Origin of the sequence: Pseudomonas sp. (genome assembly GCF_050739655.1) — a bacterium.
Classification (GTDB): domain Bacteria; phylum Pseudomonadota; class Gammaproteobacteria; order Pseudomonadales; family Pseudomonadaceae; genus Aquipseudomonas.
Genome location: NZ_JBOIBY010000071.1, coordinates 1 through 57,671 on the forward strand (window position 1 = coordinate 1; position 57,671 = coordinate 57,671).

Consider the following 57,671-nt stretch of genomic DNA (forward strand, 5'->3'; position numbering starts at 1 on the left):
GCTCGCGATTACGGTGGCACATTTGACAAGGATGTGACCGACACACCGCCATCGCGAGCAGGCTCGCTCCCACAGGGGGAAATTGCGGCACATTGACCTGCATCAAGTATCAACTTGCTGTATAGCGGCACAATAATGGCACCTTGCCAATGCTGTTTCCGCTATCAGAGAAGACCTCCATGGGTGCCTGGCTTAGCAATATCTCGCTGAAATACAAATTCTGGGCGGTGAACGCCGTCGCCTTCGTCACCACCTTGCTGCTGGTGCTATACGCCGTGCAGCTCGAACAACAAGCCCGCTGCCATGCCGCTCAGCTATCAGCTCAGGCCCAAGCGCGATTGCTCGGTGCCAGGCCTGTCGGGCAACCGCTGCCCAAGGCCGACAACCTGCTGACGTTCAATCGCGCACACGCACCGTTGCTCAATGGCCAACCCGTGCTGGAGCTGGCCGATGCAAAAGGTTGGGTCGAGATCAACGCCATGCCGTTGTTCGGTGACGACCTGTTGATCGGCGCCGAGGTATTCGCGCGCGCGGACGGCCAGCAGGTTGCGGTGCTTGCCCATGGTCCAAGCTTGAGCCAGGTGTTTGGCGAGCGTTTTGCCCATTACGCGGTGGCGGTGTTCGTACTGATGCTGGCCATGCTTGGCGCCTCTCAGCTGTTGATCCGCTTCCTGCTCAGCCAGCTCAACACCTTGAAGGACGTGATGCTGCACGTGGAAAAAACCGGCGACCTCTCTGCCCGCGCTCCCCTTGTCGGCAGCGACGAAGTCGGGCAAATGGCGAACGCCTTCAACGCCATGCAGGCCGGTTATCAGCGAGTGGTCAATACCGTCGCCAGTACGGCACGGCAACTGGACGAGGGTGCCGCACGACTGGCTTCAAACATGAATGAAGTCCGTCACGGCATGCTCGGCCAACAGAGTGAAACCGATCAGGCCGCCACCGCCATCAACCAGATGACCGCCACCGTCTACCACATCGCCCAGCACGCCGGCGCTACCCGCGACCTATCGCAATCGGCCGACACCCTGGCGGGCAGCGGACAGGCAGTGGTCCTGCGTGTGCAGGGTTCGATTGCCGGCTTGTCCACTGGAGTGCAGCAAACCGCCGAGATGATTCAACGTCTGGCCGAGGACAGTCAGAAGATCAACGGCGTGGTCAACGTGATTCACAGTATTGCCGAGCAAACCAACCTGCTGGCGCTGAACGCCGCGATCGAGGCAGCCCGGGCGGGCGAAATGGGACGCGGGTTTGCGGTGGTTGCCGATGAAGTGCGCAACCTGGCCAAACGCGTGCAGTCCTCGACCGATGAAATTACCGTGATGGTCTCGGCATTGCAGGCCGGAACCCGGGATGCCGTGGACTTCATGCAGGAAAGCTCGTTCAAGGCTGACGACTGCGTGCAACAGGCCCAGGAGGCCGGCGTAGCGTTGGCAAAAATCACTGGCGCAGTGGCGCAGATGCGTGAGAGCAACACGCAGATCGCCGTGGCGGCCGAGCAACAGAGTCAGGTGGCAGAGGAAATGAACCGGGCCGTGGTCAGCATCCGCGATGTGACCGATAACACGGTGCAGCAGACCGTCAATTCAGCGACCACCAGCCATGAATTGGCGGCGCTGGCCGGGGAGTTGAGCAAGGCGATAGGCCAGCTCAAGCTTTAAATCAAAAGATCGCAGCCTGCGGCAGCTCCTACAAGTGCATGTGACCCATGTAGGAGCTGCCGAAGGCTGCGATCTTTTTTACCCATTACCTCTATTGCGCCAATAGCCAACCTCGATTCGCCGCCCGCATTTGGCGGGCCTATTCTTCATTCATGTGTTCAACATGGATCGAGGATCAGCATCATGGGCAAACGTCACCCCAACCTTCCCGCCTGGCAATGGCGTGCCTACCCCAACAATCATCAGCACCCGACCAATCTGGTGTTGCACCTGATTGCCGTGCCATTGTTCATCGTGGCGTTTCTGTTGATTGTTAGCGGGGTGTTCGGCCTGAATCTGGCGAACTTAGCCATTGGCATCATCGGTGTGATCGCAGCGCTCGGCCTGCAACGTCACGGTCACAGCCTGGAGGTGCAAGCCTCCGAGCCGTTCAGCGATCGCAAGGACGCCGTTTCGCGCCTGCTGGTCGAGCAATTTTTGACCTTTCCGCGATTTTTCCTCAGTGGCGGCTGGTGGCGCGCCTGGCGTGAGCGCCACCGTCGTCATTGATCAGGCGAACACCGTCATCGTTTGCCGGCTCATGGCAATCAATCGGCCTTGCGCGTCCCACATTTTCGCTGCGGCGTGCCCGTAGCCGTCGGCGGCATATTCGGTTTCGACGAGGTACTTGCACCAGTCCAGTGTGCTCAGCTCAAGCAATGGCTGCACGAACTCGATGGTCCAGGTCAGCGTGCTGCCCATTGCCGGCTTCTTCAGAAACGGCATGACGGCCGGAGGCCAGGCATCCACCAGCGCCAGAATGTGCGACTCACTGATGGCCTCTTCCTTCACATCGCCACGCAACCGCACCCAGCCACCCATCTGGCGGGATGTGCTGCCGGTGAACGGCAACCCGCCGACACTCCAGCGCATCGCCAGATGGCGCATGAACTCCGGGATGACACCTTCAATGAAAGGCAGCTCCTGGCAGTCGTCCCAATGTTTCATCTCTGGCGCGGGATGCGCGGTCACTGCCACTTCAGAGGGACGCGAGGCACCGAAGCTGCCCTGAACCAAGGTCACCACCTGGCCCTTTTGCATTGCGCGACCCAGCACCTGACTGACGGCTTTGCCTTCACGCAGCACGTCGACTTCAAAACTGACCGGTACTTCAGGCTCGACGGGGCCAACGAAGGTGATCGCCAACGAACGTACAGGTCGATCTGCCGGAACCTTTGCGCGCATTGCTTCGTACTGCAAGGCTGCCACCAGACCGCCGAAACTCGCGCGGCCCTGAGCCCAACCGGCCGGAATAGTGATCTGCGAAGGTTGACGGCGGACAGCATCGAGCAGGTCGGAAAAGCGCATGAAAACCTCAAGGAAGGAATTGAATGAAGGGATCTTAACCAGCCGGCGAAGGCTGTACAGCGCGCATTCCGGCCAAATTGACCGACAGATGGGCCGTTGCGGCGTCTCGGGTTGCATTCCCACGCAGGAGCGTGGGAATGATCGAAAACACTGAGGTGAATCAGGATTTGAAGCAGTCCGCGCTGAGCTTGTCCAGGACGCGGTCGGCGCGCTCTTCAGCCTTGGCCATGTCGGCGTGCCAATCAGCGACGCAGGGTTGCAGATCGGCTTCCTGCTCGGCCATGGCCAGCCATTGCAGGCAGTCATGCCAGTCGCCCAAGGCGCCTTGAGCCGATCTCAATCGCGGCATGCTCTTTTTCGGCAAGCGATCCAGTTCAGGGTAGGCATCGATGCCATAGCGCACGCGCTTGATCAGCAAGCGCAGACGATGGCGATCATGGGCGGGGTCGTGCAGGGCTTCGTCCAGTTTCTTCCATTGTTTGCCCAGGCGTTTCTCAATGCGTTTGCCCAACCCCTTGAGCAAACCCTGGCGTTGAGATGCGCGCAAAAACCGCGGAAAGGCATCAAGAATCACCAGCAACTGCGCAAGCTGGCTACTCGCCGCGACCGCGGGATAAGCCTGCGCCATCTGTGCCAGACGGCGTTGCGCGGCTTCGGGTTGATCGTGCTGGAGCAAGTACGCCGCCAGCACCTCGCGATCACGCCAGGGCGTGGTCAGGTCGCCGACATCGGATGCCGCCGTTTCCATCTGTTCGACACCGGGCAATCCGCGCAATGGTCGCAACAGGCTGCGTAAACGGCGCACCGTGGTGCGCAGATCGTGCAAGGCTTCAGGGTCTGTTTGGGCGCTCAAGCGCGCTTGGCAGGCCAGTAGACGAACTTCCAGACCCAATACATGGGCTACCAACCGATCAACCAATGCCGACATCGCTTGCTCCCTGACTCGAATGCCCCTGTAGCCTTACATCATGCCTCAACGGCCGGCGCGTGACTCACGAATATAGAATCGCGCTTTCTGGGCCTTACTGGCGCAGCCTTCGAATCCTTCGAATTGCTGCTGGGTCTTGGCCGCGGTCAACAGCGACAGGGCCTTGGAATAGCTGACAGTTCCGGCGAAACCCTCTGCCTTGGCCAGGTCCAGCTCATGCCAGGCGGCATCGAGATTGCTGCCACAACTGTCGCGATAAGCGGTTTTACCGGCACAACCGGCGAGTGCCAAGGCAATCAGTGGCACACAAATCCAGGCTTTCATCACACACACCTCAAAAATAGGAGAACAGTCATGCAGGTAGGACGGTCTGGCGCATGAAAAGTGCCGTCCATCGCCAGAGCAAACTATAGCGCTGGCAAGAATAACCATCTGCCGCCATGGAGTGTCGAAATAACGACGCAGTCGCTACAGCGAACGACCTTGCCGATTGAAGCGCGCCCCTCGATGGGTGCATTGTGGAATCATTCGAACGAGGGCGATTGATGAAAAAGCGAGTCGCACTGGTGTTGGGCTCGGGTGGAGCCCGGGGCTATGCCCATATTGGCGTCATTCAAGAGATCGAAAGGCGTGGCTACGATATCGCCTGCATTGCCGGATGTTCCATGGGGGCGGTGGTCGGGGGGATCTACGCCGCCGGCAAACTCGATGATTATCGCGACTGGATCGAGAGCCTGGACTACCTCGACGTGTTGCGTCTGGTGGATGTCAGTTTTCGTCTGGGCGCCATCCGTGGCGAAAAGGTCTTCGGGCAGATCCGCAAGATCGTCGGCGAGATCAATATCGAAGACCTGCGCATTCCCTACACGGCGGTGGCCACCGACCTGACCAACCAGCAGGAGATCTGGTTTCAGGAAGGCTGCTTGCACCAGGCCATGCGCGCGTCGGCGGCGATTCCCAGTCTGTTTACCCCGGTGATGCAAGGTAATCGCATGCTGGTGGACGGTGGCATTCTCAACCCGCTGCCCATCGTGCCGGTGGTGTCGAGTCATTGCGACTTGATCATCGCGGTCAACCTCAACTCAACCAACCAGCGTCACTACAAGCTGCCGGTGATCCAGCGCCCCGCTGCGTTCAAGAGCCGGTTCGACAGCCTGATCAACTCGCTTGGCTCGAAGATGCCATTCCGGCGCAAACAGGCCGAGCAACTGCTGTTGCTGGAGAAGGAAGCGTTGTTGGCTGAAGCGGTCAATATCAATCCCTGGATCGAATCCGCCGAGCCGGAAGCCCAGCAACCCGCCGCCGCCCCCGAGCGTGACGGTGCACCGAAATCCGCCACCGGCTCGTTCATCATCGACAACGTCGGCCCGGCGTCTTTGCTGGATTTGATCAACCAGAGTTTCGAAGTGATGCAGACGTCGTTGGCGCAGTACAAGATCGCCGGATATCCACCGGACATCCTGATCAACGTGCCCAAGCGGGTGTGCCGGTTTTTCGAGTTCTACAAGGCACCGGAGCTGATTGCGCTGGGGCGGGAGATTGCGCGGGATACGCTGGATCGTTATGAAAGTGAGCGGGATTCCTGAGGTTCTCGGTTGAATAATCCGGCCTCATCGCGAGCAGGCTCGCTCCCACAGGGATTTGCGTGGTACACAAATAATGTGAACACCACGGAACCTGTGGGAGCGGGCTTGCCCGCGAAGGGGCCAGGTCAGACAACAAAAATCTAAATGCTGACCTCACTCAGCAACCGATACCCCACCCCCGCTTCGGTCACGATAAACCTCGGCCGGGTCGGGTCATCCGCCAGTTTCTGCCGCAGGTGTCCGACCACAATCCGCAAGTAATGGCTGTCGTCGGTGTGGGTCGGCCCCCAGATGTCCTTGAGCAATTGCTGTTGGGTGATGACCCGTCCGGGATGACGGGCCAGCTGCGCCAGCACTGCGTACTCCTTGCGAGTCAGCGCGACTTCGGCGCCATCGAGTAAAACCCTGCGATAGGCCAGATCCACCGTCAACGGCCCGAATATCAGTGCCGCTTGCTGGGCTTCCCCCGCTGGCGCCTGGCGCAACAACGCGCGAATCCGCGCCAGAAACTCCTGAATGCCAAAGGGTTTGGTCACGTAGTCATTGGCGCCGCCATCCAGCGCTTCGACTTTCTGCCCTTCGCCGGCACGTACCGAGAGCACCAGCACCGGCACCGCGGACCACTCACGGAACTCACGCAGTACCTGCTGCCCGTCCATGTCCGGCAAACCCAGATCGAGCACCAGCAAGTCCGGTTTGTTCAGCGCAGCCTGGGCCAGCCCTTCGGTGCCGGTGCCGGCCTCCAGCACTTTGTACCCTTGGGAAGCGAGGCTGATGCGCAGGAATTTGCGGATCTGCGGCTCGTCGTCGATGACCAAAATGGTCGTGGTCTGGCTCATGGTTTGCGGTCGCTACGTGGAGAGATCCAAAGGGTATCAGGCTTCACTTTCAGGGCTCACTTTCAAATGCAGGCTGTTCCTGCAATGGCAGATGCAGTGTGATGCAAGTGCCGCGCCCTTCGATGCCGTCGGCAACGCTGATACGCCCGCCATGGGCACCCACCATACCCTGGCAGATCGCCAACCCCAGGCCGGTGCCTTGCCCGCCTCGATCACCCCGTGCGGCGGTATAGAACATGTCGAAAATCTTCGCCCGCTCCGTCTCCGGAATCCCCGGCCCTTCGTCACTGACCGAGAAAACCAGTTCGTTGTCATCCACCCCTGCGCGCAATTGCAAACGTCCGTGGGACGGTGAGAAGCGCGCGGCATTTTCCAGCACGTTGATCAACGCCTGCTCGATCAGTGCCGCGTGGACGAACAGCAGCGGCAAGTCCGGCGCGACTTCGGTGCTGACCTGCAACGGCGCCAGCACCGCACGCAAGCGGTTGAGCGAACTGCCGACGATGTCCGCCGGTGATACCCAGTCCCGCGCCAGCTTCAGGGCGCCGTGACCGAGGCGGGTCATGTCCAGCAGGTTTTGAATGTAGCGGTCCAGGCGCTCGGCTTCATCGCGGGTGCCTTCTAGCAACTCACGGCGATCCTCCAGCGGGATCGCTTCGCCAAGTGCCAATAAGCTGTCGATGCTGCCGCGCATGGAGGTCAGCGGCGTACGCAAATCGTGGGACACCGAGGCGAGCAAGGCACTGCGCAGTTGCTCGGTTTCGCCGTGCAGACGCGCCGCCTCCAGGTCGTCAGCCAACTGCGCGCGGGCCAGCGCCTGTGCCAGCGGCTGACTCAACGCAGTCAACAAACGTCGACGTTGACCGCTCAAGGTCTGGCCTTCTTTTGCGCACACCCCGAGCAACGCCAACGGCCCCTCCTCCACCGACAACGGCCACCACCACCAGCGCCCGAACGGCAAAGTGCCGGTGCCCGCGCCAGCCGGCTGATCGTGTTGCCAGGCCCAATCGGCGGCGGCGCGCTCGGCCTCGGTGAATTCCAGCGGGCCACCGGTTTCAATTTTCCAGCCGTTTTGACCGTCGCGGTTGAGCAGGCACAGCTGCAGATCACTCCAGCCGTTGAGGTGCTGAGCAGCAGCGCTGACCACGGCCTGGCGGTCGGTGGCAGCAGTGAGCTTGCGCGACAGATCGAGCAATTCGCTGGTTTCTTCCTGGGTGTCGCGCAGTGCCTGCATTTGCCGGCGTTGCCGGGCCGCGAGGTTGCCGGTGAGCGCCGCCATCAGCAGGAAGAACAACAACGTCAGCACGTCTTCTTCGCGCTGGATGCTGAAGGAAAAATTCGGCGGAATGAACAGAAAGTCGTACGTCAAAAACGACAACGCAGCACAGGCCAGCGCCGGACCGAGGCTGCTGCGCACCGCCACCAGCAACACGGCGGCCAGAAACACCAACGAGATATTCGGCAACGGCAAAACACTCGCCACTGCCCACGCCAGGGCACTGGCTGACACCGTTGCCACAACAGCCAGGGCATAGTCGAACCACACCAAAGACTGCATCGAATGCTGCCGAGGCTGATGCTGTTGATGATCACTGTCGAGGACGTTGATTTCCAATCCACGTGCATAGCGCAGCAGGCGTGCCGCCAACCCGCCACCAAACAATCGTCGGCGTAATCGTGATCGGGACTGGCCGACCAAGACCAGGCTGGCGCGGCGTTCGGCGGCATGCTGGATGAGGGTTTTCGCCACCTCGCCAGCGCGCAGCAGCACCACCTCGCCCCCCAGGCGTTCGGCCAGTTGCTGGGCACTTTGCAGGCGCAGGCGCGATTGCTCGTCACGCACGCTGCCGTTATCCACGTGCACCAGGCTCCACGGCAAATGCCGACGTTGGGCCACGCGACTGGCATGACGAACCAGGCGTTCGGCCTGAGCATCGCCATCGACGCCAACCAACAAACGACCACGCACCGTCGGCGCCGCCTGGCCCATCTGGCGATAACCCTGGGTCAGATCGTTGTCGACTTGCGCAGCAGCGGTTTGCATCGCCAGTTCACGCAGCGCCGTGAGATTGGTCTGGGTGAAAAACGCGTCGATCGCCGCCCGCGCCTGCTCCGGCACGTAGACCTTGCCGTCACGCAGACGCTCCAACAGCTCCCGTGGCGGCAAATCGATCAGCAGCAGTTCGAAGGCTTCTTGCAGCACCCAATCCGGCAGGGTTTCGCGGACCTGCACACCGGTGATGCCGCGCACCTGATCGTTGAGGCTTTCCAGATGCTGGACGTTGACCGTGGTAAACACGTCGATACCGGCGGCGAGCAGTTCCTGAATGTCTTGCCAGCGTTTTTCGTGACGGCTGCCGGGCGCATTGGTGTGGGCCAGTTCGTCCACCAGCACCAGTTTCGGCTTGGCGGCCAACAGGCCATCGAGGTCCATTTCTTCGAGCATCACGCCACGGTATTCCGAGCGCACCAAGGGTTGTTGCGGTAACCCCCCGAGCAACGCTTCGGTCTCGGACCGGCCATGGGTTTCGACGACGCCGGCAATGACTTTCACGCCCTGGCGCAGCTGGGCATGGGCCGCTTGCAGCATGGCGTAGGTCTTGCCGACACCGGGTGCGGCGCCGAGAAAAACCTTGAGCCGGCCACGGCCATCGCGGGGCAGGTCTGCTAACAGCGCGTCAGCGCGGCCGGAGTTGCTCATGTTTGAAATACTCGTATGTTGATCGTTCCCACGCTCCGCGTGGGAATGCAGCCCGGGACGCTCTGCGTTCCCAAAAGCGGACGCGGAGCGTCCATTGATGCATTCCCACGCAGAGCGTGGGAACGATCATCTACTACAGGTTTTCCAGTGCCCTGTTCAACTCAAGCACATTCACCACCGGCGGCCCCACCAGCGGTTGCTCGATGTGCGCGTCCAACAAATTTTGCAAGGTCGACACCGGCAGGTTGCGCGCCGCTGCCACACGCGCCAGTTGATAGGCAATCGCGGCCGGTGGCAAGTGGGGATCTAGGCCGCTACCGGAGGTGGTGACCATTGCCAATGGCACTGGCCCTTGCCCCGGTACCAGCAGTTTGTTGGCGTCGTCGATCACACGAGTGGCCAGAGCCGGGTTGCTCGGCGAAAGGTTGCTGGCACCGCTGGACACGGTGGCGAAAGCACCGGCCGATGACCGTGGGTGGAACCAGGCGTCGCCGACGAAATCCTGGGCGATCAGCGACGAACCGCGGACCTTGCCGTCGGCATCGTGCACCAGGCTGCCATTGGCCTGATCCGGGAAGGCGACCTGGGCAACGCCGGTCACCACCAGGGGATAGGCGACGCCTGTGATCAGGGTCATCAGGACCAGCAGGCTCAAGGCCGGGCGTATCATTGTGGACATTGCAGAATCCTCTTATGGGCTATCAGCCTCGCTCCACAGGGAACGGGGTAAGCGTCAAACCAGATGCAACGCCGTCAACAGCATGTCGATCGCCTTGATGCCCACAAACGGCACCAGAATCCCGCCCAGTCCATAAATCAGCAGATTGCGTCGCAACAACGCCGCCGCACTCGCCGCCTGCACCCGCACACCGCGCAGCGCCAATGGAATCAACACCACGATGATCAGCGCGTTGAACACGATCGCCGAGAGAATCGCGCTCTGCGGGCTGCTCAAGTGCATGACGTTCAAAACGCCCAGTTGCGGATAGATCGCGGCAAACAGTGCCGGCAGGATGGCGAAGTACTTGGCCACGTCGTTGGCGATGGAAAAGGTCGTCAGCGCACCGCGAGTCACCAGCAATTCCTTGCCGATCTGCACCACGTCCAAAAGCTTGGTCGGATCGCTGTCGAGATCGACCATGTTGGCGGCTTCACGCGCCGCTTGTGTGCCGTCGTTCATCGCCATACCGACGTCGGCCTGGGCCAAGGCCGGAGCGTCGTTGGCGCCGTCGCCGCACATGGCAACCAGGCGACCGTCGTTCTGCTCATGACGAATGCGTGCCAGTTTTTTCTCCGGAGTGGCTTCGGCCAACACGTCATCCACGCCCGCTTCAGCGGCAATGGCGGCGGCGGTCAACGGGTTGTCGCCGGTCACCATGACCGTGCGAATCCCCAGCTTGCGCAGCTCGGCGAAACGCTCACGAATGCCGGGCTTGACCACGTCCTTGAGGTGAATCGCGCCCAGCAACTTACCGTCGGCGCAAACCAGCAGTGGCGTACCGCCGCTTTGCGCAATCCTGTCGATTTCCCGCGACAGCGCCGGGGCCAGGTCAGAGCGCTTCAGACCGACGAAGGCCAGCAACGAATCCACCGCGCCTTTGCGGTAGACACGCCCCTGATAATCGACACCGGACAAACGCGTCTCGGCACTGAACGGCACTGCGGTCAGCAAATGTGTGGCCGGCTCGGGTTGTGGCTGGGTGCCGCACAGGTATTCGACGATGGATTTGCCTTCAGCGGTGTCATCGGCCAGCGACGCGAACAACGCCCCTTCAGCCAGTTCCTTGCTGCTCACACCGGGCGCTGCGTAGACCGCCGTGCAACGACGGTTACCGAAGGTGATGGTGCCGGTCTTGTCCAGCAACAGCACATGCACATCCCCCGCTGCTTCCACCGCACGGCCGGACTTGGCGATCACGTTCAGGCGCACCAAGCGATCCATCCCGGCGATACCGATGGCCGATAACAAGCCACCGATGGTGGTCGGAATCAGTGTGACCAACAGCGCCACCAGAAACACCAGCGGCAGACTGCCGTTGGCGAAGTGGGCGAACGGCTGCAGGGTGACGACCACCAGCAGGAAGATCAGGGTCAGGCCAATCAGCAGGATGTCGAGCGCCACTTCGTTCGGGGTTTTCTGGCGCTTGGCGCCTTCAACCAGGGCGATCATGCGGTCCAGGGTCGACTCACCAGGGTTGGCGGTGATCTTCACCAGCAGCCAGTCGGAGACCAGGCGGGTGTTGCCGGTCACGGCCGAGCGGTCGCCCCCGGACTCGCGGATCACCGGCGCCGATTCACCGGTAATCGCCGCCTCGTTGACCGCCGCAATGCCTTCGATCACTTCGCCGTCACCGGGAATCATCTCCCCCGCTTCGACGCGCACTACATCGCCCTTGCGCAGGTTGGCGGCGGGCACCACCTGAAAACTGCCGTTGCCGGTTTTGCGGCGCGCACTCAAACCTTCACTGCCGGCCTTGAGACTGTCGGCGCGGGCCTTGCCGCGACCTTCGGCCAAGGCCTCGGCGAAGTTGGCGAACAGTACGGTGAACCACAGCCACACGGCGATCTGCGCGGCGACAAAAGTCGGCACGGCCGTGTCGGGAATAAAGCACAGCACGGTGGTCAGGATCGCGGTCAGTTCGACCACCAGCATCACCGGTGCGCGCTGTAATTGCCGTGGGTCGAGCTTGACGAACGCTTGTACCAGCGCCGGGCGCCACAGGGCCGAGATCGCGGTTTTTGGTTGTTCCGGCGCCGCTGCGGCGACCGGTTTGACTACGGGCATGTTCATCATTGGCTCCTCAGAAGGCCATGCTCAGGTGTTCGGCAATCGGGCCTAACGCCAGGGTCGGCAGGAAGGTCAGGCCACCCACCAGCAAAATGGTCACAGTCAGCAAGGTCACGAACAGCGGGCCGTGGGTCGGGAAGCTGTTCTGGCCGATCGGCGCGGTTTTCTTCATCGCCAGGCTGCCGGCCAACGCCAGTACCGGGAGGATGTAGCCGAAGCGCCCGATCAACATGCCCAGGCCCAGCATCAGGTTGTGGAACGGCGTGTTGGCGCCGAAGCCGCCGAACGCGGAACCGTTGTTGGCACTGGCCGAGGTGTAGGCGTAGAGCAACTGACTGAACCCGTGGGCGCCGGGGTTGCTCACCGAGGCCATCGGCCCCGGCAGGCTGGCGGCGATGGCGCCGAGCACCAGCACGCCAATAGGCATGACCATCAGGGTCACCACCAGCAATTGCACTTCCCTGGCTTGCAGTTTTTTGCCGAGGTATTCCGGGGTCCGGCCAATCATCAGTCCGGCGAGGAACACCGCGATAAGCACGTTGAGCAGCATGCCGTAGAGCCCTGCTCCGACACCGCCGAAGATCACTTCGCCGACCATCATGTTCACCAGCGCGACCATGCCGCTCAGCGGGTTGAGGCTGTCATGCATGCCGTTGACCGAACCGTTCGATGCCGCCGTGGTGGTCACCGACCACAACACGGTGGCGGTGGTGCCGAACCGCGCTTCCTTGCCTTCCAGCGGCGCGGTCTGCTCAACGGCTACGTTGTTCAAGGCCGGGTTCGGTTGGTATTCGGCCCACAGTGAAGTCGCACCGCCGATAAGGAACAGCGCCAGCATGCAGGCGATGATCGCGCGACTCTGGCGCAGGTCCTTCACGTAGTGACCAAAAGTGAACACCAGCGCCACCGGGATCAGAATGATCGAGGCCATTTCAAACAGGTTGCTCCACGCCGTCGGGTTCTCGAACGGGTGCGCCGAGTTGACGCCGAAGAAGCCACCGCCGTTGGTGCCCAGTTGCTTGATCGCAATCTGGCTGGCCGCCGGGCCCAGCGGGATCACCTGGTCGACGCCTTGCATCGTCAGCGCATTCACGTAGTGCGCGAAGGTCTGCGGCACGCCCTGCCAAACCAGGAACAACGCCAGCAGCAGGCACAGCGGCAGCAGCCCGTAGAGTGTGGCGCGGGTCATGTCGACCCAGAAATTGCCCAGGGACGCAGTGGATTTGCGGCCGATACCGCGACAGAGCGCAACCAACACAGCCAAACCGGTGGCGGCGCTGACGAAGTTCTGCACGGTAAGGCCGACCATCTGGCTCAAATAGCTCAGCGAGGCTTCGCCGCTGTAGGCCTGCCAGTTGGTATTGGTCATGAAACTGATGGCGGTGTTGAACGCCAGCGTCCACTCCTGGCCCGGCAGGTTTTGCGGGTTGAGCGGCAAATGGTCCTGGAACAACAGGATCGCGAACAACAGCACAAAACCCGCGAGGTTGAAGGCAAGCAAAGCCAGGGTGTACTTCTGCCAGCTCTGTTCAGAATGCGGGTCCACGCCGGCCAGGCGATAGCAACCACGCTCCACCGGCCCGAGGATCGGTGTCAGCCAGGTGCGCTGGCCTTCCATGACCTTGTAGTAGAAGCGCCCGAGAAACGGCGCGGGGACCAATACCACCGCGAAAAACGCGAGGATCAGCCAATAGTCATAACTGTGCATAGCCGCTCCTAGTTCCGGTCCGCGCGCAACAGCGCAACCAACAGATAAATGAACAGCCCCACTGCCAGCAGCAGTGACACCCCATCCAGAACGCTCATGGAAGATCTCCGTGTTACGGCTTATTGCCGCGTGTGGAGTTATTGTCGGAAAGGAGGCTGTAAAGGAACGAGAGCGAGGGTGCGCGCGGGGCATAAAGAAAGCGTAAAGAGTGGGTTTAGGCGGGTGTTACGGCGGTGTTTTGATGACCGCTGGCAAGAGCGGGCTCGCTCCCACTGCGACTTTGCGCAAGAATGTCGGCTGTCACTGCCCATCGCCGGAAAAACACCATGAATGTATTAACCACCGATTTGCCCGGTGTTCTGATCATCGAGCCAAAGGTGTTTGGTGATGAACGAGGCTTTTTTTACGAGAGCTTCAACGCCAGGGTTTTCATGGAAGCCACGGGGCTGGACGCTGATTTCGTTCAGGACAATCATTCGCGCTCAAGCAAAGGGGTATTGCGCGGTCTGCATTACCAACTGGAGAACACCCAGGGCAAACTGGTTCGTGTAATCAATGGGGAAGTACTCGATGTTGCCGTGGACATTCGCCGCAGCTCAGCGCATTTCGGCAAATGGGTGGCAGTGCGACTGTCCGCCGAGAACCATCGCCAGCTCTGGATTCCTGAAGGTTTCGCCCATGGTTTCGTGGTGCTTAGTGATTTCGCCGAATCGCTCTACAAGACCACCGACTACTACAACCCGGCTGCCGAACGCAGCATCCGCTGGAATGATCCGGAACTCGCCATCGACTGGCAACTGGACGAAGCACCGCAACTGTCGGCGAAGGATCAGGCGGCGGCGTTCTTTAAAGTTGCTGACGTATTCTCCTGAACCGTGCTCATAGGCACCTTACGCACAGGCGCTCAGTAGAAAGTCCTCCGCTTGCTCGACTAAAGCAAAATCGGTCCCACACTCCTATTGCGCAACCCCGGTCATGCCGACAAGCTATACCCATTTGTTATCGACTTACTGAAAAGGCTGGTCATCATGCGTATCCTCATTACCGGCGGTGCCGGTTTCATCGGCTCTGCCCTGGTTCGCGAGCTGATTCGATACTCCAGCCATGAAGTGCTTAACCTGGACAAGCTGACTTACGCCGGCAATCTCGAATCACTGACCACCATTGCCAACGACACTCGCTATGAATTCGTTCAAGCCGACATCGTTGATCTGCCGACTGTCAGTGCTGTGCTGAACCGTTTCCAACCACATGCGATCATGCATTTGGCAGCTGAATCCCACGTCGATCGTTCCATCGACGGACCGTCTGATTTCATCCAGACCAATATCGTTGGAACCTATAGCCTGCTAGAAGCCACTCGCGCCTATTGGCAGACCCTCGCCGAGCCGGAAAAAAGTGCTTTCCGCTTTCACCATATTTCCACCGATGAGGTCTATGGCGACCTGCATGGTGCCGAGGATCTGTTTACGGAAACAACGCCCTATGCCCCCAGCTCGCCGTACTCCGCCAGCAAAGCGGCTTCCGATCATTTAGTCCGCGCTTGGCATCGCACTTATGGCTTGCCGGTCTTGCTGACGAACTGTTCGAACAACTACGGACCCTTCCATTTCCCAGAGAAGTTGATCCCGCTGGTGATACTCAATGCCTTGGCGGGCAAGCCATTACCGGTATATGGAAATGGCCTGCAAGTGCGCGATTGGCTGTTTGTCGAAGATCACGCCCGGGCACTGCTCAAAGTGCTGAGCACAGGAAAAGTCGGAGAGACCTACAACATCGGCGGGCACAACGAGCAAAAGAACATCGATGTCGTGCGGAGCATTTGCGCACTACTGGAGGAACTGGCTCCTCAAAAACCGAAAGGTGTCGCGCATTACGCCGACCTGATCACATTTGTTCAGGATCGCCCAGGTCATGATCTGCGCTACGCAATCGATGCCAGCAAAATCGAACACGAGTTAGGTTGGAAACCCGCAGAAACATTCGAGACCGGTTTGCGTAAAACCATTCAGTGGTATCTGAACAATCTGGAGTGGTGCCAACGTGTACAAGATGGCAGCTACCAAGGTGAACGCCTGGGTGCCATCAATCCCAAGGAGTTACTCGCGTGATGAAAGGAATAGTTTTGGCGGGGGGCTCAGGTACGCGCCTGCACCCGATTACACTCGGTGTGTCCAAGCAGCTGTTGCCGGTTTACGACAAACCGATGATCTACTATCCGATTTCAGTATTGATGCTGGCCGGCATCAAAGAAATTCTGGTGATCTCCACTCCTCAGGATCTGCCTCAATACCGCAACCTGCTCGGTGATGGCAGCCAGTTTGGGGTGAGTTTCAGCTATGCCGAACAGCCATCGCCGGATGGTTTGGCTCAGGCCTTTCTGATTGCCGAACAGTTCATTGGCACCGACTCCGTGTGCCTTATTCTCGGCGACAACATCTTCCATGGTTCGTACTTTGGTGGTCAGTTGCAGAACGCGGCAAAACGATCCTCTGGCGCTACCGTGTTCGGATATTGGGTCAAAGACCCTGAACGCTTCGGCGTTATTGATTTCGACAGCGAAGGTCGTGCGGTATCAATCGAAGAAAAGCCAAAAAAACCTAAATCCAGCTATGCCGTCACGGGTCTGTATTTCTACGACAATGATGTGATTGAAATCGCCAAGAAGGTCAAACCTTCGCCACGAGGGGAGCTGGAAATCACCGACATCAACATCGCGTACCTGGAACGTGGTGACTTGCAAGTCGAGCGCTTCGGCCGTGGCTTTGCCTGGCTCGACACCGGCACCCACGATAGCCTGCTCGAGGCCTCACAATATGTGCAGACCATCGAACATCGCCAAGGTCTGAAAATTGCCTGCCTTGAAGAAATCGCTTATCTCAATAAGTGGATCAATCGCGAACAGCTGCTTGAGCGCGCCCATTATTTCGGCAAGACCGGATATGGGCAGTACCTTGCCAAGTTGGCCGGGGAACAATGAAGCTGAATGAATCCGGCTTCTGAAATGGAAGGAGCCGGACTACCCAGATGAAAACTCTCATTATCGGCCGTCGGGGCCAGGTCTCACGTGAGTTGCAACACCGGTTGGGCTCTCTCGGCGAGCTGATCGTACTGGGTCGCGATCAGCTCGACATGGCGCAACCCGATCAGATTCGTCGTCAGGTCCAATGCATCCATCCCGATCTGATCATCAACGCAGCAGCCTATACCGCGGTCGACCTCGCAGAAAGCGAACCGCAAACAGCCTTCGCCATCAACGCCGAAGCGCCCGGCATCCTTGCCGAAGAGGCTCTGACACTCGACATCCCGCTGATTCATTACTCGACCGATTATGTATTCGACGGGATGAAAACTGCGCCTTACAACGAGGACGACAGGCCAAACCCGCTGGGGGTCTACGGCAGGAGCAAGCTGGCGGGGGAGCAGGCAATCATCGAGGTGCAGGGCAAACACCTTATCTTGCGCGCCAGTTGGGTCTACTCGACCGAGGGCCGCAATTTTTTGTTGACCATGCAGCGGTTACTGCAAGAAAAAACAGAACTGCGGGTGGTTGCCGATCAGATCGGTGCGCCCACGTGGGCCGGCACCGTAGCCCAGAGCACCCTGGCCTTGATTGAGCGCTGGCAGTCACACGCCCCGGCGAACTGGGGTGTTTATCACTTGACTGCTCAGGGCAGCACTTCCTGGTTTGGTTTTGCCCAGGCCATTGGCGAGGCGTTGCGGCAACAGGGAAAAACTTGCGCAACTCTGCTGCCGATTTCCTCCAGCGATTACCCGCTGCCTGCCGCCCGTCCACTCAATTCATGCTTGGATTGCAGTCGACTACAACGCGAATGGGGAGTCAGCCAGCCGGATTGGCAAATTGCGCTGCGCGAATGCCTGGCCCAACAAGCCTGAGTACATGAGACTTGCCCACGAAGATGGCACCCGAGCCAGTCCCGCTCCTGACTGGCGCACAAAAAGCCGGCACTTAGCAGCGAACATCCCCGATACGACAACTTTTCCTCCTTTACGACCGCTGTCATAACACTGGCACGTCCACTGCACTGCCCTCCCCGAGCTTTCCAAACCGTTCAGGGAGCAAACGCATGAACACACAACTCAAACCCACGCTGGGCACTCTGCACTTGTGGGGCATTGCGGTCGGGCTGGTGATTTCCGGGGAGTACTTCGGCTGGAGTTATGGCTGGGGCGTGGCCGGGACGTTGGGCTTTCTAGTGACGTCCTTCATGGTCGCCACCATGTACACCTGTTTCATCTTCAGTTTTACCGAGCTGACCACCGCGATCCCCCACGCTGGCGGGCCGTTTGCCTACAGCCGCCGCGCCTTCGGCGAGAAAGGTGGATTGATCGCCGGGCTGGCGACGCTTATCGAATTCGTCTTCGCCCCGCCCGCCATTGCCTTGGCGATTGGTGCTTACCTCAACGTGCAATTCCCCGCCCTCGATCCAAAGCACGCGGCGGTCGGTGCCTACATCGTGTTCATGGGCCTGAACATCCTCGGCGTGAAGCTGGCGGCGACTTTCGAGTTGGTGGTCTGCGTGCTGGCAGTCGCTGAATTGCTGGTGTTCATGGGCGTGGTCGCGCCCGCATTCAGCTTCAGCAACTTCGCCCTCAATGGTTGGGCCGGGTCTGATGTATTCGGCGCACCGGCGATTGCCGGGATGTTCGCAGCGATTCCGTTCGCGATCTGGTTTTTCCTCGCCATCGAAGGCGCGGCCATGGCCGCCGAAGAAGCCAAGGACCCGAAACGCACGATTCCCAAGGCTTACATCAGCGGTATTCTGACCTTGGTGTTGCTGGCGATGGGTGTGATGTTCTTTGCCGGTGGTGTCGGCGACTGGCGCACCCTGTCGAACATCAACGACCCGCTGCCGCAAGCGATGAAAACCGTGGTCGGCGAAAGCTCGGGCTGGTTGCATATGTTGGTGTGGATCGGTCTGTTCGGGCTGGTGGCGAGTTTCCACGGGATCATCCTCGGCTATTCGCGGCAGTTCTTCGCCCTCGCCCGCGCCGGTTACCTGCCAGCGTCACTGGCCAAACTGTCGCGCTTTCAAACGCCACACCGGGCAATCATCGCCGGCGGCGTGATCGGCATCGCGGCGATCTACAGCGACGGCCTGATCAATCTCGGCGGCATGACGCTGACGGCCGCGATGATCACCATGGCCGTGTTCGGCGCCATCGTGATGTACATCATGAGCATGCTCAGCCTGTTCAAGCTGCGTAAAACCGAACCGAATCTGGAGCGTACCTTCCGCGCGCCCTGCTACCCACTGGTGCCAATGATTGCATTGGTGCTGGCGGTGGTGTGCCTGGTGGCCATGGCGTGGTTCAACACCCTGATCGGGCTGATTTTCCTCGCCTTCATGGCCGTGGGTTTCGTGTACTTCGTGCTGACTGCGCAACTGCGCGCCGATGCCCCGGCGGATGCGATGTTGACCGGGCTTTAATCAATGACGGTGCGGGGTCATATCAGGCATAGAATGGAACCACTGCGAAAACAATTCGCTCAATAGTGGTATGCAGGATTGATTGGCGAAATCCGTCAATCGACCTGCTTTTAAGGAGAGCCCCTATGCCCTGGTATGCCTGGTTGATTCTGATCGTTGCAATAGGCTCGATCGTTGGCGGGTTGATGATGCTGCGCGACACCGCCACCAAGGTTGAGCTGACCGAAGAACAGCGCGCTCGCGTGGCTGAACGCAACGCGCAAGCGGATGCCAAGGATGCGCAGGACCGCTAAAAACTGCTAAACCGCTTTTCGTAGGAGCAAGGCTTGCCCGCGATGGCGATCTCAAGGACGCTATCGCGGGCACGCCTTGCTCCTACAAGTCCAATGTGTGCGGAGATTATTTTTCCCAATCGGCCTTGGCGATGTGCAAGCCATGCAGGCCTTTGTACGCTGCGCGCTCCGGCTGACTCCAGCCCTCCAGCAATGAATCCTCCAGACGATAGATTTCCACGCCCAGCGGACGACATACGCTTAACGGGTCCTGAGCATCCGGCCCCCACATGGCCAGCGAAAGGTCGCCCCCCGGGCAGGTCGAAAGTGCGCACAGCAAATCGATCTCGGCAAAGAACTCCAGGTAATCGCCCTTCTGCGCCGGACAGGCTTTCATGAAGTACATGTCGTCGTGGTTCAGGCCCGTGCACTGGAAAATGTTCAGCACGTCATGCACATCGAATTCGGTCAGGCCGTGAGGCAGTACGGCGCGTGTCAGGTTGGAGTGGCAGTGATGATGGAAATCTTCGCCGGTGAGCATTTTGTTCACATAGGGATCGCAACGCGTACCGAGCAAATCGTGCAAGCGGCCACCGTGTTCATCGATCCCGTAACCGGCCAGGCTGTCATCGGTGATGGTCACCAGCGGTCGCAGAAAAGGCAGGTTCGACCACAACCGGTCATGGGTGCTGACATGCGCGCCCTGCAGTTGCCGGGTGCGTGAAGCCCACAGGCGTTCGCGAGGATCATGGGCATTCCAGACATTGAAGTCGCCCACTTGCGGGCCAACAGGCGTTGTAACCCGGAACACATGCCCGGCCGGAACATTCCAGGCGCGGCCGGTGCGAATCGGCACTTCGAAAGACTCGATCAACGTGCGCCCGTCCTTCGTGTCGCGCACCCGTTCATAGAAGGCCTTGTCCACCTGCAAGGCCGAGCCTTTGCTGACTTGATAGGCCGCCGGATAGTCTTTGTACATGGCAAGAATCCTCGATCAGTGATGGGAAGATGGGGCGAGCATTTGTAAAAGGAGGTGTTCGGAATCGTCGAGATAGAGACTCATCGCATCCTCGGCGGCGCGTTTATCACCCTCGACCAGCAGCTCATGGATCTGTCGGTCGCGAATCAGCCAGGGCGCCTGGAAACTTGATTCATCGGGAGCCGCGCAGAACACCAGGCGCAATTGCGCGACAACATTGGTGAAGAACTCATCGAACAACTGACTGCGCAGCAACCCGACGACGTGTTGATGAAAGGCCAGACTGTGGGTGCCGACGGCGCGCCAGTCTTCGCGCTCCCGGGCGAACTCGTTGGCTTCCAGCGCTTCGAGCATCCGGTCGGATTGGTAGTCGCGCAGCGGGCGGCTGGTGCTGATGGCTTGCAGTTCGAGCGTGCGGCGAACCTTGAACAGGTCCCGCACATCATCAAAACCCAAACGCCGCACCATCACGCCTTTGTTGCGCACATACCGGGTCAGGCCTTCCTGCCCGAGGCGATGCAGTGCCTCGCGGATGGTATTGCGCGAGGCGTTGTAGGCAGACACCAGATCGTTTTCCACCAGCGCCATGCCCGGCAGCAAGCGACCGCCGATGATGTCGGCGCGCAACTCCAATGTGATGTGATCGGCCAGTGACAGTCCGCTGTTCATACTCATTGCCTCAGGATTGTTCAACAATCGTCAGTTAATGAGTAATCACTATTCGTGCCAGTAGCTTGTGCGATTCATACTCGTTCGACGCATCTGCATGCTTTTTAGAAGTAGAAGTACAGTCACCATCCAATTTTCATTGGTTAATATGGGCGCATTGATGTGGAGATATCAGATGCGTTACTCGCAGGACCATAAAGCCCAGACCCACCAACGCATCATCAAGGAAGCCTCGGCACGTTTTCGCCGTGACGGTATCGGCGCGACCGGCCTGCAACCCCTGATGAAGGCGCTGGGCTTGACTCACGGTGGCTTTTACTCGCACTTCAAATCCAAGGACGAGTTGGTAGAAAAGGCATTACAGGCCGCCGGCGATCAGGTCGCCGGTATTTGCGCCGAATTGTTTGCCCAGGATCGCCCGCTTGAAGCGTTCATCGATGCCTATTTGTCTGAATGGCACCAGACTTCACCCCAGGAAGGTTGCCCGCTGCTGACCATGTCATCGGAACTCGGTATGCGCGGGCAGCCGAGCCCGACCTCCGACGAGGTGCTGAACGCCCGGCTTCAACAGATACAAGGCACGCTTGAAGGTGGAAACGTCGTGGACCGAAGCATCGTCATCATGTCGACACTGGTGGGGGCGCTGCTGCTTTCGCGCAGCGTCGAGAATCCCGAGTTTGCCCGGCAGATTCTCGACGTCACGCGGACTCACCTGAACGAGTCCCAGGCCTAGCCGTTCCAGCGCTTGAACAACACGCTGGCATTGACCCCGCCAAAGCCGAAGCCATTGGACAAGGCGTACTCGATGGCCATCGGCCTGGCCTGACCGTGGACAATGTCCACACCCTCGGCAGCAGGGTCCGGGTTATCGAAGTTGAGCGTCGCCGGTACGACCTGATCACGGATCGCCAACAGGGTGAAGATCGCTTCGAGCCCACCTGCCGCGCCGAGCAAATGCCCGGTGGCCGATTTGGTCGATGTCACCGCGATCTTGTTATCCGCACCAAACAGCGACTTGATTGCCGCCAACTCCCCCAGATCGCCAACCGGTGTCGAGGTCGCGTGCGCATTCAGATGCTGAACCTGCTCCGGCGAAACACCTGCCTGAGCCAATGCCTGCGACATCGCGCGACGCGCACCGCTGCCATCTTCAGGGCCAGCGGTCAGGTGATAGGCATCGGCGCTGGTGCCGTAGCCCACCAGTTCCGCCAGGGGTTTAGCGCCACGGGCCAGCGCATGCTCCAGGGACTCGATCACCAACAGACCGGCGCCCTCGCCCATGACAAAGCCATCACGGCCACTGTCGAAGGGGCGTGAAGCACGATCGGGGGTGTCGTTGTACCCACTGGACAGGGCGCGAGCGGCAGCGAATCCGGCGAGGCTGACCCGATCGATCGCCGCCTCCGCGCCGCCACACACCGCGATGTCCGCCTCGCCGGTACGAATCAGCCGCGCCGCGTCGCCAATCGCCTGGACCCCGGCCGCGCACGCCGTCACCGGTGCCCCCAACGGGCCTTTGAAACCATGCTGGATCGACACATGGCCCGCTGCCAAATTGACCAGAAACGACGGGATGGTGAACGGCGACAAGCGCCGAGGACCACGGCTATCCGTGGTGCGCACCGCATCGGCAATCGCCCCGAAACCACCCACGCCGGAACCAATGATGGTCGCTGTACGCTCCTGGGCATCGGCGCCCTGCGCCTGCCAACCCGCCTGCTCCAGTGCCTGACGCGCCGCTTCCATGGCAAACAGAATGAAGCGGTCCATCTTCTTCTGCTCTTTGGGTGGCGTCGCACGGTCCGGGTCAAAACCCGCCTCCGGATCATCCACCAACGTCGGCACTGCGCCACCAACCTTGGCCGGCAAATCCGCCACCACCTCGTCCGGCAAATTACGCAAACCGGAGCGCCCGGCCAACAGACGCTGCCAGACCGCTTCGACTCCGCTACCCAGCGGAGACACCAGGCCCATACCCGTTACAACCACTCGACGATCACTCATAACGCAATACCTCATGCCGATTTATCGCGCTTCATTTGTAACGCGTAGCGGCTTTGCTTTTGGAAAGGTTAGGTGCCAACACGTGACGGGCCGCGATGAAGGCCTCCCAGTCAGCAGCATCCGGCAGCGACGGAATGGTGACCAACTCACCCTGATCCAGACCAAACAGCGCTGCGTCGACCATCTCGCCCGCCTCCATGACCATCTCCGCCGGAATCTGCGAAGCATCGATACCGGAGCGCTCCCAGATTTCAGTACGTGTTACCCCTGGCAACACAGCCTGAACCTTGACCCCGGTACCATCAAGCTCGGCGTTCAACGATTGGGTAAGGCTCAACACATAAGCCTTGCTGGCACTGTAAGTCGCGTTGAAACGCTCGGGAAACAACGCCACCACCGACGCGATGTTGACGATCGTACCCCGGCCCGCCTTGGCAAAACTGGCCGCAGCTGCCGATGCCAGACGCGTGACCGCCGTCACGTTCAACTGAATCATTCTCTCCAGCTGATCGGTGTCGGCATTGGCCAACAACCCATCCGCTGCCACGCCGGCGTTATTCAACAGCAGACTGATACTCGAATCGCTGCGCAGCCGTTGCTCGAGCTTGAGCACATCATCCTTTTGCGTCAGATCCGCCCTGAGCACTTCGACCTGAACGCCATACTCAGCGCGCAACTTGCTGGCCGCCTCGTCGAGCCGTTGCTGATCGCGAGCCACCAGCAACAAATCAAAACCACGCGCCGCCAGACGCTGCGCGTAAACCGCGCCGATACCGGAAGAAGCACCGGTGACGAGGGCCGTACCTTGGGACTGGACAGAATTCATGACTGTGCTCCGCAGAGGATGCTTGTGGAATGGCCTAGCGCCTGGGGTTTAGGGCACCTGGACGGGAAACTAATTTATTATAGACATAATTTAATTGGCATATGATAGACATAATTTTCATAATGCCGACTGATGGCAACGCCTGACAGCGTTCGCCGCAAAGCAAAAAGGCCGGTCAATGACCGGCCCCTTGGCGTTGAATAATCAGCTTAGTTCACTTCCAGCTTCTCGCGATTGCGATCCAGAATCGCCTTGCCGATACCCTTCACTTCCAGCAAGTCGTCCACCGATACAAACGGCCCATTAGTTTCACGATGCGCAACAATCGCTTTGGCCTTGGTCTCGCCGATACCGGACAATTCGCGCTGCAAGGTTGGCGCATCTGCCACGTTGAGATCGACTTTGCCGCTCTGCGCCTTCGTCGAAATTTCTTGCATCAGCGGTGCACTACCCGCCTCCGCCTTCACAACAGGCGCGGAAATGGCTGCCGTCGAGACACTAGTGAGCAGGGAAAAAACCAGAGAGTAGAAAAAACCTGTACGCATAATGAAGCTCCATGACATCGGTTGAGGAAGCAGCTTTTCCGAAGCTGCCTCCCAAATGTAGGTGCTGGGCGATGCCTGTCAAAAAAGCATAAGTTACTGATTATGTGCGATTTACGTCTTGATTTTCGAGAATGAATGAGGGGCAACCATCCTTCTTGACCTCCACAGAGATCGTGACCTGGCTCCGTGGATTCGATTCGCTCAACGAACCGGTCCTGTTTGGTAAAATCAGCAACAACTACATGGATTTTCTTTTGGTGCTCACCGCGCTTTTCGATCAAACCACTACCGTATAAACTTAGCCGCAGCGCAGGCAGGGGCTCCAGTGACTCACGTAATCCAGATTGAAGGAAAAAGCGCGATGAAGAACACACAATGAAAAAAGTAGCAATTCTTCAATCGAACTACATTCCTTGGAAGGGATATTTTGACATGATCGCAGCCGTGGATGAGTTCATCATCTACGACGACATGCAATATACAAAAAATGATTGGCGAAACCGCAACAGAATAAAGACTCCAAAAGGTCTTGAATGGCTAACTGTTCCGGCTGGGCAAGATATCAGTCGCCGTATTAGAGATGTTGAATTATCCGATCATCGCTGGCAGATAAAACATTGGAAATCACTTGCCTCCAATTATAGGAAATCTCCATACTTTCGTGAAATCTCCGAATGGCTTGAGCCTCTATATTTAGCTCAGCAGCATAGTAATCTCAGCCACCTAAACTGCGAGCTCATTGAAGCGATCTGCAATTATCTAGATATCAAAACAAAAATCAGCCGTTCTTGGGATTACATACTGACAGAAGGAAAATCCGAACGGTTAGTTGATCTGTGTGTTCAAGCCAGGGCTAACGAATACATTTCGGGACCAGCAGCAAAAAATTATCTGGAAAAGCCAATTTTTTCAGAGCGAGATATAAGGATCACATGGATTGACTATTCCGACTATCCGGAATACCCCCAATTGTGGGGAGAATTTTCACATGAGGTATCTATTCTCGACCTTCTGTTCAACTGCGGCGAGCACTCTAAAAACTACATGAAGCATATTACATCGTGAAACTTTCTATTATTTCTACCCTCTATAAATCCAGCATGTTCTTGGAAGAATTTTGCCAGCGTACAGTTGCCGCGGCACAAAAATATGCTGGCGAAGACTTCGAGATCATATTAGTCAACGATGGTTCTCCCGACACCTCCCTTCCATTGGCCTTGGAATTGCAGAAACAATACCAGTCCATAAAAATCGTTGATCTATCACGAAACTTTGGCCACCACGCAGCGATAGTGGCCGGTTTAGAGCTTAGCGTTGGCAAGCAAGTCCTTTTGATTGACTGTGATCTAGAAGAACAACCTGAATGGTTAGATATATTTACTGAAAAAATGGACCAAAGCAGGGCCGACGTTGTGTATGGCGTACAGCAACAACGAACGGCGTCCCGCACATCCAATTTTTTTGGAGAGCTTTTCTGGTCCGCTTTAAACTTTATGTCCAGCGTCCGTATTCCTCATAACCCGATGACATGCCGATTAATGACTCGGAAGTACGTTGATGCCCTCCTTACTGTCCAGGATCGCGTGCTCTACCTCGCGGGAACGTTTGCCTGGGCAGGTTTTACGCAAGTCGCCGTGCCTTTGATAAAAACCCCGCGGATTGCGATACAAAAATCCAGCTATAGCTTGTCCCGCAAACTCATGCAGGTCGCTGATTCATTTGCATCATTTAGTGTAGCGCCACTCATGGTGTTGTTTCTAACAGGTTTATTAATCTGGCTGGGATCAGTGATTTTCGCGCTCGGCATACTTATTGAAAAATTACTATTTCCTCAGACAGTATTGTCTGGTTTTACCTCGATTATGATTTCGATTTGGTTTTTGGGCGGTACCATAATCCTTGGCACTGGGATTATTGGGCTCTACATCGCAAAAATCTTCCAGGAAGCCAAACGCCGCCCCTTATATATCGTCCGCAAGACTTATGGATACGAAAATGAACAATAAGCTTGACGACTTTATCGAAGCGTATGGTGAAGGATTCAACTACGCCTACGACAACAATATTATGCTGAACTGGTACCCACAACGTTTAATGGAGCTTTGTTCAAATACGGGCAAACTGCTTGAACTGGGAATTGGCCATGGCTTTTCAACCAATCGATTTTCTCAATACTTTTCGGAACACGTCGTAATTGATGGTTCCGTCTCAGTCATTGAGCAGTTCCGCAAGCAATACCCTGACAGCAGCGCAAAAATAGTTGAAAGTTACTTTGAAAATTTCGAATCCGATTCTAAATTCGATCTGATTGTCATGGGTTTCGTTTTGGAGCACGTTGATGATCCACAAATTGTCTTGCGACGTTTTAAAGACTTTTTGGCCCCTGGTGGACGCTGTTTTGTTTTAGTGCCCAACGGTGAGTCTCTCCATAGACGATTTGGGCATGCGGCCGGATTACTGGACGATATGATGGCGCTGGGAAAGGGAGACCTGGAGCTTGGACATAGACGTTTGTACTCATCTGAAAGCCTCACCAATGAGCTAAATCAGGCGGGCTATCAGGTGGTACGAAAGGAGGGGCTGTTCCTGAAGCCGCTCACAACGCCGCAGCTCAAATCCTTGAACCTGAACGAGGCAATCATCAAAGCAATGTGCACCGTTGGCATTGAATACCCCGAATTAAGCTGCGCACTTTTATTTGAAGCAGAGATAGAGACGCCGTGAAAGTCTTAATCGTTGGGAGTTCGTCATCAATTGGATATTCAATTGGTAAGAATCTCGAGCACCTGGGGCACGTCAAGTTTGCCGGCCGCGAGAATGCCGATCTTTTTTTCGATTTGACATTCTGGGATACCCAGCCAACAGTTATCGAATCATTTGACGTCGTGGTGCATGTAGCGGCCGATTTTGGTGGTACGGCGACAGATGACTTCATTCGCGCCGAATTAGTCAATGCAGTCGGAACACTATCGGTATGTCGCCTGGCAGAAGCCTGTCACGCCAAACACCTCATACTGATCTCGTCAATCTCCGCCACCTACCAGCTCGGCGACCCTTACTACGGCATCTACGCGCTTTCAAAAAAGCATGCCGAAGAGGCGGCCCTGTTGTTTTGCTCAGAGCGCGCATTGGCATTAACGGTTTTGCGCCCCAGCCAGATGTACGATGCACAAGGAAAATGTCGCAAGCATCAGCCCCTTCTCTATAGCATGGCGGACAAGGCCCAGGCAGGAGAGAATATCTACCTTTATGGCACCCATGACCCTCTGCGCAACTACCTTTATCTAGAGGACCTTGCAGAGATTTGCAGTCGGGTAGTGGAAACCAGGATCACGGGTGTTTTTGACTGCGTGCATCCGCTGAATCCGCGCTTAAGCGAGGTCGCAGAGGCAGCATTTTCGGCATTCGCCAAAGGGGGGGAAGTGCAATTTCAGGCCGACAAACCTAACCTTATGGACCTTCCTTTAGTGACAAGCTCCTCACTTTACGAGGAAATAGATTTTTATCCGCTTGTCGACATAAAGCAAGGGTTTGAGCGTATTCGACAATTTCGGGTGAGCGAGTTATGACAGTCGCAATGGTCACTGGTATCGGTGCAATCATGGGCTATGGCCTGCTTAAATCTCTGCGCCGCGCCGAGCCCGGTATCACATTGATAGGCACCGATATTTACAACGATGGCGCAGGAAGGGCATGGTGCGATGCTTTCGAGCAGGCACCGCTAACATCAAGCCCAGAATATTCTGACTGGCTGATAAAAACACTTGACAAACATCAAGTCGACATTCTGATACCTGGTATTGAGCAAGATATCCATTGGCTATCGGATCATCGAGAACAGCTATCGCATCTCAAATGCAAGATTGTCCTCAACAATGCAAATCTGATAAATCTGTCACGCGATAAGTGGGCGATGCATGAGGAACTAAAAGCACTAAACGATACGTGTAGAATCCCTAGCAGTTTGACTGGGACCTTCGAGTTATTGTCAGACTTATTCGGCCTGCCTTTTCTTCTCAAGCCCCGTAGAAGTTATGCCTCCAAAGGTCTGGTATGGGTAAAAAAAGCCGAGGATTTCGAGCCCAATGCAAAGCATCTGGGTGAGCACCTCATAGCTCAACCTATCATTGGTTCGGCAGACCAAGAGTTCACCGTAGCGGTGTTTGGCGACGGCACCGGAAATGTTTGTGCATCCATAACCTTCCAGAGAAGCCTCGCTGCGGATGGGTCAACTGCTAAAGCCTGGGTGCGAAGTGACGAAAGTCTGGACCAAACCGTCGCGCGACTGTGCAAACACTTTATGCCCATCGGCCCTACAAATCTTCAATTTCGCCGTGACGAAAATCATGGATGGAAGTTACTGGAAATAAATCCAAGAATTTCGTCCACTAGTTCCATGCGTACGGCATTTGGTTATAACGAAGCAGCCATGTGTCTTGAGTTCTATCTAAAGAAACGCGTCCCTGTGCAACCATCGATTCGGAAGGGTTTTGCGGTTCGTTATATTGAGGACCATATTGTTTATGATCGGGATCATTTCTGATATTCACGGCAACCACGTCGCCCTTTCGACAGTCCTCAACAAACTGGATGAATTGGGTATAGCAGAGGTTATTTGTTTAGGTGATGTAGGCGGCTACTACTGCCAGATCAACGAGTGCTGCGAAACACTTCGTCAAAGAAACATTAAAACCATCATGGGAAATCATGATTGGTATTTAGCCAAAGGAGAAGCTTGCCCTCGCTCAAACAGCGCCAATGATTGCTTGAATTATCAGCGCAAAGTCATAACTTCAGACAACTTAGCATGGCTGGCTTCACTGCCCGAACGCGCATTGGTCCACGACGTGGATATTGTACACGGCGGTTGGAATGATCCTATTGATGAATACGTTAGGCCCAGCTCAGAGTATTTTGCTGCATTTGCAGGTAAGTATTTTGCTTCAGGCCATACCCACGTACAACACGTGTGGAGCAATGGTGAAAAAACATACTGTAATCCTGGTTCAGTAGGTCAACCCCGTGATGGAGATCCTCGAGCTGCATTCGCGACGTGGGATGGAAACTCATTTCATATTCATCGGGTTGAATACGATATTGGGAAAATTCAGCGAGAAATGGCTCTAGCAGGGTTCAGCCCCTATTATTCTGAGAACCTTTCGAAGGGAGCCAGTATCGGTGGAAAAATCAGTGCACTTTAAGCTCGGCCTCACAAACGGTACCTTAGTCCAGTTAATAAAATACGGGATAATTGGGATATCGACCAATACCGCTGGCTACCTACTTTACTTGGCTGCAACTTATATTGGTATAACTCCAATATGGTCGATGACCCTGTTATACGCTCTCGGTGCCAGTATCGGTTTCGTTAGCAACCGTCGAATTACGTTTGCCTATGAAGGTGGTATTTTTGGCTCTGGCATCCGCTACGTTTTGGTTCATCTGGCAGGGTACGCTTTGAACTTCGGCATATTAATAATTTTCGTCGACCGGCTAGGCTACCCACATCAGATTATTCAAGTTTTTGCAATCTTTACTGTTGCTGCTTTTCTTTTCATCATGTTCAAATTTTTTGTATTTCGGAGCTTCCAGAAATGACCTCTGCACGGACTCCTTTCCCTGAAGAAACCTTTACCGCTCTAGCAGCAGCGGAAACCGGCCATTGGTGGTTTCGTGCATGTAATCGGGTGCTTTTATGGGCTCTGGCTTCACGCGTTGGCCAATTCAATAGCTTTTTGGAAATCGGTTGCGGCACCGGATACGTTTTGGAAGGTGTGAGCAGGGCCTACCCTAAGGCAGAAATTTACGGTTCCGAGTACTTCGAAGAAGGTCTGATGCACGCTCGAAAGCGCATACCGTCAGCCATACTTGTCCAACTGGACGCTACGAAAATGACGGAGAGTGAAAACTACGACGTCATCGGCGCCTTCGATGTAATCGAACATATTGAACAGGATCAACTGGTACTTAACAACCTAAGTAATGCTTTAAAACGAGGGGGCTCGTTGCTGATTTCTGTTCCTCAGCACCGATGGCTCTGGTCAGAGGTTGATGAGTATGCCTGTCATGTTCGTCGGTACACACGTTCAGAGTTAATCGAGAAAATCCGGTCTGCTGGGCTGCGCGTTGAGTATTCCACTTCGTTCGTGAGCTTCCTTGTTCCATTAATGTGGCTATCGCGGCTTAGGGCTCGGAGGGGTGAGTACGATCCGATGGCCGAGTTCAAGATTCCAAATTGGCTAAATTTCTCTCTTGAGCAAATAATGAAACTGGAACTAGGACTGATAAAATTTGGAATTCGTATTCCAATTGGCGGTTCGCTTCTGCTTGTCGCAAAAAAAGACTGACTCGTATTGAAGATTTTATCCGGGCAGACAAAACTTCTAGCGGCTGAGGAAATTCGAATGAGTAACGAAATGATCCTGTTCAACCGTCCCTATATGACCGGGAAAGAACTCGACTACATCACTGAAGCCAAATCAGGCCATATGCTTGCAGGAGATGGCTTATTTACAAAAAAATGTCATCAATGGATTGAAAAGAGCAGTGGCTGCGATAAAGCACTATTAACGCATTCATGCACCGCAGCTCTGGAAATGGCAGCTCTGTTAATCGACATTCATCCCGGTGACGAAGTGATCATGCCATCGTACACCTTTGTCTCAACCGCGAATGCATTTGTACTTCGGGGCGGAGTTCCGGTGTTTATTGACATTCGTGAAGATACGTTGAATATAGATGAAAAGTTGATAGAAGCGGCTATCACGCGCAGAACGAAAGCAATTGTCCCTGTCCACTATGCCGGGGTGCCCTGTGAAATGGACACCATTATGAAAATAGCGCGAAAACATGGGATCAAAGTCGTCGAGGATGCAGCCCAAGGCGTGATGTCTAGCTATAAAGGCAAGGCCCTGGGTAGCATCGGCGACCTCGGTGCATTCAGTTTTCACGAAACCAAAAATGTAATCTCTGGTGAAGGCGGAGCGCTATTGGTTAACGATCCGCAATTTTCATTGCGTGCGGAAATGATTCGAGAAAAGGGAACAGATCGGAGCCGCTTCTTCCGCGGTGAAATCGATAAGTATACCTGGCAGGAAATAGGCTCTTCCTTTCTCCCAGGTGAGTTGATCGCTGCCTTCCTGTGGGCGCAGCTTGAAGAGGCGAAATCAATAACTGATGTCCGTTTGAAAATCTGGGATACATATCATTCATTGCTCGCCCCTCTTGAAGATGAGGGCATGCTTCGACGTCCGATTATTCCAACTGATTGCCAGCACAATGCGCACATGTATTACGTATTGCTCAACCCCAAATTAGATAGGCAGGCGATACTATCAGAATTGAAACGACAAGAAATTTACGCGGTGTTCCATTATGTCCCGCTCCATTCGTCCCCCGCTGGTAGGCGTTTTGCCAAGGTACATGGCTCAATGGCTGTGACTGAAGCCCAATCAGAGCGTCTCCTGCGCCTGCCATTGTGGGTAGGGTTGGAACCAGAGCAGCAACATCGAATTGTTAATGTCCTGACGCGGGCCATCAATGCCATGTCCTGACGATAAAGTTAAAAATATCCTGAGCCAGAAGATGTCTTTCCGAAAGGAGTGAAGTACCAAGTTTAACGGTATGCGATCCATGAACCCCACCTACCACAAGACGGGGCAACGGTTTACCGTGGCATTTCCGGTGAGCAATTCCACGGCAGCAAGGCTTCATAGTCTTCCACCGACGAGGCGTGCGGCAAGCACTCAAGTACGTGGCGCAGCCACGTATAGGGCTCTTGGCCGTTGACTTTGGCGGTCTCGACCAAGCTATAGATCTGCGCACTGGCGGTGGCGCCTTTGGGTGTATCGCTGAACAGCCAGGCCTTGCGCCCGATCACAAACGGCTTTATTGCACGCTCCGCCGCGTTGTTGTCGATAGGTAAAAAACCTGCATCAACGTAACGCTCCAGCCGAAGCCAGTTGCTCGCCAGATAATTAACCGCTTTACCCAGCACGCTTTGCGGTGTCACTTGGGACTGCGTTTTATCCAGCCAGCTTTTCAACTGGGCGAGGATCGGCAAGCTCTTTTCCTGCCGACCGATAAATCGCTGCTCGTCGCTGACGTCTTTCAGCTCACGCTCGATGCCATACAGCTTGTTGATCATCGTCAGCGCGATATCGGCACGCCCGGTCTTGCCCTTGGGCTGCACTTTCTGTGCTTCCACGAACTTGCGACGTACATGAGCCATGCACGCCAGACGTTCCACGCCCGGTTGCAACGCCAGCGCGTTATAGCCTGCGTAATCATCGGACATGACATAGCCCCGATAACTTTCCAGCAGACGCAGCGGTACGTCCTGCGCACGGCTGGAAGTATAGTCGAACAGCACGACTTTGCGATCCGGCGGGCCGCTTGCTTGCACCCACATCCAGGATTGGCTGGTCGGATCTCGATCCGGCTCTTTGAGTACCTGGACGCGCGTTTCATCGCAGTGGGTAACCGGACTTTCCAGCAACCGCTCGCGCATCAGATTCAATAACGGTTGCAGATGTTCGCCGCACTGGATAATCCAGCGAGCCAGAGTTTGGCGCGGGATTTCTATGCCATGTCGGCTTAGCACCGTTTCAAAACGATGTAGCGGCAAGCCATCGACATACTTGGTGGTCAGCAGCATCGCCAACACGCTTGGACTGGCCATGCTCTTTTCGATTAACTGAGCGGGCTTGTCGGCGGTGACCGGCGCTGTTTCACAGCCACGGCAGCCGTAAACCTTGCGGATATGTTTGATCACGCGGATCTGCATCGGCATGATGTCCAGCTGTTCGCTGGTTTCTTCACTGATCACATGCTTGCGGCAACCGCAGGCACAGGTCAGTTCGTGTTCGGGCAGTTCGTGAATGACTTCGATACGCGGCAGATCAGCCGACAAGGGTTGGCGCTTACCACGGCGTAGAGTAGGAGCAACGACTTCTTCATCAGCGTCGCCGACTGAAGGCATCGGCTCGCTTTCGGGCTCGTTGAACAGTGCCAGTTGCGGCGTGTTGGGCTCGACCGTCTACTCGGATTTGCGCCCTAAGATACGGTCACGCAACAGCTTGATCTGTTCTTTCAGATCAACAATGTGGGTGGCGTAAGCGTCTTTGACTTCCTGCTCGCGCGAGCGTGCTTCGTAACTCTCAAGCAGCATCTGTTTGAGCAATACGGGATCGTCAGGAAGGTTTTCGGGCGATGGTCGCATGCCCAGGATTATACCCGTCAGGCAACAAACCTTGGAGTCAAAACCTTGTGCGGACGGTTGCGCCAGAGGTCAAACCCATCCAGTAACCAGTTCAGTTCTTGCACCGTCAGCACGATGGCCTCATCCAGTTCATCGGGTGAAGTTTTGAACCGCTCGGACTCCAGACGCTTGAGCCAGAGGCAGAAGCCGTTGCGCTCCCAATACAACACTTTGACGCGGTTGCGGTGGCGATTCAGAAAAACGAAAAGCACGGGATCAAACACCGCGACTTTGATATCCAGTTCGACCAGCGCAGCCAAGCCGTCGATGGACTTTCGAAAGTCCACCGGTTTGGGGTAGAGGTACACTTTTTCAACACTGGCATTGGGACGCATCATGGTGATGGGCTCCTGATGGAAATCGGGAGCACAGCATCCGTTGTCAGCTATTCGCTTGGAATGTGGGGTTCGTGGAGCGGATACGACCTTCGGATCTTCCCATCCGAAGGCTTCAATTTATGATTACAGAGATCGAATAGAAATCTAGATGAAGCTTTAAAGGTTAGTCCTTTTTTCAGTACACGAACTAATGGATTTGGAAACATCTCTATTGGGTTTCAACAACATCTGCGTAGGCCGCTGATCAAACCCTCCAGCACCATTAGCAGTATCCCACGATGCTACCAATTCATAATCAGAAGGTTGCGCCCCGAAGGTAGCTACTAAATCATAAGAAATGCTTCTCGGGCCGCCAGGCTCAGTCAAAAGCCAAGCGCTCGCTAGATATTCACAAGATACTCTTTTTAATGCCTCAGCTGCTAGACTCAAGCTGCCAGGATACCCGCCGATCATCCACGCCTGACCAACGTTTGTTGCTCCTAGTGCATAGAGAATACCTGGGGATTGCCCACTTAGATCAATAATAGGAGTTGCAGGCTGGAAACCTGCTAGTTTGGAAGCACTTTGTGCTTTTAGAATGTAGGATGCATACCCTTCGGACAATATAAGACTAGACCCGCTACGCCCCACGATTATCTCTTGGGAGTTCATCCTTAATGGTTGTGTTTGCCTATACGGCAACTCCATCGCTGCCTGCACTAAAACAACTACTATCAGATGTGTTATTAGAAGTAAAGGAAAGAGAACATACATTGCGCTCGTTCGAGGAATGAGTGGAACTAAAATAATTAAAGCACTTAGTACCCAGAAAAAACCAGCTGCACCACCTATTTGCCAGTAGTTATTATTTGTACCGAATGCGTAGATATAGGGAAATAATGCGAGTACCAAGGAAGCAGACAAACGAGATAATGAAATATCCGTAAAAATCCTGCGCCTTCCAAAACCTAACGCGAGAATGAATGTAGACGCCGGCACTGCTAGTATAAGCAGTCCATGAAAATTACTAGACTGCATCGGTACAACAAATTTTCCCGCAATCAATAGCAATATAATGCCTAAGGTCATAAATGCAAAGCAGAGACCTAACAACCGAGCGAAGTTATTGTTAATATATAACAGCGAGCTAGCTACCACAGAAAACATTAATATTGCACGAAAAATAACAACCTCTTGTTGAGAAAGAGTAAAATCGTCAATTCTCAAGATAGTCTCGAGCGAATGACCACCTCCTAATAAACCAGCAAAAGCTATTCCTGTTTGTAGTCGCTCAACAAATGCCATTAAAGAACCATCAATCAACATTGCGCTGAGAACCAACAACAACAAACCTGAAGCAACACTAATCGAGAGCAAACGAAAATTAATTTTTCTTGCTATCAACAGGTAAAAAAACAAACAAACTCCAAGTACTGCGGCGCTACTAGGCTTAGCCATAAAGGTTAACCACCCACCGGCGCCGACTAGAATCCACCCTATAACACTGCTAACACTATTATATTTTCGAGCTAACAACAAACCTATGGCGACTACAAGAAGCGCTTGCAAATTCAAGCTATTATAACTTGGAGACGGAGCCCAAAACCCGTAAAAAACCAAAACACTAGCTGCAAAACCGAAGGATATAGAAAGCCGCTTAACCGTCCCCTTCGACTCCCCACGGAATACACCCGTCATTACCAAATCAACGAGATACCATGCGAGAGCAAAAGTAACCAACATATTAAATATACGCAGCAGAGCAATATTGCCACTGAACAGAATATAAAAGGGATGATATAAAAACCCAAACTGAGACAACGACCAATCATATAAACTAGGCGCCGAACTCCACACTAAATAGAAGCTTTCATCTGTGAAATCAAAACCATACTGACAATAGACCATTAGCCAAGCGAGAATAATGAGAGTACTCGCAAAAGAATATGCGATTAGACTATATTCAGTCGCACTTGAAATCAAAGTTACTTTTGGTTGGGCGACAGTCAAATTGATCGCATCGTCTCGAGTCCCCATAGCTCTTCCGCCTTACTTGAAAAAAAATATAACAACCACGTACATTTTGTCTCTACTACAATTGGGGACCCAAACACACCCAACACAGCTGAAATCTCCTGATGAATATGAATTTTATCCAGTACATCACGAGGAAGCCATTGAAACACCCACAATAGGTAATGAAATACTCCACACCAACTAGATCTAATTTAAGACTCTAACCTACGCTGCTGATAAATCCAATCAACAATTTCACCGTCAGGTGTATACCCACTAACTGTATCGCGCAGCAGTTGGCGTACTTTGGAGTAATCGTCTTTTTCGACTGCGCCCAGTAAATCAGTAAGCTTTGTCTTAAGCACGTCCCAAGACAAGTAGTCTTCATTCGCGGTCATAATCATAGGATGCTTGGTCGCAGCTACATTATCGCCAATTAATAACTCTTCATAAAGTTTCTCACCTGGTCGCAACCCCGTAAACTCGATCGAAATATCACCGCTTGGATTTCGCTCGGATCTAACACTCAGGCCAGAAAGATGGATCATTTTTTCTGCGAGTTCTACGATTTTAACCGGTTCTCCCATATCCAGGACAAATACGTCGCCGCCCTGCCCCATCGACCCGGCCTGGATAACCAGTTGCGCCGCCTCGGGTATGGTCATGAAATAGCGCGTAATTTTCGGATGGGTAACAGTGAGAGGCCCACCTGATTTGATTTGGTTGTGGAACAAAGGGATCACTGAGCCGGATGAACCAAGGACGTTGCCAAACCGAACCATGGTGAACCGTGTTTTATTAACTCGAGAAACATTGGATTTGTCGCAAAACAAGACAGGAGCTACTTCACGACTCAGCGCCTGCAGAGTAAGTTCCGCTAATCGTTTGGTACTACCCATTACGTTAGTAGGACGTACTGCTTTGTCGGTCGATATCAATACAAAGTTAGCCACACCCGCCTGCAATGCCGCTTGTGCGGTATTGAGCGTCCCTATCACGTTATTCAGTACGCCTTCAGCTATATTATGTTCGACCATCGGAACATGTTTATAAGCTGCAGCGTGATAGACCGTGTCGATGCGCCATGTTTTCATCACGTCGAGTAATTTGGCTTCGTTGCGCACTGAGCCCAGAATCGGGAGCAACTGAACAGACAAGGATTCTCGTCTAATGCGCTGCTCAAGTTCTTCAAGAATACAATAAAGATTAAACTCACTGTGATCGAATAAAATAAGCGTAGTCGGCAATTGCGACAGTATCTGCCGGCACAGTTCAGATCCGATTGAACCGCCGGCACCGGTCACCAAAACGGCTTTATCCTGGATGCAATGTACTAGCAAATCTTCCTGCGCAGGCACAGCATCCCTACCTAGTAAATCCGCGATATCGACTTCCTGGATGTCATCCACTTTTACTCGGCCACTTGCGAGATCCATGAAGCCCGGCACACTGCGAACATGCAATGGATAGCCTTCAAGGAAACCGAGGATTTCCCGGCGTCGACCGCGTGATGAAGACGGGATCGCAAGCAGTATCTCTTGAGCGCCTGTAGCGTGGATCATGTGTTCGATGTGACGAGGTTTATAAACCTGGAGCCCGGAGATCACGCGATTTGAGATACTGTCATCATCGTCGATGAATGCGACTGGACGCATGATGCGGCCCATTCTTAGCGCAGCTACTAGCTGGTTTCCCGCCGCCCCTGCCCCATAGATAGCTACTCTAGGCAAACCATCGTCTCGATTTGTAAAAGGAACGTGTTGAGCGGCGGAAAACCAATCACCGAGGAAATACTGCCGCATTCCCAAACGCAAACCGCCGATCATCACTAAACTTAACCACCAGTAGTTAAAGATAATCGAGCGCGGCACAACGTTTTGATGATTGCTATACCAATAGACAATAATGCCTAGAACCAAAGAAGACAGGCTTACAGCCTTAATGATTGCGATGAGTGCATCATTGCCGAAGTAGCGCATCACCGCGCGATACATTCCAAAGCGAATGAACAGCGGAATCGCTACCAACGGAGCGCTTACGAAAAGCCAGGTGTGCGCAAGGAACGGGTTGATCATCTCGTCAATTCCGAGGCGAACAACAAACGCCAGCCATAGTGCCATCCAGACCAGGATCACGTCTGTCAGCACCTGTACCAGCCTTTTGTGACGACGTGGCAACCCCAGCAGCATTGCACGTAATCGATCCATAAACGATTCAACCACCTTTACAGCTCCTTAACTGACTTCGCTCGATCATTGTACCTTTTCCCACGCAATCGGCATCCTCTATAATCGGAAACCTGCCTGCCTCACGCTGCTGCGGGGACTTCGAGCTGACCAGCTCGAAATATCAAAGCGAGTACGATCAGTGGGACATACGCGATTAATACACCCGCGGCACCATCAAGTCCGAGCTGCGTAACGGAGTACGCAATCGGGAACAACCAAAATAGGTTAATCGCACCGACTGCCAGCGTTACGGGCAAATGCTTGCCAAAACGACGAGATGCAAACTGGTAGGCATGACTGCGGTGAGCCTCATAGACTCTATCGCCACGTAGCAACCGTCGCATCAAGGTTAAGGTTGCATCAACAATGAAAACCCCCAGAAGAATTAACCAGGCCCAAAACAGGTTTGAGGAATTCCAGGCTGCCTGAAGGGATAGAACGCCCAACGCGATCCCCAAAAATCCGCTACCTGCGTCTCCCATAAAAATCTTGGCTGGCGGGAAGTTCCAGTAGAGAAAACTTGCGACCGCTACAGCTAGCGTCAGCGGCCCCCAAATCAGTGTGGTAGCGTCGCTCAACCAGTACAACAAACAAATGCAAAGGCACGCGCTAACGGCTTCGACACTCGCCAGCCCATCGATTCCATCCATGAAATTGTAAAGATTCAAAAGCCACACTAAGTAGATAACTGCTAGCGCATGGCCAAACCAATGAAGGTTAATGCTTACACCGAACGCCGTAATGCTGGGGAATCCTCCAATCAATATCAGTGCCCATATGCTGGCGCCAAAATGGCCCAAGAGGCGCCACCGAGCAGCGATGTGGCCATGATCGTCCATAAAACCAATGATGGCGACCAGCGCACCAGCCCCGCCGATTCCTGCCAACTGTTGCCATGGGACCAGTTCCAGCACACCAAAAACCGGAAGCGCTACGATAAAGGCAACGACGATAGCCACACCTCCCCCGCGGGGGGTAGGAATGGTATGGGAGCTTCGCGCATTAGGAATATCTATGATGCTGCGAGCCAATGCGTAACGTCGCAGAGCTGCCGTTAAAACACAAGAAAGAACGGCAACTGCCGGTATTAGCCACAAATAGACCATTATTAATGATGTTCCCGAAAATACTTCGCCGTTATCGCCAACGCCTCGTCAACACTAAGTGGAGGCGCCCAACCCAATAGATTGCGCGTTTTTGTAATGTCTACTTGAAGAGATCCGCATAAACGCTGGGACAGCGCTTTTTTACCCAACAAAGCGGCGCCGCCTTCAAGTAACCAGCTAGGTACTGGAATAAGTCTGCGCGGCGCATTGAGTGCTTTGCCCATCCGGCTGAGCAATTGGGTAGTGGATAAGTCTTCACCGTCGCTTACCAAAAACGCCTGGTTCGCCGCAGCAGGATGATCTATACACGTCAGTATCAAGTCCACCAGGTTATCCAGCGCTACCAGGCTTCGCTTGTTGTGGATAGCACCAAAAGGCAAAGGAAAACCTTTATCCAGCCAGCGCATCATATTCAAAAAGTTAGCTTTGACACCTGGGCCATAGACGAGGACTGGCCGGACAATAACCACTTCCATAGTAGTTATTAAAGACAATTGCCGAAGACCTAGCTCAGCTTCCATCTTAGAAACGCCATAAGGGTCCATTGGCGCTGGAACGTCGTCCGCCACATAGGCAGAACCAGGAGCCGTGCCCTCCCCGTTAACCTTTATTGAACTGATAAAAATGAAACGTCGTACACCCGCAGCGGCAGCTTGTCTGGCGAGATTCAACGTGCCTTCAACGTTGACGTTGCGAAACGCAGCAAGCGGGTCGTCTTCCACGTCGTTCATGACATGCACTCGGGCTGCGGCGTGAATCACCACATCCAAACCGTCCAAGCGTTGCTCCCATTGTGTGGAGCCATCGAATTGCTCTATACACACCTTTGGAACATTTTCCAATATCACTTTCGATGAGTCTCTGACAACGGCGACGACAGAACGCTTTTTCTCGAGATGTAATCGCTTGAGTATCGCTCCACCGACGAAACCTGTCGCACCCGTCAATAAAATAGTCCCCTGCATCAATGAACGCCCTTTCTTAGAGTGGCTTTGCGAAAAAGATCTTCAAGTCGAGCGAGAAGAAGTGTCTTCGAATAATGACGCAAGTAGTACTGGCGGCCGGACTGCCCCATTGCACCCAACTCACTTGCGTCAGTATTTGCCAACGCCATGGTGATGCTGGCCAGTCCACTAGCATCGCCGGATTCACAAGTGAAACCGGCGCCTGAATCAACGATGACCCTGGCTGCCTCACCATTGATCATTCCGAGAAGAGGTCTGCCAGACGCAAGATATGCTTGAACTTTGCCAGGTATGGTCTTTTCGAACACATCGTTGGTTTTCAGGGACACTAATAACGCGTCTGCATCTGCAAACAAACCCGGCATCTCCTCTAAAGGATGCCTGCCCAATAGCAGAACGTTATCCAAATTTCTGGATTTAACTTGATCCCTTAACCATTCGCTCATTCGACCGTCGCCCACAATTACCCAGCGGATAGCAACTTTTTCGCGCAACTCTTCCGCAGCGTCCAAGACAGCTGGAAGATCCTGAGCCTCACCTAAATTACCAGCGAATAACACGGTAAATACAGATTCATCCCGTATCAACAACTGAGTGCCTTGCGGTGCCGAAGATGAAAAATCATCTTCCGCCCAACTTGGAAAATACACTAATCGTTCAGGAGCAATGTCTCGCGTACAGTATCTTTTAACATTATCGAAGAAACCGTGTGATTGCAAAAGCAAGTAGTCTGTACGATTGTAGATCCAGGAAACCATTTTCCCGACCATCGAGAGCAAGGCTGGATGCTTGAGAACGCCTACAGCTCGAAGTGTCTCAGGCCATAGGTCCAGCACCCACACAAACACGGGAGCTTTCTTTAACCTTCCTATGACCAGCGCTGGAATAGCAGACATAATCGGGGAAACAGCGTAAACGAACACCGCGTCGAATTGCTTGCCGCGCAGTTTGTACAATCCGATAATCGAGGCGCTGGAGAAAAAGCTAAGATAATTTAATACAAGGCTGATACTGCGTTTACCACGTGCCGCCATAGGCACCCTGAAAATTTCGGCGCTTGAATACTCACTAAAGCACTCAGGTGCAGATAGATATTCCTTATATACCTCGCCTTCGGGATAATTCGGTACACCCGTCAACACAGTGACCGAATGTCCTTTCTCGGTAAAGTCACGAACCAAATCGTTGATACGCATATTTTCAGGCCAAAAATACTGCGTAACTACCAAAATCCTCAATTTACTCTGCGACATGGACACAACTCGAATTAGTAGCGCTTCCAGACCACACGGTTAACGTAATCAGTATAACTGTGTACGATCCTCGCGACTTTCTCAGATACATTCGGCATGCTGTAGTCGGAAACAAGTTGCAACGTACGCTCGACTCCAGAAGCTTGCGTTTCCAAAATCATCAAACCTTGCAGAACCCGCTCAACTTCAAGCCCAACCATCATCACGGCAGCTTCCTCCATGCCTTCCGGACGTTCATGAGCTTCGCGAATATTCAACGCAGGAAAATTAAGGATAGAAGACTCTTCATTTATAGTTCCACTATCAGACAGCACAGCCTTGGACTCAAGTTGCAGCTTATTGTAGTCCTTGAATCCTAAAGGCTTGAGAAGCCTAACATGTTCATGAAATACAACACCCATGGTATCGACCCGTTTCTGGGTGCGCGGGTGAGTCGAAACAATGACCGGATGACCAAATGTGGCTGCAACAGTATTCAGAACATCAACCAACTTGAGAAAATTTTTATCAGAGTCAATATTTTCTTCACGGTGCGCACTTACGACGAAGAACTTCCCGGACTCAAGACCCAGCCGCTGTACTACATCAGAGGCTTCGATGCCCTCGCGATAATGATTCAAAACCTCAAACATAGGGCTACCCGTTTTGATCACCCTATCTGGAGGCAGACCTTCCTTGAGCAAATAATCACGCGCAATTGTGCTGTAAGTAAGATTGATATCAGCCGTGTGATCCACAATCCGACGATTGATCTCCTCAGGGACCCGCATATCAAAACAACGATTACCTGCTTCCATATGGAAAGTCGGGATTTTCCTACGTTTTGCAGGAATAACCGCCATACAGCTATTGGTATCACCTAGCACAAGCAGGGCTTCAGGCTGCACTGAGGCGAGCAGCCGGTCCACCGAGATAATCACATTACCGATCGTTTCTGCGCCACTACTACCCGCCGCATTCAGGAAATGATCTGGCTTGCGAATACCGAGGTCCTGGAAGAATATTTCATTCAGCTCATAGTCATAATTTTGACCTGTATGGACCAGTACGTGGTCGCAATACTTATCCAGCGCGTTAACAACACGTGACAACCGAATGATCTCGGGGCGAGTGCCGACAACAGTTACAATTTTCAGCTTTTTCATTGCAATGCTCATTTCTAATTCAATCAGGCTTGGGTGCCCACAGGCATCGTGTAAGTATCTGGAAGCTCACGATCAAAAATTTCGTTCGCCCATAACATCACGATCATTTCACTCTTGCCAATGTTCATGATGTCGTGGCTCCAGCCAGGTACAGTTTCGACAATTTGCGGCGTCTCACCATTTGTTAAAAGTTCGTAGAACTCTCCTGATACGATGTGACGGAAACGGAAACAGGCACTCCCTTTAATCACCAAAAACTTTTCTGTTTTCGTGTGATGGTAATGGCCACCCCGGGTGATACCCGGATGCGCAGTAAAATAAGAAAACTGACCTGAGTCTTTGGTTTTTAGCATTTCCACAAAGACACCGCGGGCGTCTCCATACTTCGGAACCTCGTAAGTAAAATCCTCAGGAGGTAGGTAGCTGAGATAGGTGGAGTACAGCGCACGAACCAAACCTGTCCCGACACGCTCAGCAATCAGCGATTGCCGACTTTCCTTAAATTCGTGCAGTTGTGCAGCCAATTCGCCGACTGTGATTGAAAACTGTGGCTCGACAACAACAAAGGGATCGCCAGATAATTCGCCATCCATGACAGCGATAAAGCTTTTTATAACATCATCAATGTAGACCAGTGAAATACTCGCATCCGCATCATTTATGCTGATAGGTAGCCCATTAACGATATTATGACAAAATGTCGCAACAGCAGAATTATAATTAGGCCGCGCCCATTTTCCAAAAACATTAGGTAATCTGTACAAATGTACTTGGCTGATATTCTGCGCTGAGAGACTCAACAACGCTTCTTCAGCATCTCGTTTACTGGAACCGTAAGCATTGTTCGATTCTGCTTGTATGGAGGATGTATAGAGCAAAGGGATGTTCCGGCCTGTTCTTACGATAGCAGAACACAAAACCTTCGTCAGATCCGCATTCCCGATTTTAAACTCTTCGACATTTTGAGGACGATTGACCCCGGCCAAATGGAAAATAAAATCCACTTCTGATACTAATGAAGGCAACAGAGAGACATCGTCTTGTCGACAAAACTTCCGTACCTCAACATCATTTCGCTCGTTTAGATGAGTGAGCAGATTTTTACCGACGAATCCGTTGGCACCGGTGATCAATACTTTCATGCCTTATTCCTCGGGTGTCGCAAATTCACCGCGCTGAATCGCACGCATGAAATCTAATTTCAGCAATAAATTTTGCATTCCCTCAACGTCGAGCCGTTCGGTGTTGTGGGAATTGTAATCTTCCATAGTGGAAATTTTCTCTTCACCTTGCTCTACAAATTTACTGTAATTCAAATCTCGCAAATCAGGAGGAACACGGAAGTAGGCGCCCATGTCTTCAGCACAAGCCATCTCTTCGCGACTTAGCAGCGCCTCGTAAAGTTTTTCACCGTGACGAGTTCCGATGATTTGAATGGGATGCTCGGGCTGTCCGAGCATCGCCGTCAATGCCCGGGCAAGTGTCTCTACTGTCGCAGCAGGTGCCTTCTGAACGAATAGGTCACCATTATTACCATTCTCGAAAGCGTACAAAACCAGATCGACAGCATCCGCCAATGTCATCATGAAACGAGTCATGTTGGGGTCAGTAATTGACAGGGATCTACCTGCGCGAATCTGCTCGATGAACAGAGGGATTACAGACCCACGAGATGCCATGACATTCCCGTAGCGAGTGCCACAGATGACGGTCTTGGTTTCGTCCACATTACGGGACTTTGCCACCATCACTTTTTCCATCATGGCTTTGGAGATGCCCATAGCGTTGATAGGATAAACAGCTTTATCGGTACTTAGACAAACAACGCGTTTGACCTCATTCTGGATCGAGGCTTCAAGAACGTTATCGGTCCCAATAACGTTTGTCTTGACCGCTTCCATCGGATGGAATTCACAAGACGGAACCTGCTTAAGCGCTGCTGCGTGAAAAATATAATCAACACCGCGGGTAGCATTCAAAACGCTTTGGTAATCTCGCACATCCCCAATATAGAATTTTAGCTTCGGGTTGCTGTACCGCTTGCGCATGTCATCCTGTTTCTTTTCGTCACGGCTGAAAATGCGAATTTCAGCAATATCAGTGTCCAGGAAACGCTTCAGAACTGCGTTACCAAACGACCCTGTTCCACCAGAGATAAGAAGTTTTTTTCCACTAAACATAATGACCTACCCTTGCCGCGAACCAGGCAATGTTACTTAGTTCGTAATGCTGAATAAATTAATTCGTCTTTTTGTTGTGCACTTGGGTAGCTGATCAGAACGGCACGGTACGTTCCCTTGAAAACGAAGAAACTACCGGCTGCGACCCCCACTACACCACACGCTGCGACCACATTGCGCATGTCGTCAAGCGATCCACCTCCGCCCAGAATCGTAATGGGTATGTGCACCGTTTGACGAAGTTTTTGGGCTAGATCGACATCATAACCCTTCATTCGACCGTCGTTTTCAATGGAGTTTATAACGATCTCACCGGCGCCAAGCTTCTCTACTTCCAGAGCAACATCCAGGACGCTACGCTTGGTATTGCGAGTGCCATTATGCGTCCACACATCGCACGCCTTGCTCAGCATTCGAGCCTTATAATCGAGCACGACGACAACGCTCTGACTACCAATTTCCTCAGCGATTTGAGTGATTAGTGAAGGTCTATCCAGCGCGGCCGAACTGATAGCGACCTTTTCGACACCCAACGCAATAATTTTTTTTGCCTGCTCTGCCGTACGTATCCCGCCACCGTAGCAAAGAGGCATACGACATTCAGCGGCCAAATTTGCTATCTGTTTATAGTTAGGTTCAACATTATTCACCGTAGCATCAATATCAATGACGATAAGCTCGTCAGCTTCTTTCTCGTTGAATATTTTTACAGCATTAATAGGATCCCCAACATATTTAGGATCCTTAAACTTTACTGTCTTAACCAGCCCGCCATCTTGAATCAGAAGACATGGAATAATTCGTGGTCTTAGCATTTCATAGTTCCGCGAAATTTTTCAGTAGGCCGACACCAAAGTGATGGCTCTTTTCGGGATGAAACTGGACGCCATACACGTTATCCGCACGGACAGCACAGCTGAAATCCAATCCATAGTTAGACGATGCAGCGATATGTTCAGGCTTTAAGCAGTCAAAAAAGAAAGAGTGAAGAAAGTAGAAGCGAACCTCTTCTTCGAAACCCTTGAAAAGGGAATTATTCAATGAAGGCGAAACGTCATTCCACCCCATATGCGGCAATGGCAAGTCCGATAGCTCCGGAATAGCTTTAAACGACCGGACCTTCCCTGGGACCCAACCCAATCCAGGAAGCGTTCCTTCCTCGCTACTGTCGGAGAGAATCTGCATACCGACGCATATGCCCAACACCGGAATCTTCGATTCTACTACGAGCTTATCCAACACAGGCCGCATGCCTGACGCGTCAAGACGTTCGATCGCGTGGTCAAATGCCCCTACTCCGGGCAAGATAATCTTAGTGGCGCCTTCGAGTTCGGCAGCACTTTTCGCTACAGCTACAGGAATGTGCAATCGTCTGTAAACATTGACGAACGCCTGAATATTTCCCAAACCATAATCTACGATTGTGATCATCTGAAGAGTCTTCTTTCCAAACCAAGTGCGCTTAGCACTCGAGAACCGATCCCGATCAGGAAACGCTTATTTTTGTAGTCGAGACACGTTTTGTTGGGCCCCTCGAAAATGCTCTGAAGCTCAGGTACAGTCAAGTCTAATTTATGAGCCACATACTCGAATTCGGATTTTAGAAATTTCTCATCCAGTTCAGGCTTGGCAATACGTTCCAATGCGGCGTCACGTGTCAATTGACCGGTCATGATAAGGCTGGAAAAATGCGCCCGGCGCTTTTCATAACCAAATTTGCGAGGCATCCAGTAATCCTCGTAAAATCGGGTGAACCTCGATTCGTGGTGCTTGTGTTGGAAGCGTTTCCAGCCAAACAACTGTTCCAGCGTATCCTCGGCCTCGCTTTTGATATAAGGCAGCAAATTCAAAGGGCGCACCACTTGCATACCCAATACGTAACGGTAATAAATTTTGTAGGATAATACGTCGACAATTGGAAAACTTTTCAGTTTCCGTGAGCCGAACTTGTTATGTATATCGTTAATAAGTGTTTTATCAATACCCGGATAAGCTCCCCACTCCTCAGGCTCACGGCAGCACTCCGTGGAATAGTTCCCGCCTGTCAATACGTACTTGATCTTATGAGCCTTGGCAAATTTATACAGGCCAGAGAAGAACGCAGTATCTTGAGGGATGTCCTGATCCGGAACTTGAGACTTCAAGAATGCAACCTGCAAACTCTTCATCTCTTCCCAATTGATCACTTCGGTGTAGAGGTCCAAACCCAGACCATCAACGAGCTTTTCGATATTCCCGACGGCCTGATCAGTATTCCAACCAGCATCCACGTGAAAAAGCAGAGGCCTGAGACCCATCTTTTCTTTTGCAATATAAGCAAGATAAGAACTATCAAGCCCACCGCTCAGACCGATAATGCAGTCAAAATCCTTACCTTCACCTTCTTTTTTAATTTTATCCGCAATTTTCATCAATTCGGCTTCACCGATTGATCCAGTATCCCAATTCGGGCGGATATTATTCTCAAAATTCAAGCAATATTCACATTGACCATCTTGCAAAAAAGTGAGGTTAGGATCACTGGTATCCATAATGCATGTACGGCAAATGTTGTATTTCTTCAGACTCATAAAGTACCCCAAGCAATCACGAATTCCACTCTCACCAGCCGGAGAGAAGACCGTACAATTTTTTACGAAGATTATAGAAGAAGCTGTTGCAAGCCGATAGTGCCCTCAGCCTATTAACCAAACTGGTTCTCGAAAGCAGAATGCCCAGCATATCGCCTTTCGAACGGCTCGACTCGCATCTTGCTTTTTGGTACAACTCGTCCCTGGATTCGTTTGAGAGTTCTGAAGAATGTCTGTCGTAAAACAAACCGATTGCGGCCATCCTTGGTGTTAACTTCCTATTATAGGTAGGGAAGTCTACGAGCATGTTAATGCTGTTTCCGCTATGAACCCGCCACATGCAACCAACAATGTCCGAGTGAACCACGATCCAATCGACAAAATGAGTGACCGCCAATTCCATCCATGTGTCTTCATTTGGTAGTGACTCAGGCACTGGGAAGATCCTGGAAACGACCCGCTGGCTCATCATGTAAGAGACACCAGTCAAACCGCCTTGGCCCGCGCGCTTTGGTACAATGTGTCCATCAAATTTCTTGTTTTCAGAAAGGGTGATTAATTTGCACAGCCCGACAACTGCTTCGTCCTCAGCGTAGCTCGCTACCGTGGTAAAACGCGCAGCTAGACTTCCTGCGGGCATGAGATCATCACCAGCATAGATGCAAGTAAATCTGCCCGTCGCGTGCAGCACACCATAATTAAACGCTGAACATTTACCCGCGCTAGGGTTTTTGAACAAGCGCAAATTTTCATAATCAGCAGCTAATGCCTGAAGAATATTATATGTTTCATCGGTGGAGCCATCATCTACAACAATCAACTCAAAACTCAAACCTTGTTGCTTGAGTATGCTGAGCATTGCGGACTGTACGTACTTCTCTTCATTCTTAACTGCAACGACTACACTAACATCGAGGTCACACATGTGAGCTCCTATTATAAAATATTTAATACGCACTACTGAGCTTTTGCTTGTCTGTGGTGCTTATCTCGAACACTTAAAAAGAAATTTGCAAAAAACATCAGCAAATAACCGTTACTCAATAATGTTCCAATCAGACCGCCCGTAAACAAGCCCAGAAAATAGATCAGCCATAAAGCCTTGAATGCATCGTCATCAGATTTTCTGAACCAGCGAAATGTTTGCCCGACAAAAAATGAATAAAACCAGACGCCAAGCCAACCGAAATTCGCAAACCCCTCAGTAAAGAAAACCGCGTTTGAATTCGCTGTGTCATTCCATCCCCACTCATATTCAAAAACAAGCTTTTCCAAGTAGACGCGATCTAGGGAAAACAATGCGGAAAAGAAAGTACTCGTAGCTCCCAGCAATGGAAGATCATCAAACTGTTGCTTCAAGACCACCAGAGTATCTGCGGCTGTGAACATCGGAACCGCAACAATGCGCCAGACAAGGTGATCCAATGCTCCCGACGGCAAATACTTTGAGCTGTAGAACTCCGGGGAAGAGACGCCGCCACTTTGCATGACAGCACTTGGACCGTCGGTACCGCCCATCGCCAGCAACGTCACAAGGTATAAAACCCCTGCACAGGCGACAACGATTATGGCCGCGGTAGCCAAACTGATTTTCTTGCGTTGCGACGCGATATAAAACAAGGGCAAAAGCGCATTCAAAAAAAGCGCTTTTTGTAAGAAGCTGATTGAGTAGCCGAAGAAAATCAGCAAAAACACATATCGATATTTATGTTTATCGATAAACATTCTCGCGAGACTATAGGGTAGAAATGCGCTAACAAATATTGTGCTGATATATATCAGCGCGACCTCTGCGCCTTCCCTGCCTTTCAAAAAGGCTCCCCGCTGAACGCTCAGTTCATCAGTGTCTGCGCCTGATATAGCCGAAAGAATGGGAATGGCTGGGGCTGTATATAAGGTAATGAAGAGAAAAAGGATAAAAACGAACCAGACAAAAAAATGGACAGTGTTTGGTGGAATTCTGATTCTCAGCGCATGTGGTCTGAAGCGCAAGTCGAACAGAGGGACGCTGTAGCCTACTAGAACACTGACGATGGCGAAGAATGTCATGAACGCCAATTTCAGGAAGTATTCACTCGGCAACAAAGCGAAATCAACAAAGAGGGGCAGCCACATGTAAACCAACGACACAGCCAGCACAAACAAAAATACAGCTGCTCGGGTGTTTGTTAAATTATAGAAAAACATGGACGCCTCTGAACATCAAAAAAAGCGCTCGCGCGCGACGTATACAACGCCCAATAAAAACAATGTTACTGCGACGCTAACAATGTATTTTACTCTACACAGCAAGTCCCAAATTCTAACTTGCGTAACTTTCATAACAACTATCAAATAAACAGTATAGAAAACGAAACCCGTGACCGCGTAAACTTCAGTCAGCCTGCTCGGAAACCACCAAGCTGAGATTGCGACAGCTCCAACCCGTAGCAATAGACCACAGAATTGCAAGCACATCGCAATCGGTTGATTATTTGTGACGTGGAGGGCCATAGAAATTGGAGAAGCCAGCAATTGCACAGCAATCCAAGGAACCATGTATAAAACGATTACCCCTGCTCGGTGCCATTGCTCGCCAAAGATAATCGGAAATGCGAACGGTGCCATTGCTCCGGCAACAACCAGTGGAATTATACCCACCTTGACCAATCCCAGAAGCGTATCCAATGTGAAGTTGGAAAGCTGACCTGCACGTTGTATCTCTGGAGCTTTAGACAGATAAACCTGGGAGACCGCTCCTCCGACAAGGCCAATCGGTGCTTGCATAAGTTGCATCGCCAATAGCAGATATCCGGCCTCCGGACCCACAGCCAAGCTCGCGATAATAATGACAGGAACTTGAATCGCGGCGTTGTTGGCAAGCCCTTCGAGCATCGAATATTTTGGGAATCGATCGTACTTCTTGAAGAGCTCTTTCATTCTGTGAAGTCGCAAACTACTCAATGCACTTTTATCCACCAAATAGCTCTTATTTGCCAACCCAACTGCACCTGCCCCGTTATTTATTGTTTGCCCAAGAATAAGCCCCAGCGGGCTGCTTGAAAAAAAACCGATTAAAATCTGAACTGACGCCGCACCGAAGGCCTGTTGCACTTTAGTTTTCGCAATATCTGAGAACCTTTTCTTCCGGCCAGCCCAAAATTGCAATGCGCTGTAGCATCCGGAGAAAAATATACCGACAGGTAAAACCCACAAATAGTATTGAAGATTCGGCCGGCCAAACAATAATGAAAGATGCACGGAGAAAAAATATATCACCAACGCAATGAGCGTAGCACTCAGAGCCGAAGATGCGACGGCCAAAAAAAGTACATTTATTGCGTCGACATCATCCTCTGGGATCGGAATCGCCAATTCAAATCTTAGTGTTGCCGCGACGGAAATAACACTTAGCAATGCCAAGTACACCGATAAGACACTAAAGTCCTCTGGCGTGTAGAGCCTAGTCAGTAACGGAAGTAAACAAAGCATTATTATCTGGGCCACCGCTGTGCCGCCAACCAGCACGCTCACAGCCCTGACAAAATCATTCGCTTTATACCTCTCCAATTTTTTCCAGAAACGCATCACCACACTCAATACTCAATACTCAATAAAACGATCACCACGCATTGACCACCTATTGCCACTAAATTTAGGCAATAAGTGCTTGCCTTAGACAATCGACAATCAGTGACTGATCAGCTTCACGAAGATATGGGTGCATCGGCAAGCTCAACACAGTGCGCGCCACCTCATCCCCGATAGGCAACGATACAGAATGATCGGCTACTGCCGGTTGTTTATTCAACGGAATAGGGTAATGCACAACGGTGGGAACACCAAAACTTGCAAGTTTTTTCTGCAGAGTTTCGCGCTGCTCTACACGAATTGTGTATTGGGCAAATACACTTTTATTATCGGGATGAACGAAGGGTATAGACTCAACACCCGCTTCGGACAAAAGATCGTCATAGCGTTTGGCAACCGATTGCCGCAGCTCTATTTCTTCATCAAATATGGCTAACTTCTCGAGTAAAACTGCAGCTTGCAGGGTATCTATACGGCTGTTCACCCCTACCCTGATATGATGATAGCGGCGATCTTGACCGTGACGCGCAATTTGTCGTAATACGACCGCGATATTTTCGTCGTCGGTAAACATCGCTCCGCCGTCACCATAGCAACCTAGCGGCTTGCTTGGAAAAAAGCTCGTGCAAGCAATTGTCGTTAATCCGCAGGACTTTCTGCTTTTATAAGTAGCACCAAAGCTTTGCGCCGCATCTTCAATGACCGGAATTCCGTACTTCTTCGCTACAGCATTGATTGCATCGAAGTCAGCACATTGACCGTATAAAGAGACCGGAATGATAGCCTTGGTGTTCGGCGTAATTGTAGACTCAAGTTTCAGCGGATCAAGATTATACGTAAATGGGTCGACATCGACATATACGACTTTCGCCCCTAACAGGGCAGCTGCTTCAGCCGTCGCGATGTAGCTAAAGCCGGGAGTGATCACTTCATCGCCTGGCCCAATATTCAACGCCATTAAGGCAATCTGAAGAGCATCCGTTCCATTAGCACAAGTAATGCAAAATTTCACACCTACTTTATTTGCAAGCTCTTTTTCCAACTCCGAAACTTCCGGCCCCAGAATATACTGACCGTGCATCAATACCTTCTGAATAGCAGCATCCAATCCGGTTTTAATTCTGGCTTGTTGGTACTTCAGGTCAATAAATTCGATCATTGGACTCACGCATCAAGTTTGGTGACGACATTATCGGCAAGCACATAGTATGCGCCACTGTGTTCGCACATTACTTTTTCTGAACCAGTTACAGGAAGCTTCAACTGCTCACCAAATTCGCTCATCCAGCCAATTTGTCGGGCAGGTACCCCAACCATCAATGCATAGGCTGGCACATCACGATTGATGACAGCTCCCGCCCCAACAAACGCAAATTTACCGATTACTACACCGCAGACGATTGTACAATTTGCACCTAACGTAGCGCCTTTTTGGACCAAAGTATTTTGGTACTGGTCCTTACGTTCTATTAGCGAGCGCGGATTATAGACATTGGTGAATACCATGCTTGGGCCGCAAAACACGCCGTCTTCGAGTGTCACGTTGTCGTACACAGATACATTATTTTGAATTTTACAAAAATCACCAATTAAAACTTTATTACCCACAAATACGTTTTGGCCCAGCGAAACACCTTTGCCAATCCGTGCGCCGCTACATACGTGAACAAAATGCCAGACACGAGAGCCTTCACCGATGACCGCTCCATCATCGATTATCGCGCTGCTATGAGCCGAGTAATTCACGTCACACCCCTGTATCTGCCATTATAAATATTCATTTTTGACCAGGGCCCATCGATAAGATGGGCCAGCTTCGCTTTAGACGCTTAGCAAAAACGGGTGACCTTCCCCGGCAGCGGACGCTACGACCTTGCTCGAGCGGATGGTATTCACGGTTTCAACGCAATGGCGTGCATCTTCAATACCATATCCGCGACCATTCAATATTTCCTGATAACTAACGGTGTGCAAATCGGTGAAACCTTCCGAAAATTCAATTTCCTCACCGTTAACGGTGATGGAACGGTAGGTGGGTTTTTTTCCTTTTACAGACTCTGGCAAATCGTTCGCATCGATTGAAAGAAACCAACGCACTCGCGCTTTTTCATACTCAAGGTAACCAGCGGCGTGGTGCTCGGAAGTAAAGTGAACGACGTTACGCTGCAACTTTCCGAATATGAAATGCAGCATATCGTAAAAATGCACACCGATATTTGTTGCAAGTCCAAATGACTTACGCGGATCGCCCTTCCAACTTTCCATGTACCAATTACCCCGCGAGGTAATATAGGTGAGTTCAACATCGTACTTTTCGGCCGCACTTTCATTTGCGACCTTGGCTTTAAGATCCAGAATCGCCTTATGGTGCCGCAACTGCAAAATATTGTAGACGCGCTTTCCGGTTTCCTTTTCGACTAACGCAAGTTCGTCGAGGATCGCAGGTGTAGGAACAAGCGGTTTTTCACAAATGACATCGCAACCCAGTCGCAATCCGGCAGCAATATGCGAATGATGAAGATAGTTAGGTGAGCAGACCGCTACGTAGTCAAGCGCGGTGGCTGGATCTCGTTTTAACTGATGGGCATGTTCAAGAAAACGCTCGAACTGGGTGAAAAATTCACTTTGCGGAGAAATGCTATCTATGATACCGACGGAATCATTTATATCGTAGGCGGAAACTAAAACATTACCGGTATCTTTAATTGCACGCATGTGCCGGGGAGCAATGTAGCCAGCAGCACCGATCAGAGCAAAATTCTTCATTTGACCTCTTGTATGGCCTAAGCCATTTATTCGATTAAATGCTAATCTATAGTATTCAAGCTTTAATAATATGTTTCGCCGAAACTCTGTATTTACCACGACTATCAATGATCAACTTAGAGTTTTGCTTAATGAGCTCATAATCAAATTTGTCGTGATCAGTTGCCAACACGACAGCATCAAATGCCGCCAGTGTTTCCGCCGTCAGTGGTTCACTGTTCAAATCAAAATGATGTTCACGCATTTTTGGGAACACCAGAACATGAGGATCGCTATAGGCCACTACGCCGCCTTTACCTTCGATCAACTCCATGATTTCTACTGAAGGCGATTCACGCATATCGTCGACGTTTTTCTTGTACGCGATGCCAAGGACGAGCACTTTACTGCCCTTTAACGCTTTACCGGCATCATTCAATCCATCCATTAACTTGTTCAAGACATACTCAGGCATGGCTTGGTTAACTTCACCTGATAGTTCGATGAACCTAGTGTGAAGCCCATACTCTCGTGCTTTCCAAGTAAGATAGAACGGATCAATTGGAATGCAGTGCCCGCCTAACCCCGGTCCTGGGTAGTAAGCGGTGAAGCCGAATGGTTTAGTCGCCGCGGCGTCAACCACTTCAAAAATATCAATGCCCATGCGATCCGCAACGATTTTCATTTCATTGACCAAGCCAATATTCACAGCACGGTGGATATTTTCCAGCAGCTTGGTCATTTCAGCGGCCTTCGTCGAACTCACTGTCACCACTTGATCAATAGCTTGCTCATAAAGCGCTATGCCTACCTCGAGGCAGGCGGCAGTGTCGCCACCGATGATCTTGGGAATCGTGCGGGTTTCGAAGTTCGGATTGCCCGGGTCTTCGCGTTCAGGCGAATACACCAGAAAAACATCTTCACCCACAGTCAAACCACCCTCTTGAACGCGGGGCAACAATTCTTCTTCGGTAGTGCCAGGATACGTGGTGCTTTCCAGAGAAACTATTTGACCTGCTCTCAAGTAAGGCTTCAGTCCATCCGTGGTATTTATCACGAAGCTCATATCGGGTTCACGATACTTATTCAGCGGTGTCGGTACGCACAAGATAAGTGCATCACATTCGGCTGCGCGACTGAAATCGGTTGTTGCTTCGAAGCCTGTGGTTCGAGCCTGCTGAATTTTTGATTCTGGAATGTGCTCAATGTAACTCTCACCCGCATTCAGCCTGGCGACTTTTTGCTCATCGATATCAATCCCTAGTACCCGAAAACCGATAGCGTTGTAACGCAGCATCAACGGCAACCCGACGTAACCCAGGCCGACGATACCGATCAAGGCTTCCTTGCTCTTAAACTTGGAGATACTGCTTTTCATTTGCTGGGACATCAATCTTGCTCCGGCTCAGGCTGATGAGCGATAAAAGGTTGATGTTTCTAATGGCCTCACCTTCAAGCCAAGCGAAACACCGGTATTAAAGACACGCTACCGCCCCAGGATTTTCCGTCAAGTTCCTAAAAACGAGGGCTCAGCAATGTCTACAGCGCCTCCAATCTAAAAAGAGTTGTCAGAGCGCTGAAATTTTTGCCAACGGCAGGCACACCTGCTGTTGACGGTTCAAAAAATTAATCAACAGGATGGCGCGTTCGTCGCCGTCCATCGTCAGGAAAACGGCGTCCAGTTCGGCGAATCCATCATCGAGAAGTTTTACCCTGTCGCCACTGCTGAAGGAAACACATAGGGATGGGTTGACTCGCTCCTGCAATTGCGCGACTAGATCCGGGCATACAGATAGTGGCGTGCCTCCAAAACTTACAAGACGAACAACGCCACGGGTAGAGCGAACAGATGACCAACTTCCACTGGCAGGGAGATTGATGAATAGATATCCAGGGAATAGCGACTCCTGGACAAATTCGCGGCGACCTCGCACCACACGATCACGCTGACAAACGGGACGGACGCAGACAAACCCTTGTCGAATGAGATTTTCCTCGGCGCGATAATCCTGCCTGGATTTGCACTGCACCAGATACCACTCCCCTTGCGGAGGCGATTCGACGTGGCTGGTTGCACTGCGAATATTCATATCCATATTCCATCTTTAATGCTTACCCAACAGCCCGACCGTCATCACACGGCAGTATGAAGAATGTACTACGGCTTAGTCGCTTGAGCTGATGACCCGCTGATTGAAGCTTCGCCCCCAAACGAGAGTGGGAGGTGAAGCCCACGATAGGCGCAGCCGTATTATGCCTGCTGCCTTGCAGTCTGGGCGCTCAAACTGTGGATTATACGACCACTGGAGCGAAATCGGTTAGTGCAGATGCTGCTTCGGAATAGCAATTTGATAGCAAGGCCCACGCAATCTCGTACTCCGTACTAACGTGCCAAGAAGATCGACCAAGGTCCGCTTCCGATCTTGGGCCGTCACCTTCAAGAAAGGCGTCGCTCTAGCTCATGCGAGATTGCAATAACCAATTTATTTTCGAGCGTGAAAAGTACTTCCAGAAAATTTTCGAATGCCTGACAAGAGTGAAAGCGGCCCGGAAAAATTTTTCAAACTGCAGAAACGGACAATTGCCCTCTATGCTTCTAAGGAGCAACGCACACATATTATGCATGCAATTCACCTATAGCCGCCGTAGGCAGAAAATCAGGCACGTCGCGCCGCGTTTCGCACCCAAAATTGACGAATCAGCCCCGCAATCACACCCAAGCTCAACCCTAAAACCAACCCTAAAACAAGGATCAATGCCTTTCTCGGCTTAACTGGAGAATCAGGAGGTTGAATCGCCCCATCAAGTTGATAAACGGCTATATCTTCAGCTTTCACCTTTAAGCTTTTAAAAAAATTGTACTCGCCTTGAAACTTTCGTAAATCAGCAATATAAGCGTCATCTGAATCCCTAGCTTCGAGAACTTTTGCCTCTGCAGCTAACGCTTTTGTACCCCGCAGATAAATCAATCTAGGATCATCTTCGCCTGCCATTTCTCTGGGGGCGCTACCCAAAACTGTCAGTTGCTTTTCGAGACCAATGGCATCGGCAATTTGCTCAGCTTCACGCAGCTGCAGAAGGGTATCTTTACGCTTGCTCGCCGCATTTTCTCGTACAGTCTGTATTTGCGCACCAACGCTCCGAGCGCGCATTTCGACTTCTTTATTAAAATTCCTGATGAGCTGTTTTTTTGTTTTATCGCTAGCGCTATCTATGTATTGACGCAACCAATCTGCCGAGTCAGCAGCACTATAGTTTAACGCCACGATCGAAAAGCGATTTGGGAATTCTTTGACAGGCTGAATGATCCTAATGTCTTTCAAAAACTGGCGGTATAAGGAATCTTGAGATTTTGCCCGATCAGACTCATCCAAAGAAGGCAAATAAACGGTGTTGAAGAATTCGCGATTTAAGGATTCGGATTGCAAATTACTAATAAACGTATCGTAAACATCTTTAATAGAGTAAGGCTTTAAATCTGAATTTTTTGTTCGCCCTAAGTTTAGGTTTTCAATATCACTTTGACTGGGAGGAGATACATACGCTCGCGCCTCATAGACGGGCGAACTCAAAAAGGCGTATAGACTTGCCACAAATAAAACCAAACCAGCAACGATAGAAATTAACCAGCGCTGCTCCCAAATCCCTTTGATGAAATCAAATAAATCCATTTCATTCAAGTCTTGGTTATTAGAGCTAATATCTTGCATATACTTAATATAATCCGCTTTTAAAAGGCTAATACACCGTCGTTAACTATACAATCCGTTTGTTTCGTAAAACACGTCGCGACTTCAGCATGAAAGCCAAGACCGGCCCTATCACCATACCAACCAATAGCGCTATGACTAAACAGCTGGAGATGGAGACCTCCCCAGTAGACCAACCGAAGAAGTTGATTATGACAGATTGCCGATTCTCAAGCATAAAAACGATTAGCGTTAAGCCAACCAGCAGCAAAATGATTAGTAGCACCCAGCGCAACGGCTTACTCACTGGCATTTTCCTTCA

Annotated in this window: 55 protein-coding genes and 1 pseudogene; 19 read left to right on the forward strand and 37 right to left on the reverse strand. The window is 52.5% G+C overall.

Annotated features, from left to right (window positions below):
• Positions 1 to 179 precede the first annotated feature (179 nt).
• A complete protein-coding gene (locus tag ACRESJ_RS03775) occupies positions 180 to 1,661 on the forward strand; it encodes a methyl-accepting chemotaxis protein (RefSeq protein WP_431756710.1) in 1,482 nt (493 codons plus the stop codon).
• A 183-nt stretch (positions 1,662 to 1,844) separates the two neighbouring features.
• Positions 1,845 to 2,210: a terminase gene (locus ACRESJ_RS03780; protein WP_431756711.1), complete on the forward strand. Its 366-nt coding sequence runs from the start codon at positions 1,845 to 1,847 to the stop codon at positions 2,208 to 2,210.
• Here ACRESJ_RS03780 and ACRESJ_RS03785 read toward each other — a convergent pair whose 3' ends face one another.
• The 3 genes from ACRESJ_RS03785 to ACRESJ_RS03795 form a co-directional block, all read right to left on the reverse strand.
• A complete protein-coding gene (locus ACRESJ_RS03785) occupies positions 2,211 to 3,008 on the reverse strand; it encodes an acyl-CoA thioesterase (RefSeq protein ID WP_431756712.1) in 798 nt (265 codons plus the stop codon).
• 160 nt (positions 3,009 to 3,168) lie between these two features.
• The gene (locus ACRESJ_RS03790) at positions 3,169 to 3,936 is read right to left on the reverse strand and encodes a CHAD domain-containing protein (protein ID WP_431756713.1); all 768 of its coding nucleotides are present in this window, start codon (positions 3,934 to 3,936) and stop codon (positions 3,169 to 3,171) included.
• Positions 3,937 to 3,981: 45 nt separating this feature from the next.
• Positions 3,982 to 4,260 (reverse strand): hypothetical protein, encoded by a 279-nt coding sequence (locus ACRESJ_RS03795; protein ID WP_431756714.1) that lies wholly within the window; start codon positions 4,258 to 4,260, stop codon positions 3,982 to 3,984.
• A gap of 221 nt (positions 4,261 to 4,481) precedes the next feature.
• On the opposite strand from ACRESJ_RS03795, the gene ACRESJ_RS03800 reads away from it, so the two are divergent.
• The gene (locus tag ACRESJ_RS03800; protein WP_431756715.1) at positions 4,482 to 5,522 is read left to right on the forward strand and encodes a patatin-like phospholipase family protein; all 1,041 of its coding nucleotides are present in this window, start codon (positions 4,482 to 4,484) and stop codon (positions 5,520 to 5,522) included.
• Between the two features lie 140 nt (positions 5,523 to 5,662).
• Here the strand turns inward: ACRESJ_RS03800 and ACRESJ_RS03805 are convergent, their stop codons facing one another.
• The 6 genes from ACRESJ_RS03805 to kdpF form a co-directional block, all read right to left on the reverse strand.
• On the reverse strand, positions 5,663 to 6,361 hold the full coding sequence (locus ACRESJ_RS03805; protein ID WP_431756716.1) for a response regulator: 699 nt from the start codon (positions 6,359 to 6,361) through the stop codon (positions 5,663 to 5,665).
• Positions 6,362 to 6,410: 49 nt separating this feature from the next.
• Positions 6,411 to 9,062, reverse strand: a complete 2,652-nt coding sequence (locus tag ACRESJ_RS03810; RefSeq protein WP_431756717.1) for an ATP-binding protein — start codon at positions 9,060 to 9,062, stop codon at positions 6,411 to 6,413.
• Between the two features lie 133 nt (positions 9,063 to 9,195).
• Positions 9,196 to 9,741 carry a potassium-transporting ATPase subunit KdpC gene (gene kdpC, locus ACRESJ_RS03815; RefSeq protein ID WP_431756718.1) on the reverse strand — a complete coding sequence of 182 codons (546 nt, stop codon included), beginning with the start codon at positions 9,739 to 9,741 and terminating at the stop codon, positions 9,196 to 9,198.
• A gap of 54 nt (positions 9,742 to 9,795) precedes the next feature.
• On the reverse strand, positions 9,796 to 11,853 hold the full coding sequence (gene kdpB, locus ACRESJ_RS03820) for a potassium-transporting ATPase subunit KdpB (protein WP_431756719.1): 2,058 nt from the start codon (positions 11,851 to 11,853) through the stop codon (positions 9,796 to 9,798).
• Between the two features lie 10 nt (positions 11,854 to 11,863).
• On the reverse strand, positions 11,864 to 13,558 hold the full coding sequence (gene kdpA, locus ACRESJ_RS03825) for a potassium-transporting ATPase subunit KdpA (protein ID WP_431756720.1): 1,695 nt from the start codon (positions 13,556 to 13,558) through the stop codon (positions 11,864 to 11,866).
• 8 nt (positions 13,559 to 13,566) lie between these two features.
• A complete protein-coding gene (gene kdpF / locus ACRESJ_RS03830; RefSeq protein WP_007899818.1) occupies positions 13,567 to 13,656 on the reverse strand; it encodes a K(+)-transporting ATPase subunit F in 90 nt (29 codons plus the stop codon).
• Between the two features lie 228 nt (positions 13,657 to 13,884).
• Here kdpF and rfbC point away from each other — a divergent pair, with 228 nt between their 5' ends.
• The 6 genes from rfbC to ACRESJ_RS03860 all read left to right on the forward strand — a co-directional run bounded on the left by rfbC (position 13,885) and on the right by ACRESJ_RS03860 (position 19,304).
• Positions 13,885 to 14,430, forward strand: coding sequence for a dTDP-4-dehydrorhamnose 3,5-epimerase (gene rfbC / locus ACRESJ_RS03835; RefSeq protein ID WP_431756721.1), 546 nt, complete (start codon positions 13,885 to 13,887; stop codon positions 14,428 to 14,430).
• 156 nt (positions 14,431 to 14,586) lie between these two features.
• Complete coding sequence (gene rfbB, locus ACRESJ_RS03840) at positions 14,587 to 15,669, forward strand: dTDP-glucose 4,6-dehydratase (protein WP_431756722.1); 1,083 nt, start codon at positions 14,587 to 14,589, stop codon at positions 15,667 to 15,669.
• The gene (gene rfbA / locus ACRESJ_RS03845; RefSeq protein ID WP_431756723.1) at positions 15,666 to 16,538 is read left to right on the forward strand and encodes a glucose-1-phosphate thymidylyltransferase RfbA; all 873 of its coding nucleotides are present in this window, start codon (positions 15,666 to 15,668) and stop codon (positions 16,536 to 16,538) included. Before rfbB ends, rfbA begins: the two co-directional genes overlap by 4 nt.
• 47 nt (positions 16,539 to 16,585) lie before the next feature.
• The gene (gene rfbD, locus ACRESJ_RS03850; RefSeq protein WP_431756724.1) at positions 16,586 to 17,455 is read left to right on the forward strand and encodes a dTDP-4-dehydrorhamnose reductase; all 870 of its coding nucleotides are present in this window, start codon (positions 16,586 to 16,588) and stop codon (positions 17,453 to 17,455) included.
• A 191-nt stretch (positions 17,456 to 17,646) separates the two neighbouring features.
• Positions 17,647 to 19,011, forward strand: a complete 1,365-nt coding sequence (gene eat, locus ACRESJ_RS03855; protein ID WP_416128548.1) for an ethanolamine permease — start codon at positions 17,647 to 17,649, stop codon at positions 19,009 to 19,011.
• 125 nt (positions 19,012 to 19,136) lie between these two features.
• Positions 19,137 to 19,304: a DUF2897 family protein gene (locus tag ACRESJ_RS03860; protein ID WP_338585414.1), complete on the forward strand. Its 168-nt coding sequence runs from the start codon at positions 19,137 to 19,139 to the stop codon at positions 19,302 to 19,304.
• Between the two features lie 106 nt (positions 19,305 to 19,410).
• On the opposite strand, the gene ACRESJ_RS03865 is transcribed toward ACRESJ_RS03860, so the two are convergent.
• Both ACRESJ_RS03865 and ACRESJ_RS03870 read right to left on the reverse strand, forming a co-directional pair.
• Positions 19,411 to 20,262 (reverse strand): urea carboxylase-associated family protein, encoded by an 852-nt coding sequence (locus ACRESJ_RS03865; RefSeq protein WP_431756725.1) that lies wholly within the window; start codon positions 20,260 to 20,262, stop codon positions 19,411 to 19,413.
• Positions 20,263 to 20,277: 15 nt separating this feature from the next.
• A complete protein-coding gene (locus tag ACRESJ_RS03870) occupies positions 20,278 to 20,931 on the reverse strand; it encodes a GntR family transcriptional regulator (protein ID WP_431756726.1) in 654 nt (217 codons plus the stop codon).
• 175 nt (positions 20,932 to 21,106) lie between these two features.
• On the opposite strand from ACRESJ_RS03870, the gene ACRESJ_RS03875 reads away from it, so the two are divergent.
• On the forward strand, positions 21,107 to 21,664 hold the full coding sequence (locus tag ACRESJ_RS03875; protein WP_431756727.1) for a TetR/AcrR family transcriptional regulator: 558 nt from the start codon (positions 21,107 to 21,109) through the stop codon (positions 21,662 to 21,664).
• Here the strand turns inward: ACRESJ_RS03875 and fabF are convergent.
• The 3 genes from fabF to ACRESJ_RS03890 form a co-directional block, all read right to left on the reverse strand.
• Positions 21,661 to 22,935 carry a beta-ketoacyl-ACP synthase II gene (gene fabF / locus ACRESJ_RS03880; protein ID WP_431756728.1) on the reverse strand — a complete coding sequence of 425 codons (1,275 nt, stop codon included), beginning with the start codon at positions 22,933 to 22,935 and terminating at the stop codon, positions 21,661 to 21,663. The genes ACRESJ_RS03875 and fabF overlap by 4 nt on opposite strands.
• A gap of 31 nt (positions 22,936 to 22,966) precedes the next feature.
• Positions 22,967 to 23,761 (reverse strand): SDR family NAD(P)-dependent oxidoreductase, encoded by a 795-nt coding sequence (locus ACRESJ_RS03885; RefSeq protein WP_431756729.1) that lies wholly within the window; start codon positions 23,759 to 23,761, stop codon positions 22,967 to 22,969.
• A 209-nt stretch (positions 23,762 to 23,970) separates the two neighbouring features.
• A complete protein-coding gene (locus ACRESJ_RS03890) occupies positions 23,971 to 24,306 on the reverse strand; it encodes a ComEA family DNA-binding protein (RefSeq protein ID WP_431756730.1) in 336 nt (111 codons plus the stop codon).
• A gap of 375 nt (positions 24,307 to 24,681) precedes the next feature.
• Between ACRESJ_RS03890 and ACRESJ_RS03895 the strand changes: the two genes are divergently transcribed.
• Genes ACRESJ_RS03895 through rffA form a run of 9 tightly spaced genes read left to right on the forward strand, consistent with a single transcriptional unit; the run spans position 24,682 to position 31,859 of the window.
• Positions 24,682 to 25,371 carry a WbqC family protein gene (locus tag ACRESJ_RS03895; protein WP_431756731.1) on the forward strand — a complete coding sequence of 230 codons (690 nt, stop codon included), beginning with the start codon at positions 24,682 to 24,684 and terminating at the stop codon, positions 25,369 to 25,371.
• The gene (locus tag ACRESJ_RS03900; RefSeq protein WP_431756732.1) at positions 25,368 to 26,312 is read left to right on the forward strand and encodes a glycosyltransferase family 2 protein; all 945 of its coding nucleotides are present in this window, start codon (positions 25,368 to 25,370) and stop codon (positions 26,310 to 26,312) included. Before ACRESJ_RS03895 ends, ACRESJ_RS03900 begins: the two co-directional genes overlap by 4 nt.
• The gene (locus ACRESJ_RS03905) at positions 26,302 to 27,030 is read left to right on the forward strand and encodes a class I SAM-dependent methyltransferase (protein WP_431756733.1); all 729 of its coding nucleotides are present in this window, start codon (positions 26,302 to 26,304) and stop codon (positions 27,028 to 27,030) included. The genes ACRESJ_RS03900 and ACRESJ_RS03905 overlap by 11 nt, the downstream gene beginning before the upstream one ends.
• The gene (locus tag ACRESJ_RS03910; protein WP_431756734.1) at positions 27,027 to 27,875 is read left to right on the forward strand and encodes an NAD-dependent epimerase/dehydratase family protein; all 849 of its coding nucleotides are present in this window, start codon (positions 27,027 to 27,029) and stop codon (positions 27,873 to 27,875) included. The genes ACRESJ_RS03905 and ACRESJ_RS03910 overlap by 4 nt, the downstream gene beginning before the upstream one ends.
• Before the next feature lie 8 nt (positions 27,876 to 27,883).
• A complete protein-coding gene (locus ACRESJ_RS03915) occupies positions 27,884 to 28,849 on the forward strand; it encodes an ATP-grasp domain-containing protein (RefSeq protein WP_431756735.1) in 966 nt (321 codons plus the stop codon).
• On the forward strand, positions 28,830 to 29,507 hold the full coding sequence (locus ACRESJ_RS03920) for a metallophosphoesterase family protein (protein WP_431756736.1): 678 nt from the start codon (positions 28,830 to 28,832) through the stop codon (positions 29,505 to 29,507). The genes ACRESJ_RS03915 and ACRESJ_RS03920 overlap by 20 nt, the downstream gene beginning before the upstream one ends.
• Entirely contained in the window at positions 29,497 to 29,904 is a 408-nt protein-coding gene (locus ACRESJ_RS03925; protein ID WP_431756761.1) for a GtrA family protein, read from the forward strand. The genes ACRESJ_RS03920 and ACRESJ_RS03925 overlap by 11 nt, the downstream gene beginning before the upstream one ends.
• The gene (locus ACRESJ_RS03930; protein ID WP_431756737.1) at positions 29,901 to 30,653 is read left to right on the forward strand and encodes a class I SAM-dependent methyltransferase; all 753 of its coding nucleotides are present in this window, start codon (positions 29,901 to 29,903) and stop codon (positions 30,651 to 30,653) included. The genes ACRESJ_RS03925 and ACRESJ_RS03930 overlap by 4 nt, the downstream gene beginning before the upstream one ends.
• A gap of 57 nt (positions 30,654 to 30,710) precedes the next feature.
• Positions 30,711 to 31,859: a dTDP-4-amino-4,6-dideoxygalactose transaminase gene (gene rffA / locus ACRESJ_RS03935; RefSeq protein ID WP_431756738.1), complete on the forward strand. Its 1,149-nt coding sequence runs from the start codon at positions 30,711 to 30,713 to the stop codon at positions 31,857 to 31,859.
• Between the two features lie 113 nt (positions 31,860 to 31,972).
• Here rffA and tnpC read toward each other — a convergent pair.
• The 23 genes and pseudogenes from tnpC to ACRESJ_RS04050 form a co-directional block, all read right to left on the reverse strand.
• Positions 31,973 to 33,526 (reverse strand): annotated as a pseudogene (gene tnpC, locus ACRESJ_RS03940) (IS66 family transposase).
• A gap of 17 nt (positions 33,527 to 33,543) precedes the next feature.
• Positions 33,544 to 33,903 (reverse strand): IS66 family insertion sequence element accessory protein TnpB, encoded by a 360-nt coding sequence (tnpB, locus tag ACRESJ_RS03945; protein ID WP_412041168.1) that lies wholly within the window; start codon positions 33,901 to 33,903, stop codon positions 33,544 to 33,546.
• 156 nt (positions 33,904 to 34,059) lie between these two features.
• Entirely contained in the window at positions 34,060 to 35,919 is a 1,860-nt protein-coding gene (locus ACRESJ_RS03950; protein ID WP_431756739.1) for a hypothetical protein, read from the reverse strand.
• Between the two features lie 191 nt (positions 35,920 to 36,110).
• Positions 36,111 to 38,105, reverse strand: a complete 1,995-nt coding sequence (locus ACRESJ_RS03955) for a polysaccharide biosynthesis protein (RefSeq protein WP_431756762.1) — start codon at positions 38,103 to 38,105, stop codon at positions 36,111 to 36,113.
• Positions 38,106 to 38,206: 101 nt separating this feature from the next.
• Positions 38,207 to 39,232, reverse strand: coding sequence for an MraY family glycosyltransferase (locus ACRESJ_RS03960; RefSeq protein ID WP_431756740.1), 1,026 nt, complete (start codon positions 39,230 to 39,232; stop codon positions 38,207 to 38,209).
• A 2-nt stretch (positions 39,233 to 39,234) separates the two neighbouring features.
• Entirely contained in the window at positions 39,235 to 40,197 is a 963-nt protein-coding gene (locus ACRESJ_RS03965; RefSeq protein WP_431756741.1) for a UDP-glucose 4-epimerase family protein, read from the reverse strand.
• Positions 40,197 to 41,450 carry a glycosyltransferase family 4 protein gene (locus tag ACRESJ_RS03970; protein ID WP_431756742.1) on the reverse strand — a complete coding sequence of 418 codons (1,254 nt, stop codon included), beginning with the start codon at positions 41,448 to 41,450 and terminating at the stop codon, positions 40,197 to 40,199. The genes ACRESJ_RS03965 and ACRESJ_RS03970 overlap by 1 nt, the downstream gene beginning before the upstream one ends.
• A gap of 14 nt (positions 41,451 to 41,464) precedes the next feature.
• Positions 41,465 to 42,595, reverse strand: coding sequence for a non-hydrolyzing UDP-N-acetylglucosamine 2-epimerase (wecB, locus tag ACRESJ_RS03975; protein WP_431756743.1), 1,131 nt, complete (start codon positions 42,593 to 42,595; stop codon positions 41,465 to 41,467).
• 23 nt (positions 42,596 to 42,618) lie between these two features.
• On the reverse strand, positions 42,619 to 43,737 hold the full coding sequence (wbjC, locus tag ACRESJ_RS03980) for a UDP-2-acetamido-2,6-beta-L-arabino-hexul-4-ose reductase (RefSeq protein WP_431756744.1): 1,119 nt from the start codon (positions 43,735 to 43,737) through the stop codon (positions 42,619 to 42,621).
• A gap of 3 nt (positions 43,738 to 43,740) precedes the next feature.
• Positions 43,741 to 44,775 (reverse strand): polysaccharide biosynthesis protein, encoded by a 1,035-nt coding sequence (locus ACRESJ_RS03985; RefSeq protein ID WP_431756745.1) that lies wholly within the window; start codon positions 44,773 to 44,775, stop codon positions 43,741 to 43,743.
• A gap of 32 nt (positions 44,776 to 44,807) precedes the next feature.
• The gene (locus ACRESJ_RS03990) at positions 44,808 to 45,590 is read right to left on the reverse strand and encodes an AglZ/HisF2 family acetamidino modification protein (RefSeq protein ID WP_431756746.1); all 783 of its coding nucleotides are present in this window, start codon (positions 45,588 to 45,590) and stop codon (positions 44,808 to 44,810) included.
• A gap of 1 nt (position 45,591) precedes the next feature.
• Positions 45,592 to 46,206: an imidazole glycerol phosphate synthase subunit HisH gene (gene hisH / locus ACRESJ_RS03995; RefSeq protein WP_431756747.1), complete on the reverse strand. Its 615-nt coding sequence runs from the start codon at positions 46,204 to 46,206 to the stop codon at positions 45,592 to 45,594.
• The gene (locus ACRESJ_RS04000; RefSeq protein WP_431756748.1) at positions 46,203 to 47,345 is read right to left on the reverse strand and encodes an N-acetyl sugar amidotransferase; all 1,143 of its coding nucleotides are present in this window, start codon (positions 47,343 to 47,345) and stop codon (positions 46,203 to 46,205) included. Before ACRESJ_RS04000 ends, hisH begins: the two co-directional genes overlap by 4 nt.
• A 31-nt stretch (positions 47,346 to 47,376) precedes the next feature.
• Entirely contained in the window at positions 47,377 to 48,270 is an 894-nt protein-coding gene (locus ACRESJ_RS04005) for a glycosyltransferase family 2 protein (RefSeq protein WP_431756749.1), read from the reverse strand.
• 32 nt (positions 48,271 to 48,302) lie between these two features.
• On the reverse strand, positions 48,303 to 49,532 hold the full coding sequence (locus ACRESJ_RS04010) for a hypothetical protein (RefSeq protein ID WP_431756750.1): 1,230 nt from the start codon (positions 49,530 to 49,532) through the stop codon (positions 48,303 to 48,305).
• A 15-nt stretch (positions 49,533 to 49,547) separates the two neighbouring features.
• On the reverse strand, positions 49,548 to 50,912 hold the full coding sequence (locus ACRESJ_RS04015) for an oligosaccharide flippase family protein (protein WP_431756751.1): 1,365 nt from the start codon (positions 50,910 to 50,912) through the stop codon (positions 49,548 to 49,550).
• Between the two features lie 67 nt (positions 50,913 to 50,979).
• On the reverse strand, positions 50,980 to 52,074 hold the full coding sequence (locus ACRESJ_RS04020; protein WP_431756752.1) for a DegT/DnrJ/EryC1/StrS family aminotransferase: 1,095 nt from the start codon (positions 52,072 to 52,074) through the stop codon (positions 50,980 to 50,982).
• A 5-nt stretch (positions 52,075 to 52,079) separates the two neighbouring features.
• Positions 52,080 to 52,661: an acyltransferase gene (locus tag ACRESJ_RS04025; protein WP_431756753.1), complete on the reverse strand. Its 582-nt coding sequence runs from the start codon at positions 52,659 to 52,661 to the stop codon at positions 52,080 to 52,082.
• A gap of 75 nt (positions 52,662 to 52,736) precedes the next feature.
• Positions 52,737 to 53,681: a UDP-N-acetyl-2-amino-2-deoxy-D-glucuronate oxidase gene (gene wbpB / locus ACRESJ_RS04030; protein ID WP_431756754.1), complete on the reverse strand. Its 945-nt coding sequence runs from the start codon at positions 53,679 to 53,681 to the stop codon at positions 52,737 to 52,739.
• Positions 53,682 to 53,736: 55 nt separating this feature from the next.
• Positions 53,737 to 55,038 (reverse strand): UDP-N-acetyl-D-glucosamine 6-dehydrogenase, encoded by a 1,302-nt coding sequence (gene wbpA / locus ACRESJ_RS04035; protein WP_431756763.1) that lies wholly within the window; start codon positions 55,036 to 55,038, stop codon positions 53,737 to 53,739.
• Positions 55,039 to 55,228: 190 nt separating this feature from the next.
• Positions 55,229 to 55,750: a transcription/translation regulatory transformer protein RfaH gene (gene rfaH / locus ACRESJ_RS04040; protein WP_431756755.1), complete on the reverse strand. Its 522-nt coding sequence runs from the start codon at positions 55,748 to 55,750 to the stop codon at positions 55,229 to 55,231.
• 567 nt (positions 55,751 to 56,317) lie between these two features.
• On the reverse strand, positions 56,318 to 57,370 hold the full coding sequence (locus tag ACRESJ_RS04045; protein WP_431756756.1) for an LPS O-antigen chain length determinant protein WzzB: 1,053 nt from the start codon (positions 57,368 to 57,370) through the stop codon (positions 56,318 to 56,320).
• Positions 57,371 to 57,416: 46 nt separating this feature from the next.
• A complete protein-coding gene (locus ACRESJ_RS04050) occupies positions 57,417 to 57,662 on the reverse strand; it encodes a LapA family protein (RefSeq protein ID WP_431756757.1) in 246 nt (81 codons plus the stop codon).
• Positions 57,663 to 57,671 lie beyond the last annotated feature (9 nt).

Coding starts and splice junctions, on each gene's coding strand:
- ACRESJ_RS03775 (WP_431756710.1), top strand. CDS start 180: ATGGGTGCCTGGCTTAGCAATATCTCGCTGAAATACAAATTCTGGGCG.
- ACRESJ_RS03780 (WP_431756711.1), top strand. CDS start 1,845: ATGGGCAAACGTCACCCCAACCTTCCCGCCTGGCAATGGCGTGCCTAC.
- ACRESJ_RS03785 (WP_431756712.1), bottom strand. CDS start 3,008: ATGCGCTTTTCCGACCTGCTCGATGCTGTCCGCCGTCAACCTTCGCAG.
- ACRESJ_RS03790 (WP_431756713.1), bottom strand. CDS start 3,936: ATGTCGGCATTGGTTGATCGGTTGGTAGCCCATGTATTGGGTCTGGAA.
- ACRESJ_RS03795 (WP_431756714.1), bottom strand. CDS start 4,260: ATGAAAGCCTGGATTTGTGTGCCACTGATTGCCTTGGCACTCGCCGGT.
- ACRESJ_RS03800 (WP_431756715.1), top strand. CDS start 4,482: ATGAAAAAGCGAGTCGCACTGGTGTTGGGCTCGGGTGGAGCCCGGGGC.
- ACRESJ_RS03805 (WP_431756716.1), bottom strand. CDS start 6,361: ATGAGCCAGACCACGACCATTTTGGTCATCGACGACGAGCCGCAGATC.
- ACRESJ_RS03810 (WP_431756717.1), bottom strand. CDS start 9,062: ATGAGCAACTCCGGCCGCGCTGACGCGCTGTTAGCAGACCTGCCCCGC.
- kdpC (WP_431756718.1), bottom strand. CDS start 9,741: ATGTCCACAATGATACGCCCGGCCTTGAGCCTGCTGGTCCTGATGACC.
- kdpB (WP_431756719.1), bottom strand. CDS start 11,853: ATGAACATGCCCGTAGTCAAACCGGTCGCCGCAGCGGCGCCGGAACAA.
- kdpA (WP_431756720.1), bottom strand. CDS start 13,558: ATGCACAGTTATGACTATTGGCTGATCCTCGCGTTTTTCGCGGTGGTA.
- kdpF (WP_007899818.1), bottom strand. CDS start 13,656: ATGAGCGTTCTGGATGGGGTGTCACTGCTGCTGGCAGTGGGGCTGTTC.
- rfbC (WP_431756721.1), top strand. CDS start 13,885: ATGAATGTATTAACCACCGATTTGCCCGGTGTTCTGATCATCGAGCCA.
- rfbB (WP_431756722.1), top strand. CDS start 14,587: ATGCGTATCCTCATTACCGGCGGTGCCGGTTTCATCGGCTCTGCCCTG.
- rfbD (WP_431756724.1), top strand. CDS start 16,586: ATGAAAACTCTCATTATCGGCCGTCGGGGCCAGGTCTCACGTGAGTTG.
- eat (WP_416128548.1), top strand. CDS start 17,647: ATGAACACACAACTCAAACCCACGCTGGGCACTCTGCACTTGTGGGGC.
- ACRESJ_RS03860 (WP_338585414.1), top strand. CDS start 19,137: ATGCCCTGGTATGCCTGGTTGATTCTGATCGTTGCAATAGGCTCGATC.
- ACRESJ_RS03865 (WP_431756725.1), bottom strand. CDS start 20,262: ATGTACAAAGACTATCCGGCGGCCTATCAAGTCAGCAAAGGCTCGGCC.
- ACRESJ_RS03870 (WP_431756726.1), bottom strand. CDS start 20,931: ATGAACAGCGGACTGTCACTGGCCGATCACATCACATTGGAGTTGCGC.
- ACRESJ_RS03875 (WP_431756727.1), top strand. CDS start 21,107: ATGCGTTACTCGCAGGACCATAAAGCCCAGACCCACCAACGCATCATC.
- fabF (WP_431756728.1), bottom strand. CDS start 22,935: ATGAGTGATCGTCGAGTGGTTGTAACGGGTATGGGCCTGGTGTCTCCG.
- ACRESJ_RS03885 (WP_431756729.1), bottom strand. CDS start 23,761: ATGAATTCTGTCCAGTCCCAAGGTACGGCCCTCGTCACCGGTGCTTCT.
- ACRESJ_RS03890 (WP_431756730.1), bottom strand. CDS start 24,306: ATGCGTACAGGTTTTTTCTACTCTCTGGTTTTTTCCCTGCTCACTAGT.
- ACRESJ_RS03895 (WP_431756731.1), top strand. CDS start 24,682: ATGAAAAAAGTAGCAATTCTTCAATCGAACTACATTCCTTGGAAGGGA.
- ACRESJ_RS03905 (WP_431756733.1), top strand. CDS start 26,302: ATGAACAATAAGCTTGACGACTTTATCGAAGCGTATGGTGAAGGATTC.
- ACRESJ_RS03915 (WP_431756735.1), top strand. CDS start 27,884: ATGGTCACTGGTATCGGTGCAATCATGGGCTATGGCCTGCTTAAATCT.
- ACRESJ_RS03920 (WP_431756736.1), top strand. CDS start 28,830: ATGATCGGGATCATTTCTGATATTCACGGCAACCACGTCGCCCTTTCG.
- ACRESJ_RS03930 (WP_431756737.1), top strand. CDS start 29,901: ATGACCTCTGCACGGACTCCTTTCCCTGAAGAAACCTTTACCGCTCTA.
- rffA (WP_431756738.1), top strand. CDS start 30,711: ATGAGTAACGAAATGATCCTGTTCAACCGTCCCTATATGACCGGGAAA.
- tnpB (WP_412041168.1), bottom strand. CDS start 33,903: ATGATGCGTCCCAATGCCAGTGTTGAAAAAGTGTACCTCTACCCCAAA.
- ACRESJ_RS03950 (WP_431756739.1), bottom strand. CDS start 35,919: ATGGGGACTCGAGACGATGCGATCAATTTGACTGTCGCCCAACCAAAA.
- ACRESJ_RS03955 (WP_431756762.1), bottom strand. CDS start 38,105: ATGGATCGATTACGTGCAATGCTGCTGGGGTTGCCACGTCGTCACAAA.
- ACRESJ_RS03960 (WP_431756740.1), bottom strand. CDS start 39,232: ATGGTCTATTTGTGGCTAATACCGGCAGTTGCCGTTCTTTCTTGTGTT.
- ACRESJ_RS03965 (WP_431756741.1), bottom strand. CDS start 40,197: ATGCAGGGGACTATTTTATTGACGGGTGCGACAGGTTTCGTCGGTGGA.
- ACRESJ_RS03970 (WP_431756742.1), bottom strand. CDS start 41,450: ATGTCGCAGAGTAAATTGAGGATTTTGGTAGTTACGCAGTATTTTTGG.
- wecB (WP_431756743.1), bottom strand. CDS start 42,595: ATGAAAAAGCTGAAAATTGTAACTGTTGTCGGCACTCGCCCCGAGATC.
- wbjC (WP_431756744.1), bottom strand. CDS start 43,737: ATGAAAGTATTGATCACCGGTGCCAACGGATTCGTCGGTAAAAATCTG.
- ACRESJ_RS03985 (WP_431756745.1), bottom strand. CDS start 44,775: ATGTTTAGTGGAAAAAAACTTCTTATCTCTGGTGGAACAGGGTCGTTT.
- ACRESJ_RS03990 (WP_431756746.1), bottom strand. CDS start 45,590: ATGCTAAGACCACGAATTATTCCATGTCTTCTGATTCAAGATGGCGGG.
- hisH (WP_431756747.1), bottom strand. CDS start 46,206: ATGATCACAATCGTAGATTATGGTTTGGGAAATATTCAGGCGTTCGTC.
- ACRESJ_RS04000 (WP_431756748.1), bottom strand. CDS start 47,345: ATGAGTCTGAAGAAATACAACATTTGCCGTACATGCATTATGGATACC.
- ACRESJ_RS04005 (WP_431756749.1), bottom strand. CDS start 48,270: ATGTGTGACCTCGATGTTAGTGTAGTCGTTGCAGTTAAGAATGAAGAG.
- ACRESJ_RS04010 (WP_431756750.1), bottom strand. CDS start 49,532: ATGTTTTTCTATAATTTAACAAACACCCGAGCAGCTGTATTTTTGTTT.
- ACRESJ_RS04015 (WP_431756751.1), bottom strand. CDS start 50,912: ATGCGTTTCTGGAAAAAATTGGAGAGGTATAAAGCGAATGATTTTGTC.
- ACRESJ_RS04020 (WP_431756752.1), bottom strand. CDS start 52,074: ATGATCGAATTTATTGACCTGAAGTACCAACAAGCCAGAATTAAAACC.
- wbpB (WP_431756754.1), bottom strand. CDS start 53,681: ATGAAGAATTTTGCTCTGATCGGTGCTGCTGGCTACATTGCTCCCCGG.
- wbpA (WP_431756763.1), bottom strand. CDS start 55,038: ATGAAAAGCAGTATCTCCAAGTTTAAGAGCAAGGAAGCCTTGATCGGT.
- rfaH (WP_431756755.1), bottom strand. CDS start 55,750: ATGAATATTCGCAGTGCAACCAGCCACGTCGAATCGCCTCCGCAAGGG.
- ACRESJ_RS04045 (WP_431756756.1), bottom strand. CDS start 57,370: ATGCAAGATATTAGCTCTAATAACCAAGACTTGAATGAAATGGATTTA.
- ACRESJ_RS04050 (WP_431756757.1), bottom strand. CDS start 57,662: ATGCCAGTGAGTAAGCCGTTGCGCTGGGTGCTACTAATCATTTTGCTG.